Below are 57,671 nucleotides of genomic sequence, written 5' to 3' on the forward strand. Positions count from 1 at the left end.
GGCACGGCGCAAACCGAACGTTCGGGTCGCCGCATTTGCCAACCAGGATGACACTCGGGACGCAAATTTTGGCGTGGATCTTTCTTTCAACTACGAGCTTGACAGCACCGGCCAACGCCGCGCCGCCATCGCAGCAGCAGAAGCCAAAGTGAAAGAAGCGGAGTTCGCGAGAGAGCAATTGGTTCGCGAAATCATGCGGGAGCTGGGCTTTATTCGATCCGATCAAAAAGCAGGCGCAGAACGGCTGCGCGCGGCCCGTATTGCGGCAGCTGCCAATGCCGACAGTGTTACTGCATCCCGCGCACAGTTCTCGATTGGGCGTCGCAGCCTGATCGAAATTCTGGACGCTCAACGCGATTACGTAAATGCGCAAGAACGCCTGATTCTGGCCGAACAGAGTTATTTTCTGACCAACTACGCGGCACTGAGCCTTACCGGAGACATTCTGGACCTGCTCGGACTTTCGCTTGGCAATTGGAACGAGGTGAAATGAGCACGTTGAAATCAATGCCGGATCGCGCCCGTTTGACATGCTACGAAGCCTGCATTCTGAATATCGCCGCGACGCTTGAACGCCCTCTGACCCTTGCAACGATCCAGGCGTCGCAGACCGGTTCGGACGGGGATCTGACTGTTCGTGACATCCTCTCGGTGGCGGAAAACACAGGTCTACAGGCGGGCTATGGCGCGCGGCGCATCGCGAGTTTTGACGAAGCATTGGCTCCGGCCTTGTTGCTGATGACCGAAAACAAGGCGGTTGTGTACCATGGCCGCGCAAAAAACGGTGCCTTGCTGGTCTATGACCCGGAACTTGGCGAAGGAATCGGCGAAGTTTCAGAAGAACAGCTGGCCAAGTCCTACACCGGTTTCGCTGTCTTGTTTCGGCGAAATCATACAGATGAATTGGACACCGGTCACACGGCTTACCGAGGTCATTGGTTTCGCGCGGCGCTGTCCGCCAATCGATGGACTTACATACAAGTTGCTCTCGCTGCGGCACTGGCAAACCTTCTTGGCTTGTCGACCTCAGTTTTTATCATGGTTGTCTATGATCGCGTGTTGCCCAATGAGGCAACCGAATCGCTCATTGCCTTGACGGCGGGCGTGGCCTTGGCGCTGCTATTTGACTTCGCGCTGAAATTGCTGCGAGCAGCGTTCATCGACAAGGCCGGGCAAAAAGCCGACTTGCTCATGGGGCGGCGAATTTTCGACCACGTTCTGAATATCCAGATGAAGTCACGCGCGGGTTCCACCGGCGCTATGACCAGTACCATTCGTGAGTTCGAGACCCTGCGCGAGTTCTTCACGTCCGCAACGCTTGTTGCCGTCGTGGATCTGCCGTTCATCTGGTTGTTCGTGTTTGTGATTTACCTGGTCGGCGGACAACTGGCATTGGTCCCGGCTCTGGCCGTGCCTGTGGTTCTGCTGACAGGTTTGGCCGTACAGCCGCTTCTGTCCCGCATGGCAGAAAACAGCCTGTCTGACGGGCAATCCAAACAATCGGTCCTCGTAGAAGCTGTCTCGGGCCTTGAAACGATAAAGACAACGGCCGCGGGCCGACAAATGCGTTCCCGATGGGAGCAGGCGATAGAACGGCAATCCTCGCACGGTGCTCAGAGCCGGGCCGTTACACAATTTGCTCTCAACCTCACCGGTTTTACGCAACAAGCGGCACAGGTGTTGATCGTATTTTATGGGGTTTTTCTGATCACGGACGGACAGACCAGCATGGGCGCTTTGGTTGCCTCGGTGATGCTGACAGGGCGGGCACTGGCACCTTTGGGGCAGCTGGCGCAGACCTTGACAAGGCTTAACCAAGCCCGAAGCGCATACCGAAACCTCAACGCGCTGATGATGGCGGAAAGCGAACGCCCACAAGGCCGAACTTGGGTCAACCGACCTCATTTCCAAGGAGCGATCGCCTTCAACAACGTGTATTTTTCCTACCCTGACCAGGGGGAAGATACCCTGCAAGGCGTTTCATTCACGATCAAACCGGGTGAAAAAGTGGCGATCTTGGGTCAGATTGGCTGCGGGAAAAGCACCATCGCACGTCTGATGCTGGGATTGTACGCGCCGCGTCTTGGATCTGTCACATTCGACGGCCTTGATATCCGCCAGATCGATCCTGGCGATCTGCGACGCAATATCGGATCCGTCCTGCAGGACATATGGCTCTTTTCCGGATCAGTCCGGGACAATATCGCAAGTGGCGCAATCCGGCCAAAAGATCACGAACTGATCGAAGCAGGCCGCGCCGCCGGGGTTGAGGATTTCGTGGCCAACCATCCCGGGGGTTACGATCTTCAACTCGCGGAACGCGGCGAAGGCCTCTCTGGCGGACAGCGGCAAGCCATTGCCCTGGCAAGGGCACTCATTGGCCGTCCGCCGGTTCTCCTGCTGGATGAACCAACAAGCGCGATGGATGTCAAAACCGAAGCCCAGGTTATCCAACGTCTGAAAGAATGCACGGCAGAGTCCACCATGGTTGTCATTACACACAGAACCAGCCTGTTGGAGCTTGTTGACAGAGTCATCATCCTTGAACACGGGAAAATCGCGGCGGATGGCCCCAAAAGTATGTTGACGCAACATGTTCGTCGGACAGGGAGGCACCTGAATGTCGCAGCATCCTGATCTGGCCACCCTGGCGCGCGAGATGCAGGGACGCTCTCCTGTTCGGAGTTCCTTGCTGCTTTTGGTGATTCTGCTCTGCCTGATCGCCGCGCTATTGTGGGCGCATCTGACCGAACTGGACGATGTCACGCGCGTGGACGGCCGGATCGTGCCTTCCGGAGACATCCAGCTGATCGAAGCCACCGAGCCCGGCGTATTGCAGTCGTTGCATGCGCGCGAAGGCCAACTGGTCGAAAAAGGTTCACTGCTGATGGAACTGGAAACAACCCAAATTGACAGTCAGCTCAGTCAGGAACAGCAACGCGCGTTCGGGCTGATGGCGCGCATCCAACGTCTTCGGTCCGAAATTGATGGGACACAACTGGATTTCGATGTTCAACTGATCAACGGCGCGCCTACCGTCGTGCAATCCGAAACTGCACTGTACCAAGGCCGGCAGGCTGAGTTGGAGGCAGAAATAGCCATCCTGGAGCGTCAGCGTCAGCAAAAACAGCGAGAGTTTGAGGAAGGCCTGGTCGATCAAGTGACGGCAGAAGAAACCCTGGTGGTCCTGGCCGAAGAGAGGGCCATCATGGCGCCGCTGGTCGAGCGTCAAATGGAGCCTGCAACAACATTGCTTGCGTTGCGGCGGAGTGAAGCCGAATGGCGCGGTCGCAAGGTGCGGGCAGAAGCTGTGACCAACAGGTTGCAAACGGGCTTGGACGAAATCGATGATCGGATTCAAGCGGTGCGAAGCCGGTTTCGCAGCGCCGCGCTGACGGATCTGGCGCTTGCTACTGCCGAGCTGGCTGCCTTGCAACCCGCCCTGCCCGCTTTGCGCGACCGGGCGTCAAGGGCACAGGTTCGGTCTCCGGTACGCGGCATTGTAAACCGGATTCATCGCTCCACCATCGGCGGTCTCGCCCGCAGTGGAGAGGACCTTGTTGAAATCGTGCCGCTGGACGACACATTGCTGGTTGAAGCCTATGTAAAGCCTGAGGATATCGCGTTTTTGCACGCTGGTCAGCCTGTGAAGGTCAAAATCACGGCTTATGATTTCGCACGATACGGGGCGCTGGATGGTGAAATCATCCGCATCGGTGCAGACACGGTCACACGATCAGAGCGGAATGACGAAGAGGTCTTTGTGGTCGAGATCCGAACCAAAAGCACCATGCTTGATGGGAATGGCATAGCGGTCGAAATCATACCTGGAATGATCGCCGAAGTGGACATTCTATCTGGTCGCAAAACAGTGCTGGATTATATTCTGCAACCGGTTGTGAAGATAAAGGATCAGGCATTGCGCGAATGAGCGATGGGGTAATTGGGGGCAGACGTGTCACTTCCGATACGGAAATCTCGGTGTCAGCAGCTTCAGCACGGAAGGCTCGAAAGGGTCAAACAGACATGGAAAACAACTCATCTGACCAAGTCTCGGCCGGTTGGATCTGCGTCTACTTCCAACCGACATCACCCAAGAATATATACCCCGCCCCATAGATCGTCTTGATCAACCGCGGGTTCTTGGGATCCTCTCCCAGCTTGGTACGCAACCTGGAAATCCGAACATCCATCGCCCTGTCAAAACTGTCTCCGGCTGCGCCGCCCAGGGACTCCTGCATTTGTCCCCTGCTGATCAGCCGCTTGGGGCTTTCCAGAAACAGCCGCAGGACTTCCCCCTCTGCATGGCTGAACGGCGTTTCGTCACCTGATTCACTTTCAAGCACGTATCGGTCAAAATGTGCGGTCCAGCCGTTGAATTCCGCCGTATCCGAATGAGAGGTCTGAGTGCGGGGTGTTCTTAATCTTGCCCTGATCCGCGCCACGACTTCCGCAGGGTCAAACGGTTTTGTAATATAATCGTCTGCCCCAAGTTCCAGCCCCGTAACACGGTCCTGCACCTGCGCGCGCCCCGAAATGATGATCACGGCCGCGCCTTGTTCCAACGCCAGACGATGAACCAACGCCAGCCCATCCGTATCCGGCAATGACAGGTCGACCAGACAGACATCGGGCGTCACACGGTTGAGCGCAGCCTCGAATTCTCGCGCGCGGGAAAAACTCTGCGTACGGAAACCGGCATCCTCCAGAGCGTCCGTTAGGATGCGCCGGATTTCGGGTTCGTCATCGAGGATGGTAACCAGCGGTTGCGTCATCAGGCGGCCTCGGTTTGGATCAGGGCTGACAATTGAGCCTGCGAAAATGGTTTACGCAACACCGGGGCCAAGGCAAGGGCGCGCTGGTACAACGGGTCCGAACTGGGCAGCGATGTCATAAGGATACATGGCAATCCCGGCTTCACCTGCCGCAAAATGTCCAGACCGGTACCACTTCCTTCGAGACGGATATCGGACAGGACCAGAGAAATGTCTTCAACGCTGTTTATCAACGCCAGCGCCTCATCTACCGAATTGGCCTCGATGACGGCGAAGCCCAGCTCTACCAGCATATCCCGAAACTGCCCCCGCAGATCTTCGCTGTCTTCGACCAGAAGTACCAGACCGTCTTGCACGGGCGGAGCTGGCCGATAGGGCAACCGCAAAACGACGGATGCGCCTGATGGCGTGTTCTTGAGGTTCAGATCGCCCCCGGCCAGCTTGACAGTGTCATACACCATGGGCAGTCCAAGCCCCGACCCGTCGCTTCCCTTGGTGGTAAAGAACGGGTTCAGCGCCTTTTCCAGCGCCTCAGGTGTAAAACCTGGGCCGGTGTCCGATACGGTGATTTCAACCCAGATTTCTCCGATGGTGTGCGCGCTGATTGTAATCTGGCCCGAACTGCCACAGGCATCCCGCGCATTCAGCACCAGGTTCAGCAACGCATCCTGCACCATTCCCGGATCCAGCATCAAAGCCCGGTCGGGCAAAGTGTTGACAACCGACAAACCGACGCCGCGCGGCAAGGAAGGCGAGGCCAGTATTCTCAGGTCTTCCAACAGCGCCTTCATGTCCGTGGCCTGAGGATGTGGCGTTCGGTTCCCGGTCATGTCCGCAATCCGGTTCAGCAATTGCCCACCCCGACGCGCCGTTTGCTGTGTCGCGGCAACCAGCTCATGTGCTTCATCCGACAGGTCCATTTTGTTCAGTTTGGACTGCATCCCAAGGATGATCGTCAGCAAGTTGGAGAAGTCATGAGCCAATCCACTGGTCATCTGGGCGGCCATAGCCCGGCGGCGTGTTTGCTGCAAAACGACGCGCGCCTGCGTTTCCTCGGTGATATCAACCGACATTACATATACGCCACCGGCGTCATCCGGCGTGAATGAAACGCGGATACGGCGGGAATCCTGATCCTCGTTGAACTCGAATACGGAGGTTTCTCCGTCATAGGCTTTTGCCAGATGCGTTTTGACCCGCCGATACGCGGCGGCACCAAGCGCTTCGGATATGTGAAGCCCAAGAATCTCCGACGGACGTCCGGGCAGGACCGCGCTCAAACGGCGGTTGGAGTAGTCATATCGACCAGTGCGATCCAAATGCGCGATATGAGCCGGCATCATTTCGGTCATCATGCGTGTGCGGGCTTCGATTTCGGTCAGCTCGCGTTTGGCCTCTTCCAATGCCTTGATCGTGGCCGCAAGCTTTCGGTTGGTTGCAGACAGTTCTTCGGCGTGGCCGAGCAATTGTTCCGACAATTCTTCTGATCGCGCCCGCAGCAGGTTTTCTGCTCGCCGGGTGCCGGTAATGTCAGTGTAGACCGCAACCCATCCGCCCTGTGGCAACGGCGCGCCTTCAATCGAGATAACCTGCCCGTTGGGCCTTACGCGCTCCATGTAATGAGGCTCGAAAGCCAAAGCCTGCTCGACGCGCAGGTTCACCATTTCTTCCACACTTTCTTCGTCACCGTATTCGCCACGGCTGGCGAGAAAATGGATGGTATCCCGAAACAAAGCTCCGCGTTCGACCAGCTCGTCCGGCAGGTCGAACATTTCCTTGAACCGACGATTGCTCAGCACCAGTTTCAGGTTGCTGTCATAAATCGAAAGCGCCTGACCGATGAGATTCAGTCCGGCAGTCGTCATCGCCTTTATGCGCTGTTCGGTGATGTCCAGGTTCGTCTTCTCCACGCCCCATGGGTACCATCAGAATTGATGCGCCGGTAGTGGAATTGATGCACGACAAAACGTCTCATGCAACTTGCCTGATCCAACTGAAAAGAGCGCGAAAGCGTGCAGTGATCCTAATATCTGGAACGGGACTTCGCGCCTTCGGACGTGATGGAGTGCAACGACAAGGTATGATCCATGTTTCGCATCCGATGGCGCAGCATCTGTCTGCCCAACCGGGCAAGATCAGCCGCAAACGCAGGGTTTTCCGCAAGGTTTTCGAATTCTCCCTGTCCCTGGTGATCAAACAGGATCGGCGGCAGGTCGGCTGCAAACTCGACCAACGTGAACCGTTCGTCCCGCAATATTCCCAGACAGGAATCACTGTTGCCCGTTCCCAACCGCCGTTGCCAGAGCGTAGGTTCTTCGGGTTCCGAGAAATCCAGCTCGCTGAAGGAATAGCTGCGCCAGTCATCGGGAACGTCGCCGTGCAACAAGGGCAGCAAAGACCTGCCATCCATGGCGTTTGGGACAGTCTGCCCAATCCAATCAAGGATAGTCGGCGTGACATCAATCGACTCGGTAGGAACGGTCACTTTCGCGCCGGCCATGGCCTCGTTCCCCGGAAGGCGTATCATCAACGGTGTGTGATAGGCAGCGTCGTACACAGTCATTTTGCCCCAGCTGTGCCTGTCGCCCAGCATTTCGCCATGATCAGCCGTAATGACCAGCATGGTATCGTCGTATTGCCCGCTGTCCTTGAGATACTGAACGACGCGCCCGATATGGTGATCGACCTCGGTCGCCAATCCCAGATAAACGGCACGCAAAGTGCGAATGTTTTCATCCGTTGGCTCAACGTCAGCAAAGCCATGAACGAACTTTTCTGCCGTATAGGCGTCCAGCTTTGGTCCGAAAAACGGATGCAGCGCCTTTTCAGCGGCTTCGCTCGGAAGGCGTTTCGGCAGAGGGATTTCCACCGGATCGTACATGTCGTTATACGGGGCAGGCGCAACCAAAGGTGGATGAGGACGGATGTAAGTCAGATGAGCAAACCACCCCTCGCCTTGATGAGGTGCAATCCCGTCCAGAAACGCACCGGTCAGGAAGGCTGTGTCGCTGTGTTCTGCCCGATACATGGCCGGGTCGTTCAGCTTGGGCGTTTGACCATCCGGTGAGACAGGCTTGTAGACATCCCAATATGTATCGAACGTATAGCCATTTTTCATCAAATATGATCGCCAGGGGTATGACTCTTCCAGGCGCATTTCGACAACTTCAAGGAACCCGTTCATCGATTGTTCGTAAGATTTGAGCACGGGGTCGTTGGGATCATGGACTCGGGGATCGGCAGACGTATCGGTGTACCCGAACAGCATCGGCATATAACCCGCCTTTCGCATTTCCGTGGCGATGTTCGGCGTGTCATGACGCAGCGGAGTTCCATTTCGCACGGAACGGTGGTTCATCGCGTATTGGCCGGTCAAAATCGATGCGCGGGATGGCCCACAGGGGTTGGTGACAGAGAAGTGGCGCGTAAAACTTACCGCCTCGTCCATGAAAGCCCGAAGGTTCGGTAGCTGCACGTGCTCGGCCAGAGCGCCGTTCAGGCAATCTGCCCTCAATTGATCGATGATGATGAACAGAACGTTCTTGGCGTGATGCATACCGACTTCTCCGAATTCCGCACCCAGGGTTCCGCAGCGGAATGTGTCCCGCTTCCGTTTTTCGCGCAACCGATTAGTCGAACAGCCCTGCGTTTTCTTTTCCGGCCTGACTTGAGCCGCGAAAAGTAACGGAAATGTCTCTAGTTATGCTAGCTCCTGCTCATGGTCCGGCGTGACGCCAAGGCCATCCTTTGCGGCAAAAACCGGGTCAATGGGCACAAAGTCATTGCAGGCATTGAATGTTTTACTTCACATGGCACCATGACGCAGCCAACGATCACATCAGAGCGCGACGCCAGCGGCAATCAAGTGCGCATATCTGGTGAGTTGCTCACACAATCCCTGCAAAACGTGGAGCATGATTTTGCTGCGGTCCAACCTTGTGGGGGCAAGGTCGTTTTTGATCTGTCCGGCATAGAAGCACTGGATACGGGCGGGGCCTGGCTGGTTGCGGACCTAGGCCGGAGGTTCACGTCAAACGGTGCCACGCTGGAGTTTCAAGGCGTGAAACCCGCACATGCGACACTGATAGACACGGTGACACGCAGCATCCCGGACAAACCCGGCAAGCTTGAGGAGCCTCGCGGTTTTCTGGACTGGGTCGCTCATGTGGGTCAGGGCACATTCGGAGCCTGGAAGGATACCCTGTCGATCCTCGAATTTCTGGGCCTTACCCTGCACCGCTTGTTTCGGACCCTGGTCATGCCGTGGCGTCTGCGCAAAGCGGCCCTTGTCACTCATATGGAGGAAACCGGGGTCAAAGCCCTTCCCATCGTGGCCCTGATGGGTTTTCTGATCGGTGTCGTGCTGGCCTTTCAGGGTGCGACACAATTGAAACAGTTCGGGGCCGAGATCTTTGTGGTCGAACTGATTTCGATCTCGATTCTGCGAGAGCTGGGAATTTTGCTGACCGCGATTATTGTTGCCGGCCGCTCAGGTTCGGCATTCACGGCCTCGATCGGTTCGATGAAAGTACAGGAAGAGATAGACGCCATGCGGACGCTGGGCCTTGACCCGATCGAGGTTCTTGTCATTCCACGTGTTTTGGCGTTGCTCATCATGCTGCCCATTCTTGGCTTTGTCGCAGATATGGCCGGCCTGTTCGGCGGCGCCCTGATGAGCTGGATCGATCTGGGCGTAAGCCCGGGCATGTTTGTCACCCGTTTGAAGGAAAACACCGACGTCTGGCAACTTGCAGTTGGGTTGATCAAGGCACCGTTCTTTGCGCTGGTCATCGGGGTCATAGCATGCTGGCAGGCCTTGCAGGTCAAAGGGTCGGCCCAGAGTGTGGGGCAGCGTACAACCGCATCGGTTGTGCAATCCATTTTCATGGTGATTGCAATCGACGCATTGTTTTCGATTTTCTTTTCCGAAATCGGAATCTGACATGAACGACGGCACGCAACACGAAACGGAACAGACCACATCGCGGCGTGACGCCGTGATCAGCGTTCGCGGTCTCAGGAACCAATTCGGAACGCAGGTGGTTCATGACGATCTGAACCTTGATGTCTGGCGTGGCGAGGTTCTGGGCATCGTAGGCGGGTCCGGAACCGGAAAATCCGTCTTGCTTCGTACAATTGTGGGTCTGAACAAACCTGCTGCTGGCAGTATAGAAGTGCTGGGAGTGGATGTCCTGAACGGCCCCGAAGAGGAACGCCGCAGGATCGAACGCCGCTGGGGCGTGGCCTTTCAGGACGGTGCGCTGTTTTCATCGCTGACCGTATTGCAAAACGTGATGGCCCCACTTCGAGAACATACGGGCATCAGTGAAAAACTGATGGAATCGCTGGGTGCGTTGAAGATCAGCCTTGTGGGTCTGCCCCAGCTGAGTTGCGGCAAGTTTCCATCGGAACTGTCGGGCGGCATGCGAAAGCGCGCCGCCCTGGCACGGGCGCTGGCGCTTGATCCCGAAATCGTTTTTCTGGATGAGCCGACCGCCGGATTGGACCCGATTGGCGCGGCTGCATATGATGAACTGATCGGCGAATTGCAGCAGGCACTTGGGTTGACTGTTTTCATGGTCACCCATGATCTGGACAGCCTTTACGCCATCTGTGACCGAATTGCAGTGCTTGCAGAAAAACGCGTGCTGGTTGAAGGTCCGATTGAGGATATGACCAAAGTGGATCATCCTTGGGTGCAGGAATATTTCACAGGGCCCCGCGCCCGCGCGGCGCAACAGAAGGGTCAGGACAGGTAAAGGCGATGGAAACCAGAGCAAATTACATCCTGATCGGCGCGTTCACCCTTGCGGGGCTGTTGGGCGTTTTCGGCTTTTTCCTGTGGTTGGCGAAATTCGAAGTGACCCGCCAATACGCTTATTACGATGTATTGTTCGATAACGTCTCGGGGCTTTCGGCGGCGGGCGGGGTGAATTTCAACGGCCTTCCTGTTGGGCAGGTGATCTCTCTGAACCTGGACGAGGACGATCCCTCCAAGGTTCGCGTGCGAATAGAAGTGGATGCAGATATTCCGATCACCGAAGAAACGATCGCCCAGCTTCAATCGCTGGGTGTTACCGGCGTCGGTTACGTTGAACTTACCGGTGGGTCACCTACTGCCAAAAGGCTGCCGCAAGACAGCGTGATCAAAAGCAAGCGCAGCACCATCCAGTCATTGTTTGAAGGCGCACCAAAAGTGCTGGACGAGGCCGTTACACTTCTGGAAAGCCTGAACAAGGTCGTCGACGACAAGAACCGGCAAGCCGTGAGCAGCATTCTGGACAACCTTGCCTCTGCGACCGGCCGGCTGGACAAAACATTGACAAGCTTTGAATCCGTGGCCAGCGACATTGGCAGTGCAGCCAAGGATATCGGTGAATTTTCAAAACGTCTGGACCCTTTGATCGAAACGGCGGATACGACCCTCAAGACCGGCACGGACACGCTCAATTCTGTCAAGTCCGCGTCCGAGTCAGCCAGGGCTGCGCTGGACGAAGTGAAAACGACGATCGAAACGGCAGACCGCATCTTGCAGCAAGACGTTCGACCTTTCATCGAGCGCGGGTCGCAACTGGCCGAACGGTTGACCCTCTTGTCGGATGAAGGCAGCGTCACTTTGGGGATCGTGAACGAGACCGTTTTGAACGCCAACACGACACTTGGTTCGATCACATCTGCAATGGACACGGCCAAAGGTGCGCTGTCTTCGGCGGAAACGGCCTTTGAATCAGCCAATCGCGTCATGGAAGAAGACGTGGCGCCCGTTGCGGAAGATATCCGGAAGGCGGCCAACCAGGTCACCGAAACAGTCTCGAATATCACCGGTAAGATCGATCAGATTTCAGACGATGTCCTAAACGCGTCGAACTCTGCCTCAGAGCTGCTGGGGACAATTGACGGCATCGTGCAGACCAACCGCCGGCAGGTGTCAGACTTCCTGCGCGTGGGTCTGCCGCAATTTATCCGCTTCGTCGAAGAATCCCAACGCCTGGTAATCAGCCTCGACCGTCTGGTGGACAAGGTCGAACGTGATCCTGCGCGGTTTCTGCTGGGCACCCAAGCATCGGAGTTCCGTCAATGATCAAGCCTGCAATTGCAATTCTGACGTTTGCATTGGTCGGTGGATGTGCCGGGTTGGGCACTTTGAAACAAGCCGCGAAACCCAACGATCTGTATCTGTTGACACCCAAAAGCACGTTTTCGTCAGCGCTGCCGCGAATACAGAAACAGATCGTTGTTGAAGAACCAACTGCAACCGCTGCGGTGAACACGGATCAGATCGCCATTCAGCCCACCCCGTTTCAGGTTCAGTATTTGCCACGGGCGCGATGGGTGGATCGCGCACCTCTGATCGTTCAGACGCTGTTGATCGAAAGCTTTGAGAATTCTGGCAAAGTCGCCGCCGTTGGCCGATCAACGGTTGGATTGCGCGCTGATTACGTGATTGCACCGGACCTGCGCGAGTTTCAGGGCATCGTTGTCGCGGATCCCGAGAACGGAGACAAAATCCGTATCGAAGTGCGCATGAACATCAAGGTCATCGATGAATACGACGACAAGATCATCGCTTCGAATTCGTTTCAGGAAAATGTCGTTGCCGCAAGCGACCAGACATCAGATTTGATCAAAGCGTTTGATTTGGCCTTGGGGCGCGCGATGCGGGATTCTGTTGAATGGAGCATTCGCAGGATCAACTCGCATGTGGCCAACAATCCCAGATCGAACCCCAGTTGAGTTAATCCACATGTCGAAACGGTGAGCGCGGGCGCAGTTCGCCCACGCCTGTTCTGGGTGAACGGTTGCTAGTAACGGATCGGGTCTCAGAAACGAGATGCCGAAGCGCGTTCCCAATCCGCCGCGAATTCCTCGGGAACCACATCTGCCAGCAGCGCACCATCCTCCAGATAGGTGTAAAGCTCGCCATAGGTGCGCTCATGCTCGTCCGCCGTGCGCCGCAAAATGTCGCGCGGATGCAGCTCGGACACTTTTTCCTTTCCCATCGCACCCAAGAGTTCGCGGAAACTTTCCAGTGTTGCGTCGTGATACCGGTGAACGCGCCGCCGCTTTTGCGGGATGTTCACCGCCCGCCCGCGAACTGGATCCTGGGTGGCGACCCCGGACGGGCAACGGTTAGTGTTGCAATGCAAGGCCTGAATGCAGCCCACCGCAAACATCATCGCCCGTGCCGCATTGCACATATCCGCACCAAGCGCGAATTTCTCGACCATGTCGTATCCGGTCGCCACTTTGCCCGCACAAATGATCCGGATCTTGTCGCGCAGCCCTACGCCACGCAGGCAATTGTTTACAAAAATAAGCGCCTCGTTCAGGGGCATGCCCAGACGGTTGGTGAACTCGACCGGGGCCGCGCCTGTACCCCCTTCTGATCCATCGATGGTGATGAAGTCCGGCAAAATCCCTGTCTCGAGCATGGCCTTGCAGATCGACATGAACTCGGACGGGTTGCCAATACACAATTTGAAGCCGACAGGTTTGCCGCCGGACATTTCGCGCAGATGCTGAACAAAATGCATCAACCCCGAAGGCCCTTCAAAGGCACTGTGAGTTGGGGGGGAAATCACATCCTGATGCTCGGGCACCCCGCGGATTTCGGCAATTTCGGCATCGACCTTGGCAGCGGGAAGAACGCCCCCATGCGCAGGCTTGGCACCTTGGGACAATTTGATTTCGATTGCCTTGACCACATCCTTTGTGGCCCTTTCGGCAAACTTGTCCTTGTCAAACCCGCCTTCCGGCGTTCGACATCCAAAATAGCCCGTCCCAATCTGCCAGATGATGTCGCCGCCTTCGACCAGATGGTGAGGAGACAACCCGCCTTCACCGGTATTATGGGCAAAGCCTCCGTCCTTTGCCCCGCCGTTCAGCGCGCGGATGGTGTTGGCGCTCAGCGCGCCGAAGCTCATGGCAGAAACATTGAGACGCGAGGCGCTGTACGGCTTCGTGCATTGTGGCCCGCCCAACATGACGCGATCTTCGCTTTTGTCCACATGTTTGGGCGCAAGCGAATGATTTGCGCGGTGATATCCAACCTCGTTTATGTCGTATTGCGTTCCGAAGGCCTGCGTATCCATCTGGCCCTTGGCGCGGGAATAGACCAGCCCGCGTACGATCCGGTTGTAAGGTCGGCCGCTTTCGTTGGTTTCAACGAAATACTGTCGAATTTCCGGGCTGACGAATTCAAGCATGTACCGGAAATGCCCCAGAACCGGATAGTTGTTCAGAACATTGTGCTTGGTAGTCAAAACATCATAAAGGCCGATGACCGCGTAGGGCACCAGGATGACCAAAAGCCAATGTACGGGCGGCCAGAAGAACCCCAACAGCAACACGAGCGGCAGGCAGACATAGCTCAGAAAATAGTAGATCCTGCGTACAATCATGTTCCTGTCTCCTCGTGGTTCCGACCGGCAGTTGCGCGTTCCAACTGCACTCAACGTGAAACAGATTGATTTTTAATTGCAAGCTTTCGAGGGAATTTATCCGCCCAAAGACGAAAACGTGAAAACGCGTTACGGTGGCTCAACAGTTGAACAGGGTGTCGCCAGTGGATATGCCACGCATACCAGAAGACGACAGGCATTCACTTGACAAAGACGCATTCCCAACACCGGCGCGACCGAAAGAGCCTTATGTTTCTCGCCGTCTTTGCCGGAGGGGCGCTGGGATCGTTGTTGCGCGAAGTTTTCGCGCTGGAAATCCCCGGCCTCAGTTTCCTCACGTCGACCTTCGGCATCAACGTGGCGGCCTGTTTCGTCTTGGGGTGGCTGTATTCAATACGCCACAAGGTGCACGCGCATGTGCTGCATCTGGGCGCGGTCGGATTTTGTGGTGGGTTGTCCACCTTTTCGTCTTTCGTAGCTGATCTGGAACGTATTGCCGAAAGTGATCTTTGGGCCGTGCCGCTTGCTGTCGGGTTGGAAATCGCTTTCGGCATTGGCGCTGCCCTGGTCGGAGAGAAGCTGGGCAACCATTTTCATTCCGAGAGGTCACCGTCATGAATGACCTCTATCTGCATGCGATGTTCGGACTGGGCGGAGGCCTGGGGGCGGTCCTGCGTCATTGGCTGGCTTTGAAAGTGCGGCACGATTTGCCCTTTTCAACGTTGATCGTAAATGTACTGGGCAGCCTGCTGCTGGGGATCTGGATCGGCTATCTGGGCGGCCCTGTCGACATCCCCGAGGATCAAAGACGGCTGGTCTTTGGATTCTGCGGCGGGTTCACCACGTTTTCCAGCTTTGCCTATCAGTCTCTTGAACTTCGGCGCGAGCGGACTCTGGTTCTGGCAGCTGGCAATATCCTGATCAGCCTGGCGCTGTGCTGGTTCGCCCTGTGGCTTGGGCTGACCTTGACGCGCTAATGCACATGAGCGGCAACATGTGACCCGGGCTTCGGAGCGCGACAAAAGAAAAGCAATGGAATAGTGGCCAAGGCAAGTAGACCCAGATTGTTGAACACGGTCAAATAGGAAATCATCTCGGCCTGCTTCGTGATTTCATGGCCCAGAATGGCAGCACCTTCAGCGCTGTCCGGCGCAATGCCAAGCGGGCTCAGATACGCCTGCGCTGCGGGGTTGTAGGGCGTCACATTCTGGCTGAGCACCGCCGTATTGGTCTGCAACCCGCGTACAACCCAGGTGCCGACCAGCGAGATGCCAACCGACGATCCCAATTGCCTTGTCACGTTGAACAGACCAGAGGCTTCGTCCTGCCGGCCTTTACTGATGCTCTCGAAAGCCAGTATCGACATCGGCACGAACACAAGACCCATCCCGAGGCCGCTGATGGCCCCCGGCCAAGCGAGCTCCCAAAAACCGGCATTGAGGTTGATGGCACCCATCATGAAATTCCCGATCGCCGTCAGCAACAGACCGATGCCCGCCAGCAGGCGCGGATCAAAGCGGTTTACCAGAACTGCGCCGGTCAGAACCATGGACAGCCCGGCGGTCAGGCCACGCGGAATGAACAGATGGCCCGACGCGATGACAGGGAAATCCAGCAGGCTTTGAACAAGCGTCGGCAAAATCGCGATGCCCCCAAACAGAGACACGGCAAAACCCGCGATGATCAGATTGCACAGGGCAAAGTTTCGGTCTGCGAACAGACGCAGGTCCACAACCGAATTGCGAGAGGTTAACGCGTGAAAAATGAATCCAAACGCCCCGATAACTGCTGCGATCACGGCCACCTGGATGACGCGGGACGACATCCAGTCCAGTGTCTCGCCTTGATCCAGAACGAATTGAAGGCACCCGATTCCAAGAGCCAGCAGAGCAAGGCCTTTCCAATCGATCTGAACGTCCTCGGTTTTGTCCTCCGGCAATTCTCCGGCCAACAGAAGCAGCGCAAGGGCCGCCACGGGAACGTTGACAAAGAAGACCATCCGCCAGGAAAAATACTCGGTCAGGATTGCACCGACCGTTGGCCCCAGAACCGGCGCTACCACGACGCCCAGACCGAAGATGGCCATTGCCTGTCCGCGCTTTTCCCGCGGGAAGGCATCGAACAGAATGGACTGGGACAAAGGGATCAGGAAAGCGCCAAACATACCCTGAGCCAGCCGAAAGGCAACGATGACCTCAAGGCTCCAGGACATGCCGCACATCATCGACATGACGGCAAAACCAGTCACCGCCGTCAGGATCAACCGTCGTCGGCCCACGCGTCGGGCGACGAACCCTGTCATCGGCATGATGACCACCGCGGAAACGATATAGCTGGTCAGAATCCATGTCGCCTGATCGGTCGTCGCCCCGAATGCGGCCTGGATATGCGGCAACGCCACATTGACAATCGTACTGTCCAAGACTTCCAGAATGGCGCTGAGAACAACGGCGATCACGATCACCATGTTCACATGGCCGGACGCCGCAGGGGTCATTTGCCGTCCACCGGACCTGTTGTATCTACGACAACTTTGCTGCTGCCTCCGACACGCAAGGGCGCATCGGTCGGGTCAAGCTCGATCCGAACCGGAAATCGCCGGGTGACCTTAACCCAATTCCCGCTCGCGTTTTCCGAGGGCAACAAAGAAAACGTGTCCCCGGACCCTCGCCCGATTGACGCCACCTTACCTGTAAGCGTCGTCCCAGGGAGCATATCGACACGTATCGTGACTGGCTGCCCCGGACGAATGCGCGTCAATGCGGTTTCTTTGAAGTTCGCGTCCACCCACCAATCGGACGATTCGACAATCGAAAATTGCGGGGCATTGGCGGACACCGAGGATCCGGGGCGAAGGGTCAGATTGGCGATCCATCCGTCGGCCGCGGCATGGATATTGGTCCAGGCAAGGTTGGTTTCCGCTATTTCAAGCTGTGCCCGCGCAGACAGGATATCATCCTGTTTCGCCTGCAACCCACTTTTCAGTGCCAAAAGGCTGGACTGGCTCGTCGTCAACCTAGCAGAGGCTTGGGCGAAATCCGAGGCCGTCTGATCCAGCGATGCCTGTGCGACATCGCCTGATGCGAACAGGGCTTTCGCACGTTCAAAACTCTTCAATGCATTATCGTAGGCCGATTGGGCGCTGTCCACCGAAGCCTCAGCCGCCGCAATCTGTGTGGAATAGGATTTGGCCTGTTGTATCGCACTGTCCAGATTGGCTTTGGCTGCATCCACCGAAGCCTTGAATTGAGTGTCGTCGATCGTGAAAAGCAGATCGCCGTTTTTCACGGGCTGGTTTTCTATCACATGTACATCGGCCACCTGCCCTGTCACCTGCGCAGCGACATAAATGATGTTCGCGCCCAGATATGCATCCTGAGTGGACGGGTAGCGCTCTTCGTGCCTCCAGAACAGAACAAGACCGACTGCAATTGCTGCAAGTATCAAAGCCACGGCTGCGATTTTGAGTGGCTTCATTTTCGTATCCCTTTCTGCGCACGACCCATGAGCATCACATCACATGCATGTGCATTCGTATTGCCAGATTGCCCAGCACCCAGACCGTTCCAAAAATCATGATCAACAGAACCATCGTGGAAAACAGAACCAGATGCAGGTCTTCGCGGCTGCTGCGCCGGCGATCGATGTGCAGGAAATATACAAGTTGCAGAACAAGTTGGGCCAGACCCAGCAATCCAATTGTCAGGTAAACACCGGGGGTTTCGATCCCAAACAGATGGGCCACGCCGAAGGTCGCAAAAGTCAACAGCAGCGAACCACCGTATCCGATCAAATAGCGCCGACGCTCGCGACGGTGCATTTCAGAGCGTTTATCCATAGGTCAGACCTCCGAAATAAACGATGGTGATGATCCCGATCCAGATCAGGTCCAGAAAATGCCAGAACAGTGCCAACCGCACCACACGCGAGATAATGACGTCCGTCATCCCTTTCACGCGCAGCTGAATACCCAGAACGATCAGCCACAGGCACCCTGCGGCGACGTGCAGACCATGCAGCGGAACAAGTCCGAAGAAGGCCGACAAGAAACCGCTGCGCTGCGGAATGCCACCTTGTTCCGCCATGGCAATGAAATCACGCACCTCAAGCACCAGGAAGCTGATGCCCAGAAAAAGCGTGACGCCAAACCACAAGACAATGCGAGCGCGCGGCAGATTGTATTTCAGCGCCAGCATGGCAAGGCCAACCGTCAGGCTGCTTGTCAACAGGATGAGCGTCTGCGCAAAGACGCTTTTGAGATCAAACAGCTCGTGCGGGCCGGGACCACCGGCCTGTGCATCGATCATCGTGATGTAAATCGCAAACATCAGGCCGAAATAGACCAGGTCGCTCATCAAAAAGACCCAGAACCCGAAGGTGACGACTTCGGTCGCCTTGTGAGCACTCGCGTGACGTTCCCCCAGGTTGATACCCGGATAGCTGTGGGTGGGCGCGCGCTTCATGTCACCGCCTCCAGATCAGGGCGGGCGAGGCCGCGATTTTCCGGAGACGTCTCGAAATCGCGATCCACCGCCTTTTCACCGTGAACCAGTGCGAGCCAGGCTTCGTGATCCTTGCGCACTTCTTCCGCCGGTATGGTCAGCTCGGTACTGTCGTCGAACGTCCAGACGATCACCGCCAGGATCATCAGAACCGTCATCAATGCAGCTAACCACCAGATCCACCAGACCAGCGCGAACATCCAGATACCACTCATGACACACAGAACGAAACCAATGCCTGTATTGCGCGGCAAATCGATATCTTCATAGGCGTCGGGCGTTGGGTAGGCTGCCCCCTTTTCCTTTGCTGCCGCAAAATCATCCCGGTCCGTAACGGTTGGGATGATCGCAAAGTTGTACGGCGGCGGCGGCGACGGGATAGACCATTCCAACGTCCGCCCATCCCATGGATCTCCAACGGGAACGCGGGTCTTTTCGCGGTCGCGGATGCTGACCCAAAGTTGGATCAGAACCGAGAGCAACGCGCAGGTAATCACCAGCGCCCCGACGATCGCCACCATCATGAAGGGATGGAAAGATGGGTCATCATAGCTGAAAGAACGGCGCGGCATCCCCATCAGCCCGACGAAATAAAGCGGCATGAAGGTCAGCAAAAACCCTAAGGTCCAGAGGGCGACGGTTACACGGCCCCAGAATTCGTTCAGGCGAAAGCCGAAAGCCTTTGGAAACCAGTAGTTATAGGCGGCCAACAGCCCAAACAGCACACCCGGCAACAGTACGTTGTGGAAGTGGGCCACCAGGAACAATGTATTGTGCACCTGATAATCCACGGTCGGATTGGCCAGGATCACCCCACTCAGGCCACCAATCACAAACAACATCAAAAATGCCAATCCATACAGCATCGGCACCGAGAATCGGATGCGCCCCCGCCACAAAGTCGCCATCCAGTCATAGACTTTTACACCGGTGGGGATGGCGATCAGCATGGTTGCGATGCCAAAAACGGCGTTGATCAGGGCGCTCTGCCCCATGGTGAAGAAGTGGTGCAGCCAGACGGTAAACGACAGAACCGCGATCGACATCGTAGCGATGACGAGCGAGTTGTAGCCGTAGAGCCTCTTGGCCGAAAAAGTCGCAAAAACTTCGGAGTAGATGCCGTAAGCGGGCAGAACCAGCAGGTAAACCTCGGGGTGGCCGAACAGCCAGAACAGATTGGCGTAGTTCATCATATTGCCGCCGAGGTCATTGGTGAAAAAGTGGAAGTCCAAATAGCGGTCCGCAGCCAGCAAAAGCGCCGCGACGCCCAACGGCGGCATGGCAAAGACGATCAGGATCGAACTGCATATGATGGTCCAGCAATACATCGGCAGCCGCATGAAGGTCATGCCCGGCGCGCGCATCTTGTAGATCGTAACGGCAAAATTGATACCGGTAAGCGTCGTGCCGACGCCCGAAACAACGATCGCCCAGATCCAGTAGTCCGGCCCAACGCCGGGATTGAAGGCGGCCCCGGTATAAGGTGGGTACGCCGTCCAGCCGCCGGTCGAGAACCGCCCCACGACCAGCGAAACCATAAGCATCATGCCCGAGGACACCGTCAGGCCCAGACTGATCTGGTTCAAGCGTGGGAACGCCACATCCCGCGCCCCGATCATCAGCGGGACGACATAGTTCGCGATGCCAAAGACAAAGGGCACCGCGACAAAGAAAATCATGATCGTGCCATGGGTGCTGAACAGCTCGGCGAAATGTTCGGCTTCCAGGAACCCATCGCCCGGGCCGGCGGCCTGCTGCGCGCGCATGACAACGCCTTCCAACACGCCGCGCGCCAGCATGACGATGGCAAAGACGACATACATGATCCCTATCTTCTTGTGATCAACACTGGTCAGCCAATCGCGCCAAAGGGGCGTCCACAACCGAAACCAGCTGAGCAGGCCGACCACGACGAAAACGCCAACCAAGACGATTGCGGCGGCGGCGTTGGCAACGATCTCATTCGCGTTCGGGTTCTGGATCAATCCTGTGATCGGAAGCGCATCCCAGTCGAGGCGGCCGAGGAAGCCTGAATAGGACGGCGTCATTGCTGCACCTCCTGCCCGAAGGATGCCGTTCCCGGCTGTTGATCCACCGGCAGCGCTTTGCCGCTGTGATAGCGGTGCAGGATCGTTTGAAACAAATCTTGTTCCATCGTGAAGTACAGCGCGTCCTTTGGCATCTTGTCGGTGCCCAGCGCCGCCTGCACCTCATCCCTGTCTGTCCGCATCGCAAGCATCTGATACGTTTCCGGGTCCAGTCGGATACCAATTTCGCGCACTTCCCGGGCCCAGCTTTCAAATTCATCACTGTGCATGGCAACGGTACGAAATTTCTGTTTGGTAAAACCCCGCCCGTTGTACTGCGTGTTCTCGCCTTGCATGACCTCGGGGACGTCCGCGACCAGATGCAGTTGCGTGGTCATTCCCGGCATCGCGTAAATCTGGCCTGCCAGCGCAGGGATCATGAAGGATTGCATGACGGTATCGGTGGTCAGAGTCATGGCCACTTGCCTTTTGGTGGGAATGCCGAACTCGCCCACACTGGCGATACCAAGATCGGGATAGATGAACAGCCACTTCCAATCCAGCCCGACAACCTGCACGCGCAAGGCCGGATCTTCACCAAACGCCGACGCGTACGGATCAAGCCGATGGGTGGCCTTCCAAAGGTAGAACGACAGGAGCGCCACAATCACAACGGGCACACCCCACATGAGGAATTCCAGTTTCGCGGAAAAATCCCAATCCGGTCGGTAAGCTGCGTGGCTGTTCCTTCGGCGGCGATAACGAAACGCGATCAACGGCACCAGTATCAGCACAGGGATAACAGCCACCATGATCAAAGCGGTCGCCCGCAGCAGATGCGTTTTCTGGATGGCGGCAATAGGTCCTTGCGGATCCATAAAACTGTCGCTGGCGGCAACCATTTGCGGCATCGACACAAACAGGATCAACGCCATCGCGAGCCGAGGGACTTGATTGGGCATTTTTACTTGTGCCACAACTGACTGCCCTTTCCTCAAACAAAATATCATTCGACTATCGACAAGTGCGTGAATTTTCTCAAGAGTTTTTCAAACCGCAAATTGCCCAAGTCTAACCCGATTCAACTTCGGGTATATAGAACCAAGGATGCGCGGTATCTTCCCATTGACTTGCAATCCCAACCGGGACAGACAAAATGAAGATGCGTATTCTGGTATTCTCCTTCGGGTTGATCCTGCTCTTTCAGCCCTCGTTGGCGCAGGATCGTGCGGCGATCGAACGCCAGTTTCAGTCGTGGTTGCAGGAAACCGTTTGGCCCCGGGCAAAGGCCAAAGGTGTGACACGCGAGACGATGCAACAAGCCTTCTCTGACGTGACCCTTGACTGGAAATTGCCGGATCTGGTGCCACCGGGAAGCGCGCGCATAACTCCCAAGGTTCAGAAACAGGCCGAGTTTGGTTCACCCGGTCGTTATTTCAATCCGGGGTCGGTGCAAGGCGCAACATCAGCAGGACGTAAAATGGCACGGCGCCATGCCGCAACTCTGGCGGCGGTCGAAGCCGAAACCGGCGTTCCTGCCCGCATTATTCTGGCGATCTGGGGAAGAGAGAGCGGATACGGACAGGTTCCGATCCGGCATGATGCTTTCAGGGTGCTGTCGACCAAGGCCTTCATGAGCACCCGTGCAGACTATTTCACAACCGAACTTGTTGCCGCCCTGCAAATCGCAGAGGCAGGGCACCAGCCCGCCCGGCAAATGAAAAGCAGTTGGGCTGGCGCTTTGGGTCAGCCTCAATTCATGCCGTCCAACTACTTGTCTTATGCTGTCGACGGCAACGGCGACGGGGCGGCTGATATTTGGGGGTCACCCGAAGATACGATTGCTTCAATCGGAAACTACCTCATGAAGCACGGTTGGGTCACCGCACGGGACTGGGGGTTCGAGGTTGTCGTACCCCAAAATGTCTCTTGCGCTTTGGAAGGCCCCGATCAGGGGCGACCTATTCAGGACTGGGTTGAGATGGGTGTACGTCGCGTCTCGGGCAAACCCTTTCCGGCCCATGAGCTGCGTGGTGACGGGTATCTGATGATGCCCGCAGGACGTCATGGTCCGGCTTTTCTGGTTACGCCAAACTTCTACGTTCTAAAGGAATACAACAAAAGCGACCTGTATGCCTTGTTTGTCGGCCATGTTGGCGACCGTATTCAATACGGAATCGGCGATTTCAGCGGCGCTTGGGGAAAGGTCGGCGCGCTGTACAGATCCGATATTGCCAAGATGCAGCAAGCGCTGGAACAAAAAGGACATGATGTCGGAGGAGTCGATGGACTGCCGGGTTTCAAAACGCGTCGTTCGATAGGTCGATGGCAAGAAACCCTGGGCATCGAACAGACCTGCTTTCCGGATGCGCTGATGAAAACAAGCCTGGCCCCGTGAGGCAAACCAAGATGTTCAGCCGACTCTGACATCCGGCCTGCTCATCGATCCAATGTGCAACAATCAGGCGTTTCCAGAACCTATCTATGGAACCACGTGACAATTGTTGCCCATTCGAGAACAGAATTTGAAAGGGCAAATCAAAAAACCCGGATGCGTTGAACAAGGCGGTCAGCTGCCCTTTTGCCAAGGAAGATACTCTGTCCGGCTACACCCTTTGACGCGGTATGTCCTTCGGGCCCCTTGCTTCCGAAAATGAGGGTTGTGGGCTGCATTGGGCGGGTTGCGGTTTTCCGGGTGGGAAAACCACGCAAAAATAATGTGATACGCGGCGCGGCAACCCGGTCGGGTCGGTTCAGGGAACTCCATGAGCTGCAAGACAAGCCGCGAAGAACAAGCCTACGAATTTTTTCGAGATGGACCGGTGGTGATGTGTCCCACTCTATACTGTGCAGTCAGCCAATGATCCAAGCGCGTCGTACATAAAGATTGTATTGATACCGCATCAGACCGGGCTTTTGACTCCTCCTTGGCAAGGTGGCACGATTTGACTGATAGCAGCCTGATCCATCAGGCATCATTGATTGACAGGGTATTGCAGCCTATGAGGACATTCCGGACATTTTCTGCTCTGCTGGCAAAACTTGATAATTGAGAGGCACCATGACACGCAAAGTTACCAAAGCGGTTTTTCCAGTAGCGGGCATGGGAACGCGTTTTTTGCCAGCAACCAAATCCGTTCCGAAAGAGATCATGACTCTGGTGGATCGTCCATTGGTGCAATACGCAATTGACGAGGCCCGTGCCGCCGGGATCAAGGAGTTTATTTTTGTAACGTCACGCGGCAAATCCGCGCTGGAAGATTATTTCGACCACAACCTGGTGCTGGAGCAGGAGCTGAAAGCCAAAGGCAAAAACAAGCTTCTGGACGTGCTGAACAAAACGAATATGGAAAGCGGCGCGATCGCTTATATCCGCCAGCACAAAGCTCTGGGGCTGGGACACGCGGTCTGGTGCGCCCGGCGGCTGATCGGCGACGAACCATTTGCCGTCATGCTGCCTGACGATGTCATCGCCGCCGACAAACCCTGTCTGCAACAGATGATCGAGGCCTACGAAGAAACCGGTGGCAATATGGTCGCAGCGATGGAAGTTCCGAGGGAAAAGACAAGCTCTTACGGCGTGCTCGATGTTGGCGACAATATCGGGTCTGTCGTCCCCACCAGAGGCATGGTTGAAAAGCCTGACCCATCAGAGGCACCATCCAATCTGGCGGTCATCGGCCGGTATGTGCTTCGGCCGTCCGTTTTGAACAACCTCAACGCAAAAAAAACCGGAAGCGGCGGCGAAATCCAGCTGACCGACGCCATCGCCCAGGACATTGCCGCCGGAGTGCCGGCCTACGGTTATAAATTCGATGGTCAGCGTTTTGATTGCGGTTCAAAATCAGGCTTTTTGCAAGCCACCGTTGCTTTTGCTCTTGCCCGCGAAGACCTGCGCGATGATCTGAGCCAATATCTGAATGACATTGTCGCCACGGGGAAAGCTGCTCAGTAGTCACAGATTGTTTTACTTGACTAAAAACAAGGCACGTGCGTGACCAGTACAGTCTAACCCGTCATTCTTTGCGGAGGCTCGGGAACACGTTTGTGGCCCCTGTCACGCAAAAGCTATCCCAAGCAATTCGTTCCTCTGGTCGGCGAAACAAGCCTGTTGCAGAATTGCGCGGAACGGATGCTCGGTCCTTCTCAGGCACCGTAAGCAAAGCCACTTGTTCTGACCAACGAGGCTTTTCGCTTTATTGTCCCGGAACAATTGATGGCCGTCGGAATTGACCCCGGGCCAATTCTGATCGAGCTCGAAGGTCGAAACACCGCCCCCGCTGTTCTTGCCGCAGCCTTGTATCTGGCGGCGCGAGATTCCGATGGCATCATGCTGGTGGCGCCGTCTGATCACGTGGTTCCGGACATGGACGCCTTTCATCAAGCCGTTGCCGAAGGCGTACGGGCAATAAGTGAACGGCGCGATCTGGTAACTTTCGGCATCACTCCGACGCACCCGGAAACCGGATACGGCTATCTCAAACTCCGCCATCCGCCGGATACGACCCATGAGGCTGTCCCATTGGATCGTTTTGTGGAAAAACCTGACCGGAAAACGGCCGAGGCGATGCTGTCGGATGGCAGCTATCTTTGGAACTCGGGGATCTTCCTGTTTGCAGTTCGCGATATCCTGGCAGCTTTTGAACAGCACGCGAGCGAACTGATCCCGCCAGTTCAAAAGTCCGTTTCCGAAGCAAAAACGGATTTGGGCTTTCTTCGACTGGACCCGGCGGCATGGGCGGGTGTGGACGACATTTCGATAGACTATGCAGTGATGGAAAAGGCCCTGAACCTGAGCGTGGTGCCTTATTCCGCTGGCTGGTCCGATGTCGGAAGCTGGACCGCGGTTCAAGAGTTGTCGAACCCCGATGAAGACGGTGTGGCGACCAACGGAGAAGTAACGGCAATCGACTGCCGCAATGCACTGATACGGTCCGAGTCGCCGGCGCAGGAAGTCGTGGCAATGGGTCTTGAAAACGTAATCGCCATTGCGATGCCCGATGCGGTTCTGGTCGCGAGCATGGACAAGGCCCAGGACGTGAAACAGGCCGTTGCAGCGCTGAAGGCCAAGGGGGCGAAGCAGGCAGAATCCCTGCCGGTGGATCATCGTCCGTGGGGCTGGTTCGAAAGCCTTGTGATCGGAGACAGGTTTCAGGTCAAACGCATCCATGTGCATCCTGGCGCGTCGCTCAGCCTGCAATCTCACCATCATCGTTCCGAGCATTGGATCGTGGTTGAAGGCACGGCCAAGGTCACCATCGATGATCAGGAACGTTTGGTAACCGAAAACCAATCCGTCTATATCCCACTGGGAGCGACACACCGAATGGAAAACCCTGGGAAAGTTCCCATGGTTTTGATCGAAGTTCAGACTGGCACCTATCTGGGTGAAGACGACATAATCCGATACGACGACATCTACGCCCGAGATTGATTCTCGGGCATTGTCTGCACGGGAACACCCATCGGCGGGTTCCCGCAGACATCAGAATATTACCAAAATCTTCCCTGAGCGGTCGGCCCGGTCAGACAGGATTGACGCGCTTTGCGGCAGGGTAGCGCGCAACCGAAGCTTCGGACCGACGCCACAGGAGGACCCCCCGTGTCACAAACATCCCCCCGATTGAACCTGCCCTTGCTGCAACCGGCACAAGCGCAAAAACACGTTACCCACAACGAAGCCCTGAGACGGCTCGATCTGGTCGTGCAACTCTCGGTACGGTCAACGGATTCCGGGACACCTCCTGTTGTTCCCGCGCAAGGCGAAGTTCATGCTCTTGGAGCCAACCCGACCGGGGACTGGGCAGGACATGCCGGTGAACTTGCCGCCTGGCTGGACAACGCCTGGCATTTCGTTACCCCCGACATTGGCTGGCGCGCCTGGGATGAAGCGGCCGGAGATCTGAAATTCTGGACAGGAACAGCCTGGGCCCCCCTGCCTGTCAGCACTCAGAACCTGGACGGAGTCGGGGTTGCGACCAATTCAGACAGTACGAACCGTTTGTCCGTTCGCAGCCCGGCGACCTTGCTGAGCCACGAAGGCGGCGGGCATCAGCTGAAGATCAACAAAGCCAGCGCAGGTGATACCGCGTCGCTGTTGTTCCAATCGAACTGGACGGGTCACGCGGAAATGGGACTGTCTGGTACAACCGGATTTTCCATCAAAGTGTCTCCTGACGGAGGCAACTGGACTGAAGCGATGACCTTTGATCCCGTAGCCGGAACCGTGTCGGGGGCAGCTGTTCAGGCCGATGCCAGCGATACGACTTCGGGCCGACTGATGCGCGCCGACTACGGATACGGCCCTGGAAACCTTCTTGGAACAGTGGCGGAAAACGCAGGTGTTCCGACCGGCGCTGTCATTGAGCGCGGCAGCAACGCCAACGGAGATTATGTGCGGTTTGCCGACGGCACTCAGATCTGTACGGCCACGCTTGCGCCCGTGGCGTGTACGACTGCTGAGGGTGCTCTTTTCAAAAGCGGCCCAATAACCTGGGATTTTCCGGCTGACTTTTCGACGCCCCCGAACCTGAACGGCACCGGAGGCGTTGCAACCCGATTTACCGGGTTTGATACACCTTCGTCGTCCCAATCGACATTCATTGTCTTCTCGGCGATCTCGGATGCGGCAGCCTTGGCGCCATCCGTCACAGCAATTGGTCGCTGGTTCTGACAGGCAGGGCCGCCTGGATACCGGAACAGGCGGCCAATCCGACCGCAGATCGGTTGAGACCCGTTCCGCGTTTACCCGCGCCACCGGGTTTGCAGCCCTTCATCACGCCGAAAAGCAGGATGGTTGCTGGAACCCCTGCTCGCGAAACGCGGCAAACAACGCCTAAAAAGAGGTTTGCACACACCTAACATGCACGCCCCCCCGACTGACGTCTCGTGCTAAGTCGAATCCCAAAACAGTATTCGTTTTCAATCAATCAGAACCGGTAGGTCGCCCCGATCACCGGCCCGGACTGATGGAACTCGAAATCATTGCCGCCGATCTCATGGTCGAAGGCGATATAGCGATATCCGCCGCGGATCACCCATCTGTCATTGATGGCATAATCCGCCGTCAAAAGAACCTGCCACGTTTCGCTGTCACTGCGGAAGCCGCCATAATCAACGAACCCGGTTCCCGTCCATTTGTCGGAAAAAACGTAACGTATTCTTGCGCCAATGACCGGGTCTACCCAATCGTCGTCAACAACGGTCGTGCGCCCAGGTGCCGAAGCGGACGTTAGTGTGAAATTGGTTTCGGTACTGAACCATCTGAAACCACCGGCAATGTCCAGTTGAACGGAAGGATCTTCATAGACCCGATAGGCCACGTACCCACTTAGGAACTGGGTGGTGAATGATGTGTCGAGAGTGGATCCAGACGGACCGGCACCACTGTTGCTGAAGGATAGATTTGTATAATTGTAGTCAGCAAGCAGGCTCCAACGCCCATTGGATGCCGCAAACGCGCCCATAAAGGCGAAATCCAGGTTGCTCAGAGCGTCAGAAAAACTCAACGTGCCGTCCAATGTCCCTGACGGGGTTTCGATAGACGTTTCCGTTTCAGGCATGAAAAGGTAAATCGTCGCTTCATAGGACCAATCGCTTTGCTGCGCGGAAGCGGTTGTGCCAAACGCCGCAACCAAGGCCAAACCCGCGCCTCTTATTGCCAGTTCTGTTTTCATCTCGTCCCTCCAATATTTCAGATGTAATTCAGCTTTTTGGTGATCCAAAACAGGATTTCAGCCAACACACCGATTGCGCCCGCCTTGTCCGTAATTACCAGTGCCGTGCCAGAAGTCCCGAATGGAAAATCTTCGATATTGATCTGGTCCGGAACTTCGATCAGCACCGGATAGCTGGACACGCCAGCCAGATCGCGCAGTGAAGGAAGGCCCGTGCGCGAGTCAACAACGCCCTCTGCCGTTCCTACGGGCAACGATATGACGGTCCCAGGTATTTCGCCGCCCGGCTGGATTCGCAGCGCAAGGCGGATCTGGTCGCCGACGGAAACGTTCATGCGACTTGATTGGGGCAAACTTGCGATCAGATGGCGATCATCGGGGACAACAAAAGAGATCGCCCCCTGTGCGATAGATACACGATTTCCGGGACGCAGAGAAACGGCGGTGACAAAGCCGTCTTCCGGCGCGCGCACGACTGTTTGTTCCAGATTCCAAAGGGCCTGCGCCAAAGCCTGCTCAGCCTCGACCACGCCGGCATCAATGCCGTCGATCTTGGCGGCAATCCGCCGCTCCAGACCGGCTTTGCGCGCCTCGGCCGCGCGCAGGCTTGCGGACAATTGATCGATGGCAGACACGGCTTCCTGCAACTGGAAGGTCGTCGATGCCCCCCGCTTCTCAAGATCGACAATGTCGTCACGACGCTGGACGCCAAAGGTCAATTGCGCGGTGAGGGATTCAATGTCGGCTTCCGCCGCTGCCAGGTCGGACTGTAACTGATCTGCCGCAGAACGCGCAGTTTCAAGACTGGCTGTCAGCCGGGCGACTTCGATCCGAAAGGGTGTATCGTCAATCCGGAACAGCGGATCCCCTTTCGCAACCCGCTCGTTGGGGCGAACCGAAACGTCAACAACAGTACCTGACACATTGGGGGCAATGTTGGTAGCAACGCCTTGCACCGAAACAGGCCCTGTCGGTGTGGTGTGATTGAGGGCACCGATTACAACCAGAGCAATGATTGCGGCACCCCCATAGACGACAGATTTCCAGAACCGGTTCCATGGAAGCAGCCCCAGCTTGGAAAACACCACCCAGATCACTCCGAAATAGAGACCTAAGACAATAAGCATATGTTTACTCCATTGCGCAGAGCTGCTGATACCAGCGGGGCGCAATATTTGTTTCGGATGCGGCTAAGAAGTACGCCAACGCTTTTCCTTTTTGCGTGTCGATTTCGCGGCCGCGCATTTCTGTTGACGCGCGCGGCCTTGTTTCATTGTTGCGCCGCAGATCGTTTGACCATGAAAGCCTCGACTGCCTGTTGCGTTTCCGGCCGCAGGTTTTCAATTCCTTCATACGGCATACCTGTGGCGGGGCCAGTGTCGGGGAAAAGCTCTTTTCTCGCCATGTGGCGTCCCAGAATGCGGACGAACTCCTGCCCGCCCCAAGCACCAACTTCGGTCGAAACCGGGTACTTTTCATGCGTGTCGCGCATCACATCAAAGAAATCTGCAATGATCGCGTTTTGACCCGGCCCGGGCAGGTTGAGCTTCAGCTTGTCCTTGACGACCGCCTTTGGGGTACTCACCGAATAGATGATCACGTGATCACGCCGACCTTTGCTTTCATCTTGAAACAGGATCGAGGCTGATTGATCCACGCCATCAATCAACCGGTCTCGGGGAATATGCTGAACCGCGCCGCCGAATCTAGCCAGCGTCGTATAAAGATCAGACACATGAATAATGTTGTTGATCATGCTGTCTGGTTCAATCAGACCCGGCCACCTTATGAAAGCGTCCACGCGAACCCCGCCCTCGGTCGTATCGCCTTTGCCTCCGCGAAAGACCATTGGCGTAAAACCGGATGCCGGTGAATACTTGGTGAAGTGGCCGTTGTCGCCCATCAACACGACAATCGTATTTTCTGCCACGCCAAGCTCGTCCATGCGCGTAAAGATTTCGCCCAAATACGTGTCCAGCTCTTGCAGTTTGTCGGCGTACAGACCTCCATTGACACTTTCCGGCCCGTCACGCCCGGCCCGCGTGTTGTCCAGCGGGATCATCGGCCAATACTGTAGGAAGAAAGGCTCAGTACCGCCGGCCAAGCGTTCCAGTTCACTCAGGGTTTTTTCCTGAAAAGCTTGGTTCATCTCATCATATTTGGCTGCGTTCCAACGCTCACCCGGCTCCATTCGGATCTCACGAACAGGTCCGCCGGCATTTCCTTCGATCACCGTGGCCATGGCCGATGCATCGGGGCGGAACCAGTCGTCGATCGTGTAATCGTCGACAAAATCTGCGATACCAACCGAAACCTGCTCGCGGATTGCATCGTCATTGAAAATCGTCAACTGGCCCTGTTGATGAACGGCGTGCTGCGCATAGTCGAACCCCTGGTTCATTGCCCAGCTCTCGGCAATGTCACCCATGTGCCACTTCCCGACATGCGAGGTTGCATATCCTTCGGCCTTCAATACCTCGGCAAGCGTCACTTCCTCTCCGGGCAAACCGAAACCAGCGATGTCGACGGTCGTATCACCCATTCCGATCCGAACCGGCAGACGACCGGTCGTCTGGGCCACACGTGTCGGGGTGCAGGATGGCTCGGTATACATGCGCACCATGCGCATCGCTTCGTCAGAAAAATCGTTGATGTTTGGGGTGCTGATGCCGCGTACCGCGTTCAATTCTGGGATACCCATATCCCCAAAACCGATGTCATCGACCAGAATACTGATGATGTTCGGGGGGTTGCCACCGTTCTCGTCTCGAAATGCCGCGAGAGCCTGATCAACGGCTGTATCGTCCTGTTCCCAGGCATCCCTGTTCTGGGCCTGAAGGATATAAAATTCGGAATCATGCGCAATGGGTGCATCCTGCGCGTAGGCAGGTGCGCTGATCGCCAGAGAACCCAGCAAAAACAACTTGATATCCATTTCTTTAGGTTTCCTTTTTCCTTGGGTTTTCTTCTCGCTCCAGACCCTGTGCGATAAGATCGTGGGCGACACTGGAGAGTGTCTGACCGGTTAAATCCGCAAGACGCGTAAGCCTGTGACGCTGTGAGGGTGTAAGAAGGGTCACGATCCGTTCCGACCGCACTTCTGCTTTCGGAAGCGGAGGGCGACCACGTTTGGGCGCGGCAAGCGGATCGGGCAATTTCATTTGAACATATTCCTATGTTTCGACTAAGCTTTTCATGCAAACTACAGGGGAGATATTTTGCACCGCATCAAAAAATCGACAAAACTAGACTTGGCCCCGCCCGAAGCGCCCCGGTTCTTTGCGGCCACTTTCCGTGATCCGAACCAAATCGCCGCAATATCCAAATGGGATATGGATTTCCGTCAGATCGAAGACGGCGAAATGCAGGCGGATTTCAAGGTCAGATCCGGCCCGCTTATTTCCGTTATGAAGTTTGGTTTCTCGCGGCGTGTGCACCAGATCGGCGCGTCTCCGAAGGGGCACATCACATTTGGCATCCCTACCCATTCAAGACTGACGGACTGGAACGGTAACAGCATCGAAACGCCACCGTTTCTGTCCTTCGGCAGCGGCGATGAGTTCGACTGTATCAGCGACAGCGGGTTCGGCGGATATACGTTGACCGTTGAAACTGAGAATGCGATGAAAATAGGCGAGAAGCTGGGGATCGCAGTCTCTGATACAGAATTCGGGGCATTTTTGTTGCCTGCAACGCCACCTGATCGCTCGGCTGCGCTTTTGAACGACATTCAGACTTTGTTGGCGAACCCAAATTCATCAGAACAGGGCGAAACCCATTTGATCGAAGAGATACTGCGGATCGCTTTGGGGGGCGGAGCGGATCGCAGGGAACCGCGGATAAACCGAAAAGCTCTGGCACTTGCTGCGGCCATTGATCGGATGACGGCGACCCCGGACGAAAACGTCCCCATCAGCGAGATCTGCGGGGATATCAGTGTGTCATTGCGCACATTGGAACGCGCGTTCAACGAAAAATTCGGTATCGGCCCAAAGGCCTATTACACAAGGCTCCGCCTTAACAGGGTTCGCAGCCTGCTTGCAGAACAAGGCAAAGATCTGTCAATTTCTGACGCCGCAAACCGATATGGCTTTTGGCATATCGGGCAGTTCTCACAAGATTACAAAAAGTGTTTCGGCGAATTGCCATCGGCCACTGTCGATTGAAAACACTTGGCTTTGTGCTGTTTATGACCATGGCCTTTCATCGAAGCAAATCCGAAACCGCGCAAAAGCTCAGCAGGTCAGGCTCGGGCCGCATTCCATTTCAGGCACATGCGCCGTCATGATTCACAAAATCTTGCTCAACTCGCAACTTCGCCGCTGTTCAAAAACCGCTTATGCGATCTATCAGCCAGTACATTGACACTGAGCCGATCCCATACGCGGTCAAGACCGTGGCATGTTTGCCAACCGGAAGCGCGATCAGCCGCCAGGTTGCCATCAGAAGAGCCAAGGCAGCAATAAAACTCAGCTGCCCGGCTTCGACACCGAGGTTGAAGGCCAGCAATGCCGCGGGAATATCGTTAGGGGGCAACCCTATATCAGCCAATGCCCCTGCAAAACCTAGGCCGTGCAAAAGCCCGAACCCGAAGCAAACGATCCAGGGTTTCTGTTTTGAAAGCCGGAACCGTCTTTCGCCGCCTTTGACGATCTCCATCGCCAGAAAAACGATGGACAGTGCGATAACGGCCTCGACCGGTGGTCCGGGAACATTCAAAACGCCCATCGTTGCCAGCGCCAAGGTTATTGAATGCGCAAGTGTGAACGCTGTTACGGCTCCGACAAGTTTCCATGGATCGCGGACCAGAACAAACAGGGCAAAGACAAACAGAAGGTGATCCCAACCTTCCAGTATGTGTTCAAATCCCAACTGGGAATATGCGGCAAACACTGACCATGTCGACTGTTCAGAAGGTATGATTTGAACATTGATATCCGGTGTAAAACGAAGCGTAGTAGGTTGAGCATCCTGGGGATGCACACGCGCCAGCACGTCGTTTCTCTGAGTCTCAAGGCCCTCAATGGCAATGGGTTGGCCCGCGATACCCGCCTGGCATTCGACGACCCAGGACGAAACCCACCCTCGACCGTCGGAAATGGGATCCGGGCCACGCGCCGGAGTGCAGCCATCTGGCAGAATTGCGTCAATCGCCATCGGTTGGCCATTCACGTCGGGCTTTCGCCAATGAACGCTCCAGGTGTCAGAGGCAATTTGACGAATTTCCAGATATCCCGGATCAAGCGCGTGCGCAGCAGCGAAATTTGCAGGCCACACAAACAGCAGCGCAAACAGGAAGCAGATCAAGGTTCTCATTTGGCCGGGCCTGAAAGATCGGGGGCCACAATCTCGTATTTTTCGGCCAGAGACTGATATTGCGCTTGCGCCAAATCTTCACTCATCGCGCGGCGCCAGTCCCGCAGCACCGCGTCGTAAATTTCAGCAAGTGGCGGTGTTCGGCTGGGCTCGACAGCAACGACCTCGACAAGGTGAATACCGTAGCCTGACCGGATCGGACCCGTCCACTGACCTGTTTCGACCTCTGTGATGCTTTGCGAAAACCCTCCTCCAAAGACCGACTCGACAACCCGCGTCGCGGACAACGGCATTGACGCCGGCAGCAAGGTTGAACCGCCCAGATCGGGAATGTCCTGCTTGGCGCGCAGGCTGGCCAGGGCTTTCTCGATTTCGGCCTCTCCGGGCTCCTCTCCAAGAAAGACCTGATTAAAGGCCACCATGACAGGCGTTGCATAGCGTTCCGCGTTTTCCTGAAGAAAAACCTCCAGATCTTCGTCATTCGGAACGATGGAAGTGGCAATGGCTTCGGTCAGATAATCCATTTTTTGGCTCAGCCGGGTCCTTATCAAGGGATCTCCGCGATCCAGACCAAGTTGCCTTGCCTCCCTGACCAGAACCTCTTCACGAATGGATGCGTCGACCAAAGCCTTCAGTTCCGCATCGCTTGGAGGGCGTTTCCACTGCGCTTCGAAACGAGCGGACAAAAGCGCAACGTCATCCTCGTCGAGTGTTATTTTCTCAAAATCTTCAACGTTCTCGCTTTCCGGCGCTATAATATGGAACCAAACAAAAATTGCCGCCCCAATCAAAAAAAAATGGAGCAGAGGTTCTTTCAGTACTCGCATCAAGCCTCCTGCGTGAAACGTGGCCAGATTGTTTGTTCAAATGTTGGCGTCATCGGGTCGGGTTTTGCATGATGATGCCCTCCGCGTGTTACAGTAACGCGGAGGACGCACCGAGGTAAGGTCATTGACCCGGCTTGTGTTCCAATCGCAGAACGGATCACTCTGCCGGGGTGTACCAGATCGGGGACGAATAGGCGCGTTCCTGATGCGTAAGCACTGCATCCTCGGGCAATTCGATACCGTATCTCAATTTGTCGTACAGGATCCAACGCGGCGTTGGAATTTCGATGGCGCGGACGTAGTAAAACGCGCGCGCATTCGGATCGAAATCCGGGTCTGACCATACGGTGACAAGTTCGGCCGTTCCGATTGTGTTGGTCCAGCTGGCAGTCTCCACGTCCACCGTGTTTCCAACCGCAGGGACTTTGTAGTTTTGATCGACCTCGCGGTTATCCGACCATGCGACGTCGTAGACCTTTTCCTGCAAGGCACCTTCAGAATCGAGCCATCCCTTTATCACTTGAACACGGTCCAGATTGGCACCAACCGGGTCGCGCAGAGCGGCGATCAGGAAGCTTGGCGCAGCCTCACCCTCGCGCGGGCGCAGGTCCGAACCCATTGGCACGCCTTTGGTATAGCCAACATTGGCCAAGAAACGGGTTTCAACATCTGCTTCACTGAAATCCCATCCGCCAAAGAACCGCAGGCCGATCCTTGGCCCGGTCGTTGCATAGGTTTCGCGGCGCTTGAACGCGTCAAAGATCGCCGAGCGTGTATTCTCGGTAGCCCAGACGGCCGTGTATCCGGAGGCGACAAGCAGGTCGCCGGGAATTTCACCAAGGTCATTGGCTATGAACGGATGCTTGATACGCGAGGCTGAGGGTTCGACGCTGACGGATTTTCCAAAGAAGTTGTCTTCTTCGGCCGTGGCCAGAGAGGTATGGCTGTCCGTCGCACCCCCCATGCCGAATTTATAGGGATTCACGCCAAACTTTTCTTCCAGCATCAACCCGCGTTTCAATGCCTCTCGGGCGTACTCTCCGGCCAGCATGTCATCGGTTTTCAACTCGGTTATGTCCAGATTGCCGACGTCCCAGTTCTCGTAATCGGCAAACTCATCATCCGGGCTCAGGAAAGGATGCGCTTCACCGTCGCCCTTTATCTGGGTGACTTCGTAATGGGGTTCCCATTTTGCGCGGGCCGCGACATATTCCTCGTCAACCTTGCCGCCGTGATAGGTGTCTTCGGTTGGGAACATCCACCCATTCGACAGGTTCCCGTTATGGGCAAAGGCAACTGCACGCCCCCCCGTTTTTTCCTGATACTCTTCAAGCCAGGCATAAAGCGCCTTTGGATCCGTATCACCGTAGGGCGGTTGCGTGACCGGCGGCACCATTTGAAGCGCCCTGATTGGCCCATCGCGCAGCATGACATTGCGGTGCAAGTTGAACCCTTTCGGTACCGAGGTCCATTCAAAACCGATGAAAGCGGTAAAGGTGCCGGGGTCATTGTGCCGCTCTGCCGCCAGAACGATGCTTTCCCAGGTAAAGGCAAACGCATCGGCACCGGGGCTGTAGGATTCCAGCAGGATTTCCGGCAGTGTCATTTGCGAAAAATTGGTGATGATGTCGAAAGCCGCTTTACCGGCTTCTTCCCCGCCGGCCTTGTACCCCTCGTACCATTCCAGTCCTTTGGGATCAGAAAGAACGCCCGGTTTGCCAGCCTGCAAATCCGGCGCAAACCCCATCAGGTCCGTGTGATCCGTGAGAACCATCCAATCCAATGGTCGTGACAGTCTTACAGGCTGACCTGTTGAAGAAATGACCTGCTCACCCTTGGCGAAACGCCACGCCTCATCCGGCAGCAAGGTGTTCCCGAAAGCACCCGCATCCAGCGAAAGCCCGGTGTGAAGGTGAGTGTCCCCCCATAATGGGCGTTCAGGAAATGTGCGTTGGGCGTAAGGGGAATAGGGCTGATCAGAAAACAATCCCTCGGCAGCATCTTCGCTGGGTACGGCGTCGGCACCAACAACAGCAGGGACCAATACGAGTGAGATTACGCAAGCAGATTTCCGAAACAAAGTGACCTCCCAGTTCAGGAATACTTAGCTGTGAGGGCGAATTTCATCGCGCCATTTTTATATTCCCATTTTCTTATATCACATTCTATTGGCCAAAGGGTTTTTTTAATCTGAGAGCTGCAAACCCGCGCAATCAGGGAATTCGGCGAAAGCACTTAGGGTGATCGCTAATCGTGTTCACCTGACAAGACCCGTCGGATCATCTTATCTGATAGTAAAATGAAAGCTTCCGGCTGACGCCCCCAGGCGGACGCGGGAAAGGTGCGGCGGTTCGAACCTGTTCTTTGGCTGCGCGCTCTATTTCCGGCGAGCCAGAGCTTTCGACGACATCAACCCAAGCCAATGAACCATCCGGGTCAATCTGGAAAAACACCCGCGCATAGCCGCGACCGGCAACGTAAACGATTGGCGCCCTGTTCAGATGAACAAGAACCTGACCCGCATAGTTCGTGGTGTCCGAATTTCCCGGCCCCCGCCCGCCTGAACGGGTGCCGCCCCGGTTTTGTCGGAAGGCGTCGACACCCTCTCTTTGATACGTCGCCAGAGGTGATTCAATCGTCTGTTCCGGAAATCTCAAAGCGTCAAAGTTGCTTGACGGATCCAACGCACCCCGCAGGGTGGGTTGCGGGCGTCGGTCTGGAAGGCGAGGCCGCAATGACGTGGCTACGGCCTGTTCGGATCCGTCCACGCTTGCATCGGGAACGGTCAGTTCGGCGTCGTCATCCAGAGGTTCAGACGCTTCTTCTGGTATTACAGGTTCAAGTGGGGACGTGTTTTCCGGAACAATAGGAGCCACCTCGACCGGTAACGCGGCGATCTGTTGTTGTTCCTCGGACACCGGTTCTTCGGCAGAAGAAGGCTCAACCGGAGCAACCGCCTCTTCAATCGGCACCTCAGGTGTTTCGGCCAACGCTTCGGGCCTTGCCGACACAGCGCCTTCAGCTTCGGCGGCTTCGCCTTCGTCCTTCAGGTTCTGGTCTACAAGGTCCACGACAACCTCATCCGGCGCCCTCGGCTGGATAATCGTTGAATCCCCGGTATCGGGCGTGAACGTCTCTTGCGGATTCGGCGAGGCCACGCGGGCATCACTTGTCGGAACTTCTGCTTCCTGCGGCTGGGTTGGCGGTTCCACCGGAGGGGTTGGCGGTTCATCCGGCGCAGGCGGTACGGGTTCGATCGTGGTATCGGCCAACTCTTCGAACGCGTTGCTGAGTTCGATCGTGTCGGTACCGGGTTCCCCGGAAGCCGGATCTGACAAATCTGGTACCGTGACAATCAGGCCGATCAGATGCACCAGTACGGAAATCGAAATTGCAATGATTGCAACAAAAACGGACCGCCTGATCATTCGAGGGCCTGTTCGGTCACCAGAAAAACGGTTGGCGCACCCAACCGGCGCAAACTGCTGGTGATCTCCATCAATCGAGAGGCCGACGCATTCCTGTCTGGAACGATCCGCACGGGTCCCGATTCATGCGCGGCCATGAAAGCTTCTGCCTCGATCGGATTGCCGCGAAAACTCAATGTCCCGTCCCGATGAAGAACAAGCGCATCCGGCGGCTCGCGGCCGTCAAGATCCGCAGTATTCACTAGATCCAGATCGGGATCCAATGGCGGTGCAATCGTACCCGTAATCAGAAAAAAGATCAGGATCAGAAAGACGACGTTGATCAGCGGAATTGTGGAATCGCGATTTCGACCGGGTCGGATGTAACGGATCATTGCCTCACTCCAACACCCTGACTGTCAAACCTTCGCGCCCGCGCAAAGGGACAAGCAGGTCCACAAGACGTTGCGCGGTTGTCCCGGGATCAAGGCTTACCAGCACCTGACCGGCCTGGACCTGATCGAACAATTCCTCAAGCGACAGGGGTTCGCCGTTCAGGACAACACGTGTGGGGCCAAGTTGCACGAAAAGGCGCTCGGGCGGTGCAGCGTCGGCATTCCCGCCTGTGGCGGCGCTGCTCAACTCGATCTCGCTGAACCGCGAAAACGTTGAGGACAGCATGAAAAAGAGCAAAAGCAGAAAGATCACGTCGATAAGGGGTGTCATCGACATGCGCCGCCGCACAAAAGGCGCAGTGTTACGCATGTTCTGGGGCGACCGGGAGCTGTGCCGCCGCTTCCGTGCTTTGGATGGAATGACCGGGAACCAGAACCGTACGCAAAGCCTTGTCCGCAAAAACACGCTCGCGTGCGGTTCGGCTTTCAAGCCAGGACAAAACCATCGAAGTTGGCATCGCAACGGCCAGACCCACAGCCGTGGTGATCAGGGCCACCCAGATCCCGCCGGCCAAAAGTGACGGATCAACCGATGATCCAGCGGTTTGCAAGCTTTGGAAAGCACTGATCATACCCAGAACCGTACCAAAAAGACCCAGCAAAGGCGCCAACTGCGCCACGGTGTCCAGCAAACGAAAACCACGTTCCAGCCCGGCAAGCGCCAAACCCGCTTCGGCATCCAGCCGGTCATCGGCCCCCGGAACACCAGATGCGTTCATCGCCGCGCCTACAATAGGAGCAAGATAGCTGCTGCTGTCCGCCAGCCTTGCGCGCGCGGCACTGCGATCTCCTGCATCCCAGGCCGCCAGAGCTTCAGACAGCACCTTGTGCCGCCCGACACCGCAGGCTGCAAATTGCCAGAGTTTGTAGAGGGTGACCGCCAGCGTCAAAACCGACATGGCGATCAATATCGCCACCACCGGCCCGCCGAGGTCAAAAATCTCACGAAGTGCGGCTATAGGACTCATCCCAACAACTCCATTTCCACCCTGCTGCTCAGCGTGAGGGTGCTGTCGCATATGTCACTTTCGGTACCATCCACGACGCAGGAGTTCGCGCCGTTGATCAAGGCTTGTCCAACTGTGTCACATGTTCTGTTGGGAAGGTCGAACTGGCGCACCCGGGGCCGGTCGGCGGGCAGATCGCGAAAATCGAACAGAGAAAGGTTCAAAACACCGCCTTCGGTGTCGAAAATGACGGTTTCGAACACTGCACCGTCGATCGGCTGCCCGGTTTCATTCTTGACCAGAAACGTCAACCTGCACGCGCTGGCGACATCCTCGGCCGAGTTCAGCTCCACAAAGAGCCGTGCAGCGGAATCGGATTGTGCAGACGCTGTGGACAGCAAACAGCCAGAAAACATGGCCGCGACGATAATGCGACGAAACAGCATGAACAGACTCCGTGTTGCAGCGCTGGAATAATCGGGCAGCGACCGTCAGCTTGCCCATCTGCGTTTCTACCCGAGGGACATGTTACATTAAAGAGCCGCGAAGGGTGGTAAAGTAAAAGGGTCGTCAGCGCGTGTTGATATACGTACGTTCACGGCAAGACATACGGTGCGCAATCAGAATTTCAACTGCGCACAAAGCTGCTCCGCGCATCTGGACAACCAGCAAGTTGATGTCGGATCTAATTTGAAAAGTCGCACTTTTTCCAAACAGGTGCTTAAGCCGCAACAAAAAGCGTGAAACTGCGCTCGATCCAGTCTTCACAGAAAATCACTCAAAGCGGTTTTTGAACGTCGTTTTCACTTAATTCTTGCTAAAAGCGCGAAAAATAATGCATATTTGTCTACATTTTTAATGCATATGAATAATAATAACGTGTTTTTTTAAGAGGCAAGCGTCGAGCACAGCGCGGTTTCCGTGCTTTAAAGTCCATTGGGGGAAGGGGTTCGAGTTTGTCGTTGTTAAAGATTGTAATGGTTCTTTGCGTTGTCGTGGCTATACCGTCGCAGACCATCGCCAACATCGGAAAAATTATTAGCGTCAAACAAGGCGCCCAAGTTGTTCGCGCGGGAAAAGCACAACCCGTTTATTCAGGAATGGAGGTTGCGTCCGGCGACGCGCTCAGCACTGATCAGACAGGCGTAATCCAAATCGTTTTTGTGGATGACACCAAGATTGCCATTGGCCCCAACGCACGCATGGTTCTGGATGTGTCCATGTTGCGAAATAACCGCAAAGCCAAGAGCTTTGCCGTTCAGGCTTTGGGTGGCAGTTTTCGGTTTATTTCCGGAAAAAGCCGAAAGAGAGCCTACTCGATCAGGACACCGTCGGCGACAATGGCCGTGCGCGGCACCACCTTCGACATGTGGATCGTGTCGGAAAAACAAAGCGCGATGCTTGTCCTGCAAGGTACGGTCCGCATGTGCGGCAGTCAGGGCGCGTGCAGGTCTTCGGGGCGTCAATGCAGCATGTTCGCAACAAGCGGAGATGGAGGAGTAGGACGGCCTGCCGATCAGGCGCAATACGAACAAGCGCTGAAAAGCGGGTTTCCATTCGTTCAGTCCCAGGAAGGGCTGCTGCCCCCTTTGCAGGTACGCGTTGAAGGGTGCTCAGGTGATGGAGCGCCCATACGGCGCATCGAGACAGACCGGTCGGAAGCCCGTAGGGACCCTCCTCAGCAACGCGAAGCGCAGAATACGGTCACTGGCCCTTCGCCTTCCGCGAACAATGAACCGGCAAGAGAAGAACCGGACCATGCAGAACCCGAACGCGAAGAACCAGAGCAGGAAGAGCCCGACAGAGAAGAACCGGAGCAGGAAGAACCTGAACCGGAAGAACCTGAACATGAGGAACCCGAACGGGAAGAACCGGAACCTGAGGAGCCCGAACGGGACGAACCAGAGCGGGAAGAAACTGATCCGTAATTGCTCGGGAATTGCTGTTGAACACGCAGTTCCAGTTCCATTTGTCTGGAGGATGGTTTGAGCGACAAGCTGCGGAAATCCAGGAACGGGCGATGGGCCTTCCGCCTCGTGGGGCTGGGTCTGATCCTTTTGGGTTGCTTAATCCGGGCGTGGGATCCGTACCCGGTTCGAATGACGCGCCTGATCTATTTCGACGTTTTGCAAAGATTATCCCCGCGGGAGTTCAATCCCGAACTCCCCGTGCGCGTCGTGGATATCGATGAGGCCTCGCTTGCCAGCTTTGGACAATGGCCCTGGCCCCGCACTTTGGTTGCGCAGTTGGTTCAAAATCTGGGTGACTACGGCGCTGCGACGATTGCGTTCGACATGCTGTTTGCCGAACCTGACCGGTATTCGCCGTCTCGCCTTCTGAATGATCCATCGCTGGCGGGCGTACTGACTGTGGAACGCCATGCCGAAAAGCTGGACAACGATGTCGTCCTTGGGATGGAAATGGCTTACTGGCCCGTGGTGCTGGGCGTGGCCGCGCGATTGTCAGCCAAAGGTGAGCCCATTGCGGCCAAGGCCGGAATCATTGAATTCGGGGAAAGCCCCGCCGAGGGGCTGATCTCGGTTCCGCATTGGACGCCGATCGCGCCACCATTGGATCGGGCGGCGGCGGGTGTCGGCGGGGTCAATGTCTCGCCCATCGGAGGAACCGGCATCGTAAGACGGGCGCCGGTTCTCTGGAACGGTCCGGACGGTCCGCTGCCAAGCCTTGCCGTCGAAGCCCTCAGGGTCGCCCTGGGTGAGACCAGCATTTTCGTGGAAGGCGCGCCTGACGAGGCTGGCATCATGCTGGCCGTCGAAATCGCCGGATACCGTTTACCGACAACCGAGAATGGCGAGCTTTGGCTGAAGTACCGGCGGGACAGCCCCGACCTTTACATTTCAGCCAAGGATGTCCTGGAAGGTACTGAAGACCACGGGCTGCGATCCGAAATTGAAGGAAGAATAATCCTGATCGGAACCTCAGCTGCCGGTTTGTTCGATATTCACCAGACGGCGCTTGGCGAAAGCGTCCCCGGTGTTTCTATTCATGCCCAGATGATCGAACAGATTCTGACCGGTGATATGCTCAGCCGGTCTGATGTGACCGCGGCGCAGGAACTGCTTGCATTTGCGTTTCTGGGGCTTGTGGTGATTGCCGTCATGTCCAGCTTTGGTGCCATCGCATCCTTCATCGCCGGTGGCATAGCCGCCGCAGCCGTTCTTGCCATCAGCTGGCTGGTTTTTCAAAACCAATCCATCCTGTTCGATGCCACCTTCCCCCTGATTGGAGGCATCGCAAATTTTGGTCTGCTGGCGGGGTATCTTTTTGTTTCGACCGAGCGTGAAAAGCGCCAGATTCGAAAAGTCTTTTCGCATTACGTGGCCCCGGAAATCCTTGATGAAATGGAGAATTCGGGCCACCAGCTGCAATTGGGCGGAGAAAGTCAGGCAATCACCGTGATGTTTTCGGATATCCGGGGATTTACCGCTCTGTCCGAGTCCGCGTCGGCAACGGAACTTGTATCCTTGCTGAACGCGCTGTTTTCCAAGCTTGGAGATCAGATCCTGCATGAGCGTGGTACGATCGACAAGTTCATCGGTGACGCCATCATGGCCTTCTGGAACGCGCCTTTACCTGTTGCGGACCATCCATGCCGCGCAGGGCTTGCCGCGCTCAGGATGCGGCGTGCCCTGGCACAGTTCAATGCATCCGAGATCATGCGGAACCGAAAGCCGATAGCGCTGGCAACCGGAATCGCCACGGGGCAGGCCTGCGTCGGCAACATCGGATCGCAAAAACGGTTCAACTATACGGTTATCGGAGACGTCGTGAATGTTTCGGCACGGATCGAACAATGCTGTCGAACGGTCGAGTATGACATAGTCGTCTCAGACGCGGTGTATCAAGCCGGGCGAGATGACCTGGCATTTTTGCAGGCAGGCCATGTTGACTTGAAAGGCAAAGCCAACCCAGAGCCCGTTTTTGTTCTGGTTGGAGATTCCGCTTTGCGGAAGACCGACGCGTTCCAGGAACTCTTTGCCCGGCACAATAAGTTGATCGCAGCATTGAGAACCCGAAAGCCTCAGGGCGACATCCTGCGCATGTGTCATCATTGCGAAGAACTTGCCGCAGATATCGAACCCGGATTGCGCCAGTTCTATCGCGCTTTGGCAGGTCGAGCGGCCGATTTCCGCGCGGTCTCATCATCTGGGCCTGTCATGTTCACCCGAAACACCAGAATAGCCGGTGGTGTTTAGGCGGCGCTGCATGGAAAAGTCGGCTGACTTCGGCCCCCAAAGCCCTGCGTCAGTGAGTGTCACGTGAGACGCGCACCCTGTGCGTCGAAGCGATAGACCCTGCCTGGGGAATATCCAAATCGGATGCTCTGACCGGCTTCAACCTGATGCTGCCCGAACAGGCGCGCGGTGATCTGGTGATCCTGCATCATGGCAATCACGTTGGTGTCACCGCCCAAATGCTCGACATGGGTGACGTTTGCGACCACCGGACCGTCGTCAGACAAAAACAGGTCTTCCGGCCGGATCCCCGTTGTAATGTCTGCGCTTTCGCCGATCATGCTGGCAGGAAAGAAATTCATCGACGGCGCCCCAAGAAAACCGGCCACGAACTGGTTGGCAGGATTGTTGTAAAGCTCCATCGGGCTGCCGACCTGTTCCACACGCCCGTCGCGCAGAACGACGATTTTATCGGCAAGAGTCATTGCCTCGGTCTGGTCATGGGTCACGTAGATCATCGAAGCGTCAAGCTGCCGGTGCAGGTTCGCAATTTCCAACCGTGTATTCATACGCAGAGCCGCATCGAGATTGGACAGCGGCTCGTCGAACAGGAACAGCTTTGGTTCCCGGACGATGGCACGACCGATGGCGACGCGCTGGCGCTGACCACCGGACAGTTCGGAAGGATACCGGTCAAGGTAAGGTTCAAGGTTCAGCATCTTGCCTGCCCTTTCGACACGCTCGTCGATGACCTGCCTGCTCTGGCCCTCCTGTTTCAGCGCCAATGACATGTTCTTGCGCACGTTCAAGTGGGGATAGAGAGCGTAACTCTGGAACACCATCGCGATACCGCGTTTCGAAGGCGGGGTGAGATTCATGAGCTCTCCGCCGATGCGCACTTCGCCCGAAGTCACATCCTCGAGCCCCGCGATGACACGCAGAAGGGTGGATTTGCCACAGCCCGAGGGGCCGACGAAGACGACGAATTCGCCCTCGTCAACGTCGATGTTGATATCCTTGAGGACCTCGACGGTGCCGAAGGATTTGTTCACGTTTTGCAGCGTCAGGGCGGTCATGTGCGTGCCTCTTTCAGCGAAATGGGTTGGCCGGTACGGATGCTTTCATCAGCGGCCAGGCAGATGGCCAGCGATTGCACGGCATCGTTCATGTGGCGGGTCAGATCGATATCTTCGGCGATGGCGCGCAGCATATAGGCTTGCTCGGCATCGCAGAGTTGCTGATGGCCGGGCTCATCCGGCATCTCTATTATCCGGTCGCCGTCAGGGCGGTGGACCAGAAGGCCGCCAACCTTGGTGTGGCCGTCGATATCCGCGGATGCGCCCTTGTTGCCATCCGTGATTGAAACCGATCCGTTGGGGGACACGATATCTTTCACGAAAAAGGCGGTCTCGGACATCATCGGGCCCCAGCCAGCCTCGTACCAGCCGACCGAGCCGTCTTCGAAAATCACCTGAAACTGGCCGTAATTGTACATGTCTTCGGCAATCTCATCACTCAGGCGCAGGCCCATGCCATGCACGCGGACGGGATCGGAATCGGTGATCTGGCACATCACATCGACGTAATGCACGCCGCAATCGACGATAGGCGATGTCGTCTGCATCAAGGCCTTGTGGGTTTCCCATTCGGCCCCGCTGCTTTGCTGGTTCAGGTTCAGACGGAAGACATACGGCCCGCCGAGATCGCGCGCCTCCGAGATCAGTCGCATCCATGACGGGTGGTGCCGCAGAATATATCCGATCACCAGTTTCCGGCCGGTTTCCACTGCTTTTGCGACCACGTGTCTGGCGTCCGCAACCGTCGTGGCCAGTGGCTTTTCAACAAAGACATGCGCACCTGCTTCCATTGCGGCGCAGGCGAAGTCTGCGTGGCTGTCGGAATAGGTTGCGACGACGACCAAATCGGGGTTTGTCTCGGCCAGTGCCGCCTGAAAATCCGAAAAGGCCGGATAGCCTGATAGGTCGTGATGGTCTACTTGACCTGTGCGGTTGACCAGCCCCACGATCCGTGCGTCGGGGTGGCGATGATGGGCCAAGGCATGGCTCAGGCCCATGTTGCCAAGACCAGCGATCAGTACCCGGGTCATTTGACAGCCCCTGAGGTGATACCGCGGATCAGCTGGCGCGAGAAGATGACGTAGAGCACCAGAACCGGCAGGATCGCCATGCTGAGCGCGGACAGAACCGCGTTCCAGTCGGTCACAAACTGGCCGATGAAGACCTGGCTGCCCAACGTCAGGGTTTTGGTCTCTTCAGCGGGTGCCAGGATCAAGGGGAACCAGAGATCGTTCCAGATCGGGATCATATTGAACACGGCGACGGTTGCCATGGCAGGCCGGACCAGAGGCAGCACCAACCGGAAAAAGATCGTGTATTCCGAAAGCCCATCGATGCGCCCCGCATTCTTCAGGTCATCACTGACTTGGCGCATGAACTCGGACAGGATGAACACCGCCAGCGGCAAACCCTGTGCCGTGTAGACGAAGATCAGGGCCCAGAGCGTGTTCACAAGCCCTGTGGCGACCATCATCTCCAGGATCGCCACGGTGCCGATGCGGATCGGAATCATGATCCCAAGCGCCAGATAAAGCCCCATCAACATGTTGCCCTTGAACCGGTATTCGCTGAGGGCAAAGGCGGCCATGGCGCCGAACAGAAGGATAAAGGCCAGTGAAACCACGGTGACGATCAGCGAGTTCTGAAAGTAGAGAAAGAAATCCCCCTGCTTCATCACCGTCTGGTAGCCGATCAAGGAAAAGCTTTCGGCATCAGGCAAGGCAAGCGGCTCGCGAAAGATGGCACGGCGCGTTTTGAAGCTGTTGATGATGATCACGAAAACCGGAAACAGGGCGATCAGAGTGTAAAGGATCAGCGCACCATGCATTGCGACGGTGTTCAGTGGATTCGAGCGTGCCTTGTTCATTGCAGAGCCCTCACAGCTGATACCGGCGCATCCGGGTCTGGATGCCGAAAAGGTAAATGCAAACACCCACAAGGATGATGGCGAACATGGCGCCGGCAATGGCGGATCCCATATACGGATCACCCAGTTGCAGCTGGAAGCCAAAGAACGTGCGGTACATGAAAGTGCCCAGGATGTCGGTCGAAAAATCCGGCCCCGCCAGCGCGCCCTGAGAGACATAGATCAGGTCAAACGCGTTGAAATTGCCCACGAATGTGAGGATCGAGATGATCCCGATCGAGGGCAGGATCAGCGGCAGTTTTATTTTCCAGAAAGCCGAAGCTCCGGTGATCCCGTCGATCTCTCCGGCTTCAAGAATTTCTTCGGGGATCGACAGAAGGGCCGCATAGATCAGCATCATCGGGATGCCGACAAATTGCCAGACCGAGACAAGCGCCAGAGTTGTCAGCGCGTATTCTTCCTTGCCCAGCCAAGGCGCGAACAGGGATTTCAAGCCAACCGCGTCCAACATCGAGGGCGCAATCCCCCAAAGCGGAGACAGGATCAGTTTCCAGGCAAAACCCACGATCACGAAGCTCAGGATCGTCGGAATGAAAATGGCCGACCGGTAGAGTGCGGCAAAGCGCAGCCTCGGGTGTGACAGGATCGCGGCCAAAGCGATGCCGATGGGGTTCTGCACCAGCATGTGGATCAGGAAGAACCAGAAGTTGTTGCCCAGCGCATTCCAGAATTGCTCGGACCAGAGCGGATCAAGGAACAAGGTTCGGAAATTCTCCAACCCCACATACACACGCGCCTGATCGACTTCGGTAAACAGCGCAAGGCGGAGCGTGTTGAACAAGGGCAGGATCATCACCGCCGTGTAAACCAGCACCGCAGGTGCAAGAAAAACGGCGATGTGCCAGCGTATGCGGCGGGTCTGCATGGGGATCTCCGGGGAAAAGGTGCCGGACGCGACGGGCCGCGTCCGGTGAAGGTGGTTCAGGTCTTACTGATGCGGTGCGTACCAGCTGGCCAGCCCGTCTTGCAGTTTCTTGCCCAAAGCCTCGGGGCTTTCGGTGCCCTTGATGGCTGCAACGGATGCACCCCAGGTCTCGTTTTCGAGGTTGGGCGTGCCGCGTGACAGGATCTGGTAGGTCGAACGGATGGTGCTCTCGCACTCATCCCGCCATCCGACGATTTCCTTGGCAAGGGGATCTTCCAGTTCAACCGGAGTATTGGACAAAGGGAAGAAACCGGGAACCGCATTGCCGAAAATGCTGGCGAATTCCGGGCTTGCGACCCAAGCCAGGAACGTGCGGGCAGCCTCCTGGTTTTCACTGGCAGCGTTCAGACCGATGCCGATATCTGTATGGTCCGAGATATAGCAGGTGTCACTGGCATTTTGGACCGGCGGCTTGAAGGCGCCCATCTCAAAATCTGCCTGCGTGTTGAAACCTGCAATCTCCCAGCTGCCCGCCGGGTAAATTGCAGCGCGGCCCAAAGTGAACAGGTTCTGGCTGTCGGGATAGGTCTGCGCCTCATATCCGTCACCCAGATAATCGGCCCATTTCGCCAAAGTGGCAAAGGGCGCGACCCACTGAGGGTCGGTCAGTTTCTGCTCGCCCCGGATCAACGCCAGACGGCCTTCTTCACCCTTCCAGTAGTTCGGGCCGATATTGTTATAGCCCATCGTTGCGGCTTCCCACTGGTCATTGGTGCCCATTGCCATCGGAATATAGGTGCCGTCTTCCTTGATCTTGTCCAACACTTCAAAGAATTCTGCCTCGGTGGTCGGAACCTCCAGACCCAGTTCGTTGAACGCATCCTTGTTGTAGATGAAACCGTGGATCACCGATGCCATCGGAACACAAAAACTGGCCGACCCATCGTCAGTCTGCCACGCCGATTTGGCTACGTCCGAGAAATTGTCCATCGCATCCAGATCGGACAGGTCGGTCAGATGGCCCGCTTCGTACAGCGCCAGAGAAGCATCGAACGGGCGGCAGGTGATCAGATCACCGGCGGATCCGGCTTCCAGTTTCGAGTTCAGAACCGCGTTGTACTCCGCCGGGGCCGAAGGCGAGAAAACAACTTTGATACCTGGATTGGCCGCCTCGAATGCAGGGATGATCTTTTCCTGCCAGAGAGCGAGATCATCGTTGCGCCAGCTTTCGATCGTCAGCGTGGCGTCTTGCGCATAGGCGCTTGTGACCAGCGCCGTGCTCATCAGAGCCAGGCTCAGAACTTTGCGTTTCATTTGGTTTCTCCCAGGTTGCTATGTTCGTTATCTTCATTCAGCCGGTTCATCGCATGACGCAGACGGCCATTCGTTTCAGCCAGTCGCTTTTGTGCATCCTCTGCCGATACGGCACCTGCGGCGACAAGTGCCGCGCATTTCAGGTTCCCATCCGCGGCCCTCAGAGCATCATCAGCACGTTCAGGTGATACGCCGGTAAGGTGGCACACGATTCCGTTGGCGCGTGCGCGCAGTTTGTCATTGTCCGCCCGCAGATTGATCATCATGCCATCCTGAATATGCCCAAGCTCGATGGCCATCAGCGTCGACAACGTGTTGAGGGCTATTTTCTGCGCAGTGCCGGCCCCCATCCGAGTTGAGCCCGAAATCAATTCCGGAGGGGTCGCAAGCAGAACGGCATGGTCCGCCAGTTGCAACAATTGCGAATCCGCGTTGTTTGCAATCCCGATCACGGGCGTCCCCCTGTCGCGTGCCAGTTTTGCGGCGGCGACGGTATAAGGCGTGGTGCCGCTGGCCGAGACTGCGATGAGCGTATCGTTTGCAACCATATCCGACACCTCTTGCGCCAGCCCATCAACAGCGTCCTCTACATCCCCTGGCATGTCCGCCGTGGTCGGCATTCCACCCGCCATATGAATGCGGATCTGCTGCGACGGGATGGAAAAGGTTCCGCCAAGCTCCAGCGCGTCCGAGGCCGCCATGAGGCCGGAAGACCCCGCCGCAAGATACCGAAGCTTGCCGCCCGACCGGATCGTCTGGGCCATGGCGGTCGCCCCGCTACAAATTGGACCAAGCGCATCAAGCACTGCCGTTGCCGCTGACACCTGCGACCGCGCCAGCAGGCCGGCCACTTCGGCCAGCGGACGGGTATCAAGCCCATGCGCATCCTGATGCAATTGCTCTGTTGCAGGCGTAATCAAGTGATTCTCCCCCAAGAACTCTCGATATCATACCTTTTAAATACCATTAGTCTACCATTTATTTTTTTCTATATTTTTGGCCAAAATAGTATGAAATTCGCCGCTTTGGTCACAATTAGGACTTCAAAACACGCAAAAGGTATTATAAAGGTCTGTATATGGTAAAGTCATCAAAACCCATGCTCCTGGCCGCCGACGGGGGCGGAACGCGCTGCCGCGTCGCCGCTTTTGTTGATGGCAAAGCACACAGGGTCGAAGTCGGCGCGGCAAACGTGTCCACGGATTTCGAGGCCGCCTGCATCGAGCTGCGGCGCGGCCTGGAAGCTCTGGCCGTTCAGACGGGCCGTTCGCCCGAGGAACTTGCGCAAGCGCCCGCCTATCTGGGCCTGGCCGGGATAACAGATGACGCGATTGCCCGGAAACTTGCGACGGCATTGCCATTTCGGCACGTCCGGATCGAAGATGATCGCGCAGCAGCTTTGCGTGGCGCATTGGGGGCGATGGACGGGTTTGTTGCACATTGCGGTACCGGTTCTTTTGTCGCCATGCAAAGGGGTGGCACGATGAAGTTTGCCGGCGGGTGGGGCCCAGTTCTGGGCGATCAGGCTTCGGCGCAATGGGTTGGCAAACGGGCGCTGGCCAAGACGCTGGAGCACACGGACGGCACGACCGGCCCTTCGGCATTGGCGCAGGATCTGCTGTCTCGATTTGGCGATGCCGCAGGAATTGTACGGGCCGCCGCTGACATGACGCCATCTGACTTTGGTGCCCTCGCCCCGCTTGTGACCGAGCTTTCCAATCGCGGGGACGATTTGGCCAGATCCATCCTGCGGGACGGTGCGGGCTATCTGATCGAGGTAATGAAGAAAATGGGCTGGAACGTTGGCCTGCCCGTTTGTCTGACCGGCGGAATCGGCCCCCTTTACGCGCCGTACCTGCCTGCGGACATGCAATCTGCTCTGGTCCAGCCCGCGGGCGATCCACTGTCCGGCGCACTTGCATTGGCACAGGCGTATCTGGAGGAAATCGAACATGAACATAGCTGATTTCCTGCGGCCCGAAGGATGGTTGGGGCACAGCTCGGGCCCGCGCTATGTACAGCTCCGTCAACGCCTTGAACAAGGGATCAAGGATGGCATCCTGCCTCCCAACAGTTCGCTGCCCCCAGAAAGAGAAATCGCCGAGATCACCGACCTGTCCCGTGTGACCGTGCGCAAGGCCATTCATGAACTGGTGCGCAAAGGTGCAATCGAACAACGTCAGGGGTCTGGGTCCTTTGTTCGCGAACCCGTAGCGAAGGTTGAACAATCGCTGTCCCATCTGACATCGTTCACCGAAGACATGGAGCGGCGCGGGCTCAAGACGACCTCGACATGGCTGGAGCGTGGGATTTTCCTGCCATCCCCGGAAGAAATGATGGCATTGGGCTTGTCGGCAAATGAACAGGTCGCGCGTATCTACCGCCTGCGAGAGGCAGGAGGACGCCCGATGGCGTTGGAAAAAGCGGCCCTTCCGCTCGATATCCTGCCGAACCCCACCGAAGTGACGGGGTCGCTTTACTCTGTTCTTGAACAATCTGGTCTGCGACCGGTGCGCGCGATCCAGAAAATCTCGGCCATCAACCTCGAACCGCCCGAGGCAGAGCTTCTGGATGTTGCGGAAGGTACGGCCGGGCTTCGGATTCAACGCACTTCATATCTGCAAAGCGGGCGGGTCGCTGAATTGACCCGCTCGATCTACCGCGGTGACGCCTATGACTTTGTGGCCGAGCTGCGCCTGTCAAATTGAAAGCCTGGGAAAATGCCTGACACAACCACTCAGATGCGGCGCGAGATCGATGAGATTCCCGACGCCGTAGACCGCCTTCTGACCGAAGGTGCAGATTTGATCGCGCAAACCGCCGACGAGATCCGGGCCCGCGACCCGCGGTTCCTGATCTCGGTGGCGCGCGGATCCTCGGATCATGCGTGCAGTTTTCTGAAATACACCTCGGAACTGTTGCTTGGTTTGCCGATGGCTTCGGTCGGACCGTCGGTGAAATCCATCTACGGGGTCGACATGCGTTGCGAGGATGCAATCTGCATCTCTGTCTCACAATCCGGTCAGAGCCCGGATATCGTGCAGCTCACGCAGTCGCTCACATCCGGCGGGGCTTACTCGGTCGCGATCACGAACAACCCTGCCTCTACCCTGGCCGAGGCGGCTGCGGCAACACTGCCCATTCACGCGGGCCCCGAACTGAGCGTAGCGGCGACAAAGACATTCGTGACGTCGCTGGTCGCCGGGCTGTGGCTGATTGCGCAGGTGAAGCGCGATGATCACCTGTTGCGCGCAATCCATGGGCTGCCGGAAAGTTTGTCGACCGCAATCGCCTGCGACTGGAGCGCCGTGGCGGACGCGGTGGATGGGCGTTCTTTGTTTACCTTGGGCCGGGGCCTGACTTTGGCAATCTCCAACGAAGCCGCGTTGAAATTCAAGGAAACCTGCCAGATCCACGCAGAAAGCTATTCGGCGGCCGAGGTTCTGCACGGCCCGGTTTCCATCGTGGATCAGGGCTTTCCCGTGCTTGCCCTGTCGTCCGGGGATGCAGCAGAAGACAATCTGGCCGAAGTTGCGGACGCACTGGCGTCCAAAGGCGCTGTGGTTTTCGCCACAACCGGCCGCGTGAAACACGCCACGGAACTGCCCCATGTTCGGACGTCGCATTGGATGACGGACCCGATACCGACAATCGCTGCGTTTTACGGAATGGTGGAGAAGGTGGCCACACAACGCGGGATCGACCCGGACACACCACGCCATCTGAAAAAAGTGACGGAAACGGTATGACCAGCTCTACTGTTACCTTTACGGGCGGCCCAATCTTCGATGGCACTGAATTGCGTGAAGGATACGCCGCACGGTTCAGAAACGGTGTGCTGGATGCGTTGCTGCCTGCGGCCCAGATCGCGCAGGACGACCAGATCGAGGATCTGCATGGCGACATCCTCAGCCCCGGCTATGCGGACTTGCAGGTCAACGGCGGCGGGGGCGTGATGTTCAACGACGATCCATCGGTTCACACGCTGACCCAAATCGCCAGCGCTCATCGCGCGCTGGGTGCCACTCGCATCCTGCCAACCCTGATCACGGACACGGCCGAGAAAACCCGGGCCGCGATTGATGCCGCCATCAAGGCCGTTCAGACGGGTGTTCCCGGTATTGCGGGCCTGCATCTGGAAGGTCCGCACCTGTCTGTGCGACGCAAGGGCGCACATGATGCCGCCCTGATCCGCCCGATGCAGCAAACCGATCTGGAAATTCTGATCGACGCTGCAAAACTCCTGCCTGCATTGATGGTCACGCTGGCACCTGAAAGCACAACCCCGCAACGGGTTGAAGAGTTGAAACGCGCGGGGGTCATCGTTTCTCTGGGGCATACGGACGCGCCTTTTGAAACCTGCCAGGCGTTTTCAAGGGCCGGGGCGCAGTGCGCAACGCATCTGTTCAATGCAATGAGCCAGCTCGGCAGTCGTGAACCGGGACTGGTCGGCGCGGCGCTATCCTGCGGATCGCTATCGGCGGGCTTGATCGCGGATGGCATCCACGTTCATCCCGATACGATGCGGATTGCCTGGGCCGCCAAACGCGGACCAGGGCGGATTTTCCTTGTCAGCGATGCGATGGCGGTCGCCGGAACGTCACTGACCGAGTTTCAGTTGGAAGGACGCCGCATCCGGCGGGAAAACGGCAGGCTGACTTTGGAGGACGGCACTCTGGCCGGGGCAGACTTGTGCCTGACAAAAGCGGTGCGGGTTCTGACGGGACAAGCAGAGATCCCCGTTCAGGATGCACTCGCCGCAGCGACAAGCGTTCCGCTTGGGGTGATTTCCGGTAAAAGCACAGGACTGAAACCTGACCTGTCGCAGATGATACGGATTGCCCCGGATCTGTCCGGGGTCAGACCGGTGCAACCCTGACCCAATCCTTGTTGGTCCGACCGGCTGCGCAGCGCACGCATGATGCCAATGCTGCGCGCGCTTACCGACGGCCAAATTCTGATTTTTCAAATCTTCACGAATAGAGCTGTCAACTTTTTGCGGGTGGTCCGCACCGATCCTTCGGCGCATATTTCAGGCATATGACATTTTTCAGGAGCATGCATGACCGCCAAGTATTATTCTCCACACGGTGGGCACCCTGGTCAGGAGCAATTGCTGACTGACCGCGCCGTATTTACTGACGCTTATGCAGTGATCCCAAAGGGAACGATGCGGGATATCGTGACCAGTTTTCTGCCGTTTTGGGACGACACCCGCTTATGGGTGATATCCCGCCCGCTCAGCGGCTTTGCCGAAACCTTTTCGCAATACATCATGGAGGTTCAGCCCGGCGGTGGCTCTGACCGTCCCGAGACCGATCCCGAAGCCGAAGGCGTTTTGTTCGTGGTCGAAGGCACAGCGACCTTGACGGCCGACGGCACGACCCATGAACTGACGCCCGGCGGCTATGCCTACCTGCCCGCTGAATGCAACTGGACCTTACGAAACCGAGGCGGTGAGACCCTGCGCTTCCATTGGATTCGAAAGGCTTACGAAGCAGTGGAAGGGCTTGACCGTCCGGACGTTCTGGTTCTCAACGAAAATGAGATCACGCCGACGCCGATGCCCGGAACCGACGGCAAATGGGCCACGACGCGCTTTGTCGATCCAAGTGACCTGCGGCACGATATGCACGTGACCGTGGTGACTTTCGAGCCCGGCGCCGTCATTCCTTTCCTTGAAACACATGTGATGGAACATGGTCTGTATGTTCTTGAGGGAAAGGCCGTCTACAGGCTGAACAATGATTGGGTAGAGGTCGAGGCCGGCGATTACATGTGGTTGCGCGCGTTCTGCCCGCAGGCCTGTTATGCGGGCGGACCGGGTAAGTTCCGTTACCTGCTGTACAAAGACGTGAACCGTCATATGGCATTGCGGCCGGGGCCAGCGGCTTATCCGCAGCACCGGAACCTCAGGACAGCGGCGCAGAAATAGTCCCGCCGATGGCCAGAGTTAACTGACGCGCCGCCTCGATGACGGGGCGGCTTAGGCGCGCGATTTCGGCTTCGCTGACGCGGCTTGTCGGTCCGGATACCGAAATCCCGGCTACAGCCTCTCGGTTGATATCGAAAACCGGCGCAGCGATACATCGCATACCCGCGTTTTTTTCTTCGTTGTCTATCGAGAAGCCCTGTGCCCTGACCATGGCAAGATCTTCTTTCAGCGCGGCCGGGCTGGTAATCGACCGGTCCGTGAAGGCCCGCAGTTCTGTCTTGGCCAACAGCCGGTCCAGCCGATCTTCATCCATATATGCCAACAAAGCTTTCCCGATGCCCGATGCGTGCATCGGAGACAGCGTGCCCGGTGGGAAAAACGCCCGGATGCTGGCATGGGTTTCCACCTGGCTCAGGAACAACACCATTCCTTCTTTTTCGACCCCCAGGTTTGCGGTCTCGCCGGTGGCCTCCATCAGCTTTCGCATCACGGGTCGGGCCCGGTCCACAAGGCTGGTGCGACGCAGGAAGCGCGAGCCGATTACGAACGCACGAGGACCGATGTGCCAGACCTGCTCGTCATGATCGAACTCGACAAGTCCCCTCCCCTCTAGTGTAACGAGAATTCGGTAAACTGTGGCGGGCGACTGGTCCATTTCGTCGGATAGCGCGGTTAACGCCTTGCCCTGCGCTTCACTCAAATACTCAAAAACTTCCATCGCACGGTCGAGAGATTTGATCGTGTTTTGCGCTGTCTTGTCGTCCCATCCTCGTGGTCTTCCACGGGCTTTTCTGCGGACTTCGCGAGTATTGTCTTGAGAATCCATAAAAACCCTTTGATCATTCGTGAAAGACTAATTCATGATATGAAAAATATAAGGCGCTGACAATTATAAATTAAATTCAAAACTTGGTGTTTTGAAAGGCTTTTTCAAAAATATATCGGGCAGAGCGGCTAGAACTTATTGTGTGGTCAACGACGGAAGGAGACCACCCATGAGCTTTCAAAATCCCGTTTTCATTCCGGGCCCGACCAATATCCCCGAAAGCCTGCGCAAGGCTTGCGACATGCCCACGATCGACCACCGCTCGCCGCTGTTCGGGCAGATTCTGCACCCAGCCCGCGCGGGTGTGCAAAAAATTCTGAAAAGCGACAGCGCCGAAATCTTCATCTTCCCGTCGACCGGAACCGGAGGCTGGGAGACCGCGCTGACCAACACCCTGTCCGCCGGTGACAAGGTTCTGGCGGCGCGCAACGGCATGTTCAGCCATCGCTGGATCGATATGTGCCAGCGCCACGGTCTGAATGTCGAGATTGTCGAAACCTCTTGGGGCGAAGGGCTGCCAGCCGATCGTTACGAAGAGATTCTGACCGCCGACACAAGCCACGAAATCAAGGCTGTTCTTGCCACGCATAACGAAACGGCAACCGGTGTGAAATCGGATATTGCCGCTGTACGCAAGGCTCTGAATGCTGCCGGGCACCCCGCAATGCTGTTCGTCGATGGTGTTTCATCGATCGGATCCATGGATTTCCGTTTTGACGAATGGGGCGTTGATGTGGCCGTCACGGGTTCGCAGAAAGGGTTCATGTTGCCTGCGGGCCTTGCCATCGTCGGGTTTAGCCAGCGGGCAATGGACGCGACCAGCACAGGGACCCTGCCCCGCACCTTCTTTGACGTGCACGACATGGCGAAAGGCTATGCCAACAGCGCATACCCTTACACACCTGCGGTTGGCTTGATGAATGGCCTCAATCAGGCCTGTAACATGCTGCTGGGTGAAGGTTTGGAAAACGTCTTTGCCCGGCATCACCGTATTGCCGAAGGCGTACGCGCCGCCGTGGGCGCCTGGGGGCTGGACCTGTGCGCGGCGAACCCTTCGGTTTATTCTGACACCGTCAGCGCGATCCGTACGCCAAACGGTTTCAACGCCACCGATATTGTCACGCACGCGGCAGAAAAATATGGCGTTGCCTTCGGTGTCGGCCTTGGCGAGGTCGCGGGCAAGGTATTCCGCATCGGGCATCTGGGAAGCCTGACGGATGTCATGGCCCTGTCCGGGATTGCCACTGCTGAAATGTGCATGGTCGACTTGGGCCTGAACATCCAGTTGGGCTCGGGCGTGGCGGCTGCGCAGGAATACTATCGCGGTCATTCGGGCGCCATTCAAAAGGACGCCGCGTGATGAAGGACTGCAACATGTACATCCCGACCTACGAGGACATGCTGGCGGCACATGATCGGATCGAACCTTTCATCCGCCGCACACCGGTACGTACTTCGGACTTTCTGAACGAGCTGAGCGGTGCACAGCTGTTCTTCAAATGTGAAAACTTTCAGGAACCGGGCGCCTTCAAGGTTCGCGGCGCTGCAAACGCCGTGTTTGGCCTTGATGACGATCAGGCCAAGAAAGGCGTTGCAACCCATTCTTCGGGCAACCACGCCTCGTGCCTGTCCTATGCGGCAATGAAGCGGGGCATACCGTGCAACGTCGTCATGCCACGCACTGCGCCACAGGCCAAGAAAGACACGGTGCGGCGCTATGGTGGGAAGATCACGGAATGTGAGCCCTCCACCTCGTCGCGCGAAGCAATCTTTGCCGAGGTTCAGGCGGCCACGGGCGGGGATTTCGTCCATCCCTACAACGATCCGCGGGTGATTGCCGGGCAAGGCACCTGTTCGCGCGAGTTCATCGAGCAGACCGACGGTCTGGATGCGGTTGTCGCACCTATCGGCGGCGGCGGCATGGTGTCCGGCACCTGTCTGACCCTGTCGACGCTCGCTCCGGAAACCGCGATCATCGCGGCGGAACCGGAACAGGCCGACGATGCCTATCGCAGCTTCAAGGCCGGCCACATCATCGCGGATGACGCACCCAAGACGATTGCCGACGGGCTGCTGGTGCCGCTGAAGGACCTCACTTGGCACTTCGTGTCGAACCATGTCTCTGAAATCTACACGGCCTCAGAGCAAGAGATCATCGACGCGATGAAACTGACGTGGAAACACCTGCGGATCGTGATG

The 57,671-nt window shown here is 56.7% G+C and carries 51 protein-coding genes and 1 pseudogene (2 of these 52 cut by a window edge); 23 read left to right on the plus strand and 29 right to left on the minus strand.

All coding sequences use genetic code 11. The features are described 5' to 3' along the window. The 3 genes in view from GOW04_RS16085 to GOW04_RS16095 are tightly spaced (each overlapping or abutting the next) and all read left to right on the plus strand, a layout consistent with a single transcriptional unit that may run on beyond the window. Positions 1-493: the end of a TolC family protein gene (locus tag GOW04_RS16085; protein WP_256368274.1), read on the plus strand. It extends 851 nt beyond the left edge of the window; 493 of the gene's 1,344 nt are visible here — the last part of the coding sequence; the start codon falls outside the window, past its left edge; the stop codon is at positions 491-493. Then, the gene (locus GOW04_RS16090; protein WP_254430179.1) at positions 490-2,637 is read left to right on the plus strand and encodes a type I secretion system permease/ATPase; all 2,148 of its coding nucleotides are present in this window, start codon (positions 490-492) and stop codon (positions 2,635-2,637) included. Before GOW04_RS16085 ends, GOW04_RS16090 begins: the two co-directional genes overlap by 4 nt. Next, a complete protein-coding gene (locus GOW04_RS16095) occupies positions 2,621-3,931 on the plus strand; it encodes an HlyD family type I secretion periplasmic adaptor subunit (protein ID WP_171233236.1) in 1,311 nt (436 codons plus the stop codon). The genes GOW04_RS16090 and GOW04_RS16095 overlap by 17 nt, the downstream gene beginning before the upstream one ends. Positions 3,932-4,073: 142 nt before the next feature. Here the strand turns inward: GOW04_RS16095 and GOW04_RS16100 are convergent, their stop codons facing one another. The 3 genes from GOW04_RS16100 to GOW04_RS16110 all read right to left on the minus strand — a co-directional run bounded on the left by GOW04_RS16100 (position 4,074) and on the right by GOW04_RS16110 (position 8,331). Continuing rightward, the gene (locus tag GOW04_RS16100; RefSeq protein WP_152460491.1) at positions 4,074-4,775 is read right to left on the minus strand and encodes a response regulator transcription factor; all 702 of its coding nucleotides are present in this window, start codon (positions 4,773-4,775) and stop codon (positions 4,074-4,076) included. Beyond that, on the minus strand, positions 4,775-6,640 hold the full coding sequence (locus GOW04_RS16105) for a PAS-domain containing protein (protein ID WP_371814414.1): 1,866 nt from the start codon (positions 6,638-6,640) through the stop codon (positions 4,775-4,777). Before GOW04_RS16105 ends, GOW04_RS16100 begins: the two co-directional genes overlap by 1 nt. A gap of 158 nt (positions 6,641-6,798) precedes the next feature. After that, positions 6,799-8,331 carry an alkaline phosphatase family protein gene (locus GOW04_RS16110; RefSeq protein WP_171233351.1) on the minus strand — a complete coding sequence of 511 codons (1,533 nt, stop codon included), beginning with the start codon at positions 8,329-8,331 and terminating at the stop codon, positions 6,799-6,801. Between the two features lie 261 nt (positions 8,332-8,592). Between GOW04_RS16110 and GOW04_RS16115 the strand changes: the two genes are divergently transcribed. From GOW04_RS16115 to GOW04_RS16130, 4 genes are read left to right on the plus strand one after another with little or no spacing between them, the layout of a single operon-like run. Then, positions 8,593-9,717, plus strand: a complete 1,125-nt coding sequence (locus GOW04_RS16115; protein WP_171233237.1) for an MlaE family lipid ABC transporter permease subunit — start codon at positions 8,593-8,595, stop codon at positions 9,715-9,717. 1 nt (position 9,718) lies between these two features. After that, positions 9,719-10,534 carry an ABC transporter ATP-binding protein gene (locus GOW04_RS16120; RefSeq protein WP_171229443.1) on the plus strand — a complete coding sequence of 272 codons (816 nt, stop codon included), beginning with the start codon at positions 9,719-9,721 and terminating at the stop codon, positions 10,532-10,534. Between the two features lie 5 nt (positions 10,535-10,539). After that, entirely contained in the window at positions 10,540-11,856 is a 1,317-nt protein-coding gene (locus tag GOW04_RS16125) for an MlaD family protein (RefSeq protein WP_171233238.1), read from the plus strand. Continuing rightward, positions 11,853-12,509, plus strand: a complete 657-nt coding sequence (locus GOW04_RS16130; RefSeq protein WP_171233239.1) for an ABC-type transport auxiliary lipoprotein family protein — start codon at positions 11,853-11,855, stop codon at positions 12,507-12,509. The genes GOW04_RS16125 and GOW04_RS16130 overlap by 4 nt, the downstream gene beginning before the upstream one ends. Positions 12,510-12,595: 86 nt before the next feature. On the opposite strand, the gene GOW04_RS16135 is transcribed toward GOW04_RS16130, so the two are convergent. Further along, positions 12,596-14,176 carry an FMN-binding glutamate synthase family protein gene (locus GOW04_RS16135; RefSeq protein ID WP_171233240.1) on the minus strand — a complete coding sequence of 527 codons (1,581 nt, stop codon included), beginning with the start codon at positions 14,174-14,176 and terminating at the stop codon, positions 12,596-12,598. Between the two features lie 249 nt (positions 14,177-14,425). Between GOW04_RS16135 and GOW04_RS16140 the strand changes: the two genes are divergently transcribed. Beyond that, the gene (locus tag GOW04_RS16140; protein WP_152460497.1) at positions 14,426-14,794 is read left to right on the plus strand and encodes a CrcB family protein; all 369 of its coding nucleotides are present in this window, start codon (positions 14,426-14,428) and stop codon (positions 14,792-14,794) included. Next, the gene (crcB, locus tag GOW04_RS16145; protein ID WP_152460498.1) at positions 14,791-15,153 is read left to right on the plus strand and encodes a fluoride efflux transporter CrcB; all 363 of its coding nucleotides are present in this window, start codon (positions 14,791-14,793) and stop codon (positions 15,151-15,153) included. Before GOW04_RS16140 ends, crcB begins: the two co-directional genes overlap by 4 nt. On the opposite strand, the gene GOW04_RS16150 is transcribed toward crcB, so the two are convergent. The 6 genes from GOW04_RS16150 to GOW04_RS16175 are packed head-to-tail and all read right to left on the minus strand — an operon-like array spanning position 15,150 to position 21,667. Next, the gene (locus tag GOW04_RS16150) at positions 15,150-16,673 is read right to left on the minus strand and encodes a DHA2 family efflux MFS transporter permease subunit (RefSeq protein ID WP_171233241.1); all 1,524 of its coding nucleotides are present in this window, start codon (positions 16,671-16,673) and stop codon (positions 15,150-15,152) included. The two genes, crcB and GOW04_RS16150, sit on opposite strands and share 4 nt — an antisense overlap. Further along, the gene (locus GOW04_RS16155) at positions 16,670-17,653 is read right to left on the minus strand and encodes an HlyD family secretion protein (protein ID WP_171233242.1); all 984 of its coding nucleotides are present in this window, start codon (positions 17,651-17,653) and stop codon (positions 16,670-16,672) included. Before GOW04_RS16155 ends, GOW04_RS16150 begins: the two co-directional genes overlap by 4 nt. Before the next feature lie 34 nt (positions 17,654-17,687). Further along, positions 17,688-18,014: a cytochrome o ubiquinol/quinol oxidase subunit IV gene (locus tag GOW04_RS16160; RefSeq protein WP_253286170.1), complete on the minus strand. Its 327-nt coding sequence runs from the start codon at positions 18,012-18,014 to the stop codon at positions 17,688-17,690. Continuing rightward, entirely contained in the window at positions 18,007-18,639 is a 633-nt protein-coding gene (locus tag GOW04_RS16165) for a cytochrome c oxidase subunit 3 (protein WP_171233243.1), read from the minus strand. The genes GOW04_RS16160 and GOW04_RS16165 overlap by 8 nt, the downstream gene beginning before the upstream one ends. Beyond that, on the minus strand, positions 18,636-20,726 hold the full coding sequence (locus GOW04_RS16170) for a cbb3-type cytochrome c oxidase subunit I (protein ID WP_171233244.1): 2,091 nt from the start codon (positions 20,724-20,726) through the stop codon (positions 18,636-18,638). The genes GOW04_RS16165 and GOW04_RS16170 overlap by 4 nt, the downstream gene beginning before the upstream one ends. Further along, positions 20,723-21,667 carry a cytochrome ubiquinol oxidase subunit II gene (locus tag GOW04_RS16175; protein ID WP_254430180.1) on the minus strand — a complete coding sequence of 315 codons (945 nt, stop codon included), beginning with the start codon at positions 21,665-21,667 and terminating at the stop codon, positions 20,723-20,725. The genes GOW04_RS16170 and GOW04_RS16175 overlap by 4 nt, the downstream gene beginning before the upstream one ends. A gap of 194 nt (positions 21,668-21,861) precedes the next feature. Between GOW04_RS16175 and GOW04_RS16180 the strand changes: the two genes are divergently transcribed. The 4 genes and pseudogenes from GOW04_RS16180 (at position 21,862) to GOW04_RS16200 (ending at position 27,378) form a co-directional block, all read left to right on the plus strand. Beyond that, positions 21,862-23,103, plus strand: coding sequence for a lytic murein transglycosylase (locus GOW04_RS16180; protein WP_171233245.1), 1,242 nt, complete (start codon positions 21,862-21,864; stop codon positions 23,101-23,103). A gap of 663 nt (positions 23,104-23,766) precedes the next feature. After that, positions 23,767-24,660 (plus strand): UTP--glucose-1-phosphate uridylyltransferase GalU, encoded by an 894-nt coding sequence (gene galU / locus GOW04_RS16185; protein WP_171233246.1) that lies wholly within the window; start codon positions 23,767-23,769, stop codon positions 24,658-24,660. Between the two features lie 63 nt (positions 24,661-24,723). After that, a pseudogene (locus GOW04_RS16195) lies at positions 24,724-26,139 on the plus strand (mannose-1-phosphate guanylyltransferase/mannose-6-phosphate isomerase). Between the two features lie 168 nt (positions 26,140-26,307). After that, positions 26,308-27,378, plus strand: a complete 1,071-nt coding sequence (locus GOW04_RS16200) for a DUF2793 domain-containing protein (RefSeq protein ID WP_171233248.1) — start codon at positions 26,308-26,310, stop codon at positions 27,376-27,378. Between the two features lie 256 nt (positions 27,379-27,634). On the opposite strand, the gene GOW04_RS16205 is transcribed toward GOW04_RS16200, so the two are convergent. From GOW04_RS16205 to GOW04_RS16220, 4 genes are all read right to left on the minus strand, one after another. Then, positions 27,635-28,381, minus strand: a complete 747-nt coding sequence (locus tag GOW04_RS16205) for an outer membrane protein (RefSeq protein WP_254430181.1) — start codon at positions 28,379-28,381, stop codon at positions 27,635-27,637. A 17-nt stretch (positions 28,382-28,398) separates the two neighbouring features. Continuing rightward, the gene (locus GOW04_RS16210) at positions 28,399-29,508 is read right to left on the minus strand and encodes an HlyD family secretion protein (RefSeq protein WP_171233249.1); all 1,110 of its coding nucleotides are present in this window, start codon (positions 29,506-29,508) and stop codon (positions 28,399-28,401) included. A 143-nt stretch (positions 29,509-29,651) separates the two neighbouring features. Further along, positions 29,652-31,316 carry a sulfatase-like hydrolase/transferase gene (locus tag GOW04_RS16215; RefSeq protein ID WP_171233250.1) on the minus strand — a complete coding sequence of 555 codons (1,665 nt, stop codon included), beginning with the start codon at positions 31,314-31,316 and terminating at the stop codon, positions 29,652-29,654. Between the two features lie 4 nt (positions 31,317-31,320). Beyond that, entirely contained in the window at positions 31,321-31,542 is a 222-nt protein-coding gene (locus tag GOW04_RS16220; protein WP_152460509.1) for a hypothetical protein, read from the minus strand. Positions 31,543-31,632: 90 nt separating this feature from the next. Here GOW04_RS16220 and GOW04_RS16225 point away from each other — a divergent pair, with 90 nt between their 5' ends. Further along, positions 31,633-32,547, plus strand: a complete 915-nt coding sequence (locus GOW04_RS16225) for a helix-turn-helix domain-containing protein (protein WP_171233251.1) — start codon at positions 31,633-31,635, stop codon at positions 32,545-32,547. 160 nt (positions 32,548-32,707) lie between these two features. On the opposite strand, the gene GOW04_RS16230 is transcribed toward GOW04_RS16225, so the two are convergent. The 8 genes from GOW04_RS16230 to GOW04_RS16265 form a co-directional block, all read right to left on the minus strand. Beyond that, complete coding sequence (locus tag GOW04_RS16230; RefSeq protein ID WP_171233252.1) at positions 32,708-33,697, minus strand: HupE/UreJ family protein; 990 nt, start codon at positions 33,695-33,697, stop codon at positions 32,708-32,710. Next, complete coding sequence (locus tag GOW04_RS16235) at positions 33,694-34,524, minus strand: peptidyl-prolyl cis-trans isomerase (RefSeq protein ID WP_217356944.1); 831 nt, start codon at positions 34,522-34,524, stop codon at positions 33,694-33,696. The genes GOW04_RS16230 and GOW04_RS16235 overlap by 4 nt, the downstream gene beginning before the upstream one ends. 157 nt (positions 34,525-34,681) lie before the next feature. Continuing rightward, on the minus strand, positions 34,682-36,568 hold the full coding sequence (locus GOW04_RS16240; protein WP_254430182.1) for a DUF3604 domain-containing protein: 1,887 nt from the start codon (positions 36,566-36,568) through the stop codon (positions 34,682-34,684). A gap of 235 nt (positions 36,569-36,803) precedes the next feature. Beyond that, positions 36,804-37,952: an energy transducer TonB gene (locus tag GOW04_RS16245; protein ID WP_171233255.1), complete on the minus strand. Its 1,149-nt coding sequence runs from the start codon at positions 37,950-37,952 to the stop codon at positions 36,804-36,806. Beyond that, positions 37,949-38,326 carry a biopolymer transporter ExbD gene (locus GOW04_RS16250; protein ID WP_171233256.1) on the minus strand — a complete coding sequence of 126 codons (378 nt, stop codon included), beginning with the start codon at positions 38,324-38,326 and terminating at the stop codon, positions 37,949-37,951. Before GOW04_RS16250 ends, GOW04_RS16245 begins: the two co-directional genes overlap by 4 nt. Positions 38,327-38,330: 4 nt before the next feature. Next, a complete protein-coding gene (locus GOW04_RS16255) occupies positions 38,331-38,657 on the minus strand; it encodes a biopolymer transporter ExbD (RefSeq protein WP_171233354.1) in 327 nt (108 codons plus the stop codon). A 31-nt stretch (positions 38,658-38,688) separates the two neighbouring features. Next, positions 38,689-39,354, minus strand: a complete 666-nt coding sequence (locus GOW04_RS16260) for a MotA/TolQ/ExbB proton channel family protein (protein ID WP_171233257.1) — start codon at positions 39,352-39,354, stop codon at positions 38,689-38,691. Then, positions 39,351-39,779 (minus strand): hypothetical protein, encoded by a 429-nt coding sequence (locus GOW04_RS16265; protein ID WP_171233258.1) that lies wholly within the window; start codon positions 39,777-39,779, stop codon positions 39,351-39,353. The genes GOW04_RS16260 and GOW04_RS16265 overlap by 4 nt, the downstream gene beginning before the upstream one ends. A gap of 654 nt (positions 39,780-40,433) precedes the next feature. Between GOW04_RS16265 and GOW04_RS16270 the strand changes: the two genes are divergently transcribed. Both GOW04_RS16270 and GOW04_RS16275 read left to right on the plus strand, forming a co-directional pair. Next, complete coding sequence (locus tag GOW04_RS16270) at positions 40,434-41,261, plus strand: FecR domain-containing protein (RefSeq protein WP_253282476.1); 828 nt, start codon at positions 40,434-40,436, stop codon at positions 41,259-41,261. Between the two features lie 57 nt (positions 41,262-41,318). After that, complete coding sequence (locus tag GOW04_RS16275) at positions 41,319-43,550, plus strand: CHASE2 domain-containing protein (protein ID WP_254430183.1); 2,232 nt, start codon at positions 41,319-41,321, stop codon at positions 43,548-43,550. 59 nt (positions 43,551-43,609) lie between these two features. Here GOW04_RS16275 and GOW04_RS16280 read toward each other — a convergent pair whose 3' ends face one another. The 6 genes from GOW04_RS16280 to GOW04_RS16305 all read right to left on the minus strand — a co-directional run bounded on the left by GOW04_RS16280 (position 43,610) and on the right by GOW04_RS16305 (position 49,631). Then, positions 43,610-44,605: an ABC transporter ATP-binding protein gene (locus GOW04_RS16280; RefSeq protein WP_171233259.1), complete on the minus strand. Its 996-nt coding sequence runs from the start codon at positions 44,603-44,605 to the stop codon at positions 43,610-43,612. Next, positions 44,602-45,636 (minus strand): Gfo/Idh/MocA family protein, encoded by a 1,035-nt coding sequence (locus GOW04_RS16285; RefSeq protein ID WP_171233260.1) that lies wholly within the window; start codon positions 45,634-45,636, stop codon positions 44,602-44,604. Before GOW04_RS16285 ends, GOW04_RS16280 begins: the two co-directional genes overlap by 4 nt. Beyond that, positions 45,633-46,472 (minus strand): carbohydrate ABC transporter permease, encoded by an 840-nt coding sequence (locus tag GOW04_RS16290; RefSeq protein ID WP_171118042.1) that lies wholly within the window; start codon positions 46,470-46,472, stop codon positions 45,633-45,635. Before GOW04_RS16290 ends, GOW04_RS16285 begins: the two co-directional genes overlap by 4 nt. A gap of 10 nt (positions 46,473-46,482) precedes the next feature. After that, a complete protein-coding gene (locus GOW04_RS16295) occupies positions 46,483-47,397 on the minus strand; it encodes a carbohydrate ABC transporter permease (RefSeq protein ID WP_171118044.1) in 915 nt (304 codons plus the stop codon). A gap of 63 nt (positions 47,398-47,460) precedes the next feature. Further along, complete coding sequence (locus GOW04_RS16300; protein WP_171169951.1) at positions 47,461-48,711, minus strand: ABC transporter substrate-binding protein; 1,251 nt, start codon at positions 48,709-48,711, stop codon at positions 47,461-47,463. Next, positions 48,708-49,631 carry an N-acetylmuramic acid 6-phosphate etherase gene (locus tag GOW04_RS16305; protein WP_171233261.1) on the minus strand — a complete coding sequence of 308 codons (924 nt, stop codon included), beginning with the start codon at positions 49,629-49,631 and terminating at the stop codon, positions 48,708-48,710. The genes GOW04_RS16300 and GOW04_RS16305 overlap by 4 nt, the downstream gene beginning before the upstream one ends. Positions 49,632-49,789: 158 nt before the next feature. Here GOW04_RS16305 and GOW04_RS16310 point away from each other — a divergent pair, with 158 nt between their 5' ends. The 5 genes from GOW04_RS16310 (at position 49,790) to GOW04_RS16330 (ending at position 54,646) form a co-directional block, all read left to right on the plus strand. Further along, positions 49,790-50,677: a BadF/BadG/BcrA/BcrD ATPase family protein gene (locus tag GOW04_RS16310; protein WP_171233262.1), complete on the plus strand. Its 888-nt coding sequence runs from the start codon at positions 49,790-49,792 to the stop codon at positions 50,675-50,677. Then, complete coding sequence (locus tag GOW04_RS16315; RefSeq protein ID WP_171169957.1) at positions 50,664-51,419, plus strand: GntR family transcriptional regulator; 756 nt, start codon at positions 50,664-50,666, stop codon at positions 51,417-51,419. The genes GOW04_RS16310 and GOW04_RS16315 overlap by 14 nt, the downstream gene beginning before the upstream one ends. 12 nt (positions 51,420-51,431) lie before the next feature. Further along, positions 51,432-52,460 (plus strand): SIS domain-containing protein, encoded by a 1,029-nt coding sequence (locus GOW04_RS16320; RefSeq protein ID WP_171233263.1) that lies wholly within the window; start codon positions 51,432-51,434, stop codon positions 52,458-52,460. Next, complete coding sequence (gene nagA, locus GOW04_RS16325; protein WP_171233264.1) at positions 52,457-53,590, plus strand: N-acetylglucosamine-6-phosphate deacetylase; 1,134 nt, start codon at positions 52,457-52,459, stop codon at positions 53,588-53,590. Before GOW04_RS16320 ends, nagA begins: the two co-directional genes overlap by 4 nt. Before the next feature lie 183 nt (positions 53,591-53,773). Then, positions 53,774-54,646 carry a bifunctional allantoicase/(S)-ureidoglycine aminohydrolase gene (locus tag GOW04_RS16330; protein ID WP_171233265.1) on the plus strand — a complete coding sequence of 291 codons (873 nt, stop codon included), beginning with the start codon at positions 53,774-53,776 and terminating at the stop codon, positions 54,644-54,646. Here the strand turns inward: GOW04_RS16330 and bhcR are convergent. Beyond that, on the minus strand, positions 54,624-55,472 hold the full coding sequence (gene bhcR, locus GOW04_RS16335; RefSeq protein ID WP_171233266.1) for an HTH-type transcriptional regulator BhcR: 849 nt from the start codon (positions 55,470-55,472) through the stop codon (positions 54,624-54,626). The two genes, GOW04_RS16330 and bhcR, sit on opposite strands and share 23 nt — an antisense overlap. Positions 55,473-55,641: 169 nt before the next feature. Here bhcR and bhcA point away from each other — a divergent pair, with 169 nt between their 5' ends. Together bhcA and bhcB are read left to right on the plus strand one after the other, a co-directional pair. After that, positions 55,642-56,832 carry an L-aspartate--glyoxylate aminotransferase BhcA gene (gene bhcA / locus GOW04_RS16340; RefSeq protein WP_171233267.1) on the plus strand — a complete coding sequence of 397 codons (1,191 nt, stop codon included), beginning with the start codon at positions 55,642-55,644 and terminating at the stop codon, positions 56,830-56,832. Further along, positions 56,832-57,671 carry the 5' portion of a beta-hydroxyaspartate dehydratase BhcB gene (bhcB, locus tag GOW04_RS16345; RefSeq protein ID WP_171233268.1) on the plus strand. 129 nt of this gene lie beyond the right edge of the window, so only the first 840 of its 969 coding nucleotides appear in the window; its start codon is at positions 56,832-56,834; its stop codon lies beyond the right edge, outside the window. The genes bhcA and bhcB overlap by 1 nt, the downstream gene beginning before the upstream one ends.

Origin of the sequence: Ruegeria sp. HKCCA4812 (assembly GCF_013034245.1) — a bacterium.
Taxonomy (GTDB): Bacteria; Pseudomonadota; Alphaproteobacteria; order Rhodobacterales; family Rhodobacteraceae; genus Ruegeria.

Bases quoted from the DNA above. Each gene is read 5' to 3' on its own strand.
- GOW04_RS16100 (WP_152460491.1), bottom strand. From the start codon at position 4,775: ATGACGCAACCGCTGGTTACCATCCTCGATGACGAACCCGAAATCCGG.
- crcB (WP_152460498.1), top strand. From the start codon at position 14,791: ATGAATGACCTCTATCTGCATGCGATGTTCGGACTGGGCGGAGGCCTG.
- GOW04_RS16160 (WP_253286170.1), bottom strand. From the start codon at position 18,014: ATGGATAAACGCTCTGAAATGCACCGTCGCGAGCGTCGGCGCTATTTG.
- GOW04_RS16205 (WP_254430181.1), bottom strand. From the start codon at position 28,381: ATGAAAACAGAACTGGCAATAAGAGGCGCGGGTTTGGCCTTGGTTGCG.
- GOW04_RS16235 (WP_217356944.1), bottom strand. From the start codon at position 34,524: ATGCGAGTACTGAAAGAACCTCTGCTCCATTTTTTTTTGATTGGGGCG.
- GOW04_RS16180 (WP_171233245.1), top strand. From the start codon at position 21,862: ATGAAGATGCGTATTCTGGTATTCTCCTTCGGGTTGATCCTGCTCTTT.
- GOW04_RS16135 (WP_171233240.1), bottom strand. From the start codon at position 14,176: ATGATTGTACGCAGGATCTACTATTTTCTGAGCTATGTCTGCCTGCCG.
- GOW04_RS16265 (WP_171233258.1), bottom strand. From the start codon at position 39,779: ATGCTGTTTCGTCGCATTATCGTCGCGGCCATGTTTTCTGGCTGTTTG.
- GOW04_RS16255 (WP_171233354.1), bottom strand. From the start codon at position 38,657: ATGACACCCCTTATCGACGTGATCTTTCTGCTTTTGCTCTTTTTCATG.
- GOW04_RS16170 (WP_171233244.1), bottom strand. From the start codon at position 20,726: ATGACGCCGTCCTATTCAGGCTTCCTCGGCCGCCTCGACTGGGATGCG.
- GOW04_RS16105 (WP_371814414.1), bottom strand. From the start codon at position 6,640: ATGACGACTGCCGGACTGAATCTCATCGGTCAGGCGCTTTCGATTTAT.
- GOW04_RS16125 (WP_171233238.1), top strand. From the start codon at position 10,540: ATGGAAACCAGAGCAAATTACATCCTGATCGGCGCGTTCACCCTTGCG.
- GOW04_RS16320 (WP_171233263.1), top strand. From the start codon at position 51,432: ATGCCTGACACAACCACTCAGATGCGGCGCGAGATCGATGAGATTCCC.
- GOW04_RS16090 (WP_254430179.1), top strand. From the start codon at position 490: ATGAGCACGTTGAAATCAATGCCGGATCGCGCCCGTTTGACATGCTAC.
- galU (WP_171233246.1), top strand. From the start codon at position 23,767: ATGACACGCAAAGTTACCAAAGCGGTTTTTCCAGTAGCGGGCATGGGA.
- GOW04_RS16165 (WP_171233243.1), bottom strand. From the start codon at position 18,639: ATGAAGCGCGCGCCCACCCACAGCTATCCGGGTATCAACCTGGGGGAA.
- bhcA (WP_171233267.1), top strand. From the start codon at position 55,642: ATGAGCTTTCAAAATCCCGTTTTCATTCCGGGCCCGACCAATATCCCC.
- bhcR (WP_171233266.1), bottom strand. From the start codon at position 55,472: ATGGATTCTCAAGACAATACTCGCGAAGTCCGCAGAAAAGCCCGTGGA.
- GOW04_RS16140 (WP_152460497.1), top strand. From the start codon at position 14,426: ATGTTTCTCGCCGTCTTTGCCGGAGGGGCGCTGGGATCGTTGTTGCGC.
- GOW04_RS16315 (WP_171169957.1), top strand. From the start codon at position 50,664: ATGAACATAGCTGATTTCCTGCGGCCCGAAGGATGGTTGGGGCACAGC.
- GOW04_RS16280 (WP_171233259.1), bottom strand. From the start codon at position 44,605: ATGACCGCCCTGACGCTGCAAAACGTGAACAAATCCTTCGGCACCGTC.
- GOW04_RS16330 (WP_171233265.1), top strand. From the start codon at position 53,774: ATGACCGCCAAGTATTATTCTCCACACGGTGGGCACCCTGGTCAGGAG.
- GOW04_RS16120 (WP_171229443.1), top strand. From the start codon at position 9,719: ATGAACGACGGCACGCAACACGAAACGGAACAGACCACATCGCGGCGT.
- GOW04_RS16290 (WP_171118042.1), bottom strand. From the start codon at position 46,472: ATGAACAAGGCACGCTCGAATCCACTGAACACCGTCGCAATGCATGGT.
- GOW04_RS16230 (WP_171233252.1), bottom strand. From the start codon at position 33,697: ATGAGAACCTTGATCTGCTTCCTGTTTGCGCTGCTGTTTGTGTGGCCT.
- GOW04_RS16095 (WP_171233236.1), top strand. From the start codon at position 2,621: ATGTCGCAGCATCCTGATCTGGCCACCCTGGCGCGCGAGATGCAGGGA.
- GOW04_RS16115 (WP_171233237.1), top strand. From the start codon at position 8,593: ATGACGCAGCCAACGATCACATCAGAGCGCGACGCCAGCGGCAATCAA.
- GOW04_RS16260 (WP_171233257.1), bottom strand. From the start codon at position 39,354: ATGAGTCCTATAGCCGCACTTCGTGAGATTTTTGACCTCGGCGGGCCG.
- GOW04_RS16130 (WP_171233239.1), top strand. From the start codon at position 11,853: ATGATCAAGCCTGCAATTGCAATTCTGACGTTTGCATTGGTCGGTGGA.
- GOW04_RS16270 (WP_253282476.1), top strand. From the start codon at position 40,434: ATGGAGGTTGCGTCCGGCGACGCGCTCAGCACTGATCAGACAGGCGTA.
- GOW04_RS16310 (WP_171233262.1), top strand. From the start codon at position 49,790: ATGGTAAAGTCATCAAAACCCATGCTCCTGGCCGCCGACGGGGGCGGA.
- nagA (WP_171233264.1), top strand. From the start codon at position 52,457: ATGACCAGCTCTACTGTTACCTTTACGGGCGGCCCAATCTTCGATGGC.
- GOW04_RS16150 (WP_171233241.1), bottom strand. From the start codon at position 16,673: ATGACCCCTGCGGCGTCCGGCCATGTGAACATGGTGATCGTGATCGCC.
- GOW04_RS16210 (WP_171233249.1), bottom strand. From the start codon at position 29,508: ATGCTTATTGTCTTAGGTCTCTATTTCGGAGTGATCTGGGTGGTGTTT.
- GOW04_RS16215 (WP_171233250.1), bottom strand. From the start codon at position 31,316: ATGGATATCAAGTTGTTTTTGCTGGGTTCTCTGGCGATCAGCGCACCT.
- GOW04_RS16250 (WP_171233256.1), bottom strand. From the start codon at position 38,326: ATGATCCGTTACATCCGACCCGGTCGAAATCGCGATTCCACAATTCCG.
- GOW04_RS16245 (WP_171233255.1), bottom strand. From the start codon at position 37,952: ATGATCAGGCGGTCCGTTTTTGTTGCAATCATTGCAATTTCGATTTCC.
- GOW04_RS16175 (WP_254430180.1), bottom strand. From the start codon at position 21,667: ATGCCCAATCAAGTCCCTCGGCTCGCGATGGCGTTGATCCTGTTTGTG.
- GOW04_RS16295 (WP_171118044.1), bottom strand. From the start codon at position 47,397: ATGCAGACCCGCCGCATACGCTGGCACATCGCCGTTTTTCTTGCACCT.
- GOW04_RS16220 (WP_152460509.1), bottom strand. From the start codon at position 31,542: ATGAAATTGCCCGATCCGCTTGCCGCGCCCAAACGTGGTCGCCCTCCG.
- GOW04_RS16110 (WP_171233351.1), bottom strand. From the start codon at position 8,331: ATGCATCACGCCAAGAACGTTCTGTTCATCATCATCGATCAATTGAGG.
- GOW04_RS16285 (WP_171233260.1), bottom strand. From the start codon at position 45,636: ATGACCCGGGTACTGATCGCTGGTCTTGGCAACATGGGCCTGAGCCAT.
- GOW04_RS16300 (WP_171169951.1), bottom strand. From the start codon at position 48,711: ATGAAACGCAAAGTTCTGAGCCTGGCTCTGATGAGCACGGCGCTGGTC.
- GOW04_RS16155 (WP_171233242.1), bottom strand. From the start codon at position 17,653: ATGAAGCCACTCAAAATCGCAGCCGTGGCTTTGATACTTGCAGCAATT.